The following is a 56550-nucleotide window of genomic DNA, read 5'->3' as shown; positions in this document are numbered from 1 at the left end:
CTGGTACCCATCGACCGCGAAGATCAAGCCCGAATACAGCGACCAACTGGCCGCGGCCCTGACCTGGAACATTGGCAACACGTTCCTGCTGACCAACGAGGTGTACTACAAACGGCTGCGTCAGGTTGTCGACTTCAGAACGGGCGCGCAGCTCTTTGCCAACGACCGGCTGGAGAACGAGTTTGTGTTCGGCAACGGCAGCGCCTACGGCAATGAAATTTACCTGGAAAAAACGGCAGGGCGGCTCCGCGGCTGGGTCGGCTACACGCTGGCCTGGACCTGGCGGGAATTCAAGGACATCGACGGCGGGAAACGCTTCTTCCCGCGGTATGATCGTCGGCACGATATTTCTGTGGTAGCGATGTATCAGCTACGGCCTCGCTTAACGCTGTCGGCTACGTGGGTCTACAATACGGGCAATGCCGTATCGCTGGCCACGGGCCGCTACGTGTCGATGGACAATCCGTACGTGCGCGTCGAGAACCCGACTGATCAGGTGGTACCCGAGTTTCCGAGCCGCAACAACTTCCGCATGCCGTCTTATCATCGTCTGGATCTGGGTTTCGTGTATAAGTTTCGTCCGAGACGGGGTGAGACTGACATCACGGTTAACGTAACGAACGCCTACAACCGCCTGAATCCGTACCTGATCACGTATCAGGCTGAAGAAAACGCCGAGGGCGAGCCTACCGGCCGGTTTCGGGCGCGTGCCATTACGTTGTTCCCGCTTTTGCCTTCCGTTACCTACAATTTCCGGTTTTAACACGACCACAATCATGAAACGAATAAAACAAACGTACATACTTGCCGTCTTGGCAGGCCTGGGATTAGCGGCCTGCCAGCAGGATATTGACGTTGATCTGCCACCCTACGAGCCTAAACTCGTCGTGGAATGTTACCTCGAAGATGGCCAGCCGGTGCGCCTGACGTTGCTCGAAAGCCGGGGGTATCTGGACGTAGCCAGCCTGCCCCTGGTCGATGGGGCGACCGTCGTGCTGTCGCATCAGGGGCAGAACGATACCATTCCGAACGTACCGTTTGTGGACCGCGCTACCGGAAAGTCCTACAATTACAGCAGCCCCAGGCGTATCAAGGCCAGCTACGAATCGCCGTACACCCTGACGGTCACGGATAAGCGGGGGCGTACGCTGACGGCCACGACGCGGTTTATCAAGCCCGTCGCCATCAAGAGCATTACGCCTGAATTCAACAACAAAGGCGAAGCCTACGGCCTGACCAAGTTTGACGATAACCCGCAGCAGAAGAACTACTACCGCCTGACACTGACCCGGAATATTCGCGTAGATACGCTGTCGCTGGATGCATTGCTCGACGATGCCTTCTCAAACGGTGAAGAAATTAACTGGGGCTCCGGTTACACCTTCAAGCCGGGAGATACCATCCACGCGACGCTGTATCACTGCACGGAGGATTACTACAAATTCCTGACTACGGTGCAGAGTGCCCGACAGGCTAATGTCAACCCGTTTGCCGCATCCGGTGAGGTGATCAGCAACATTAGAGGTGGCTTGGGCATATTCGCAACGCTGACGTATGACTACCGGAGCGTGGTTGTGAAATGAGCGGGAACGACCTGCCTGTTTCTGAGCCGTTCGGCAGACCGGGCGTCGTGGGTCGGTAGATAGACGGTGGGCCGCTCCTGGCAGTACGAACGTATCGCGTCTAGAGTTCGTCGGGCGGCTGCTTTATCGACGCAGATGCCCGCTACCTGACGGTCGAGGAGTTGCTGTTCGGTAAACGTCGTATCGCCCGCAAAGAAAAAATCGACGGTAGAGCCGCGGAAAATAACCGACTGGTGACCGTGCGAGTGGCCATGTGTTGGAACGATAATCACCCGGCCATCGGAAGTCAGCGGATACGCCCCGTCGAAGTGCTTATTGGATTGCGAAAAGTCAATCTTGCGCGGGTTGAACCAACGGGGAAACGTACAGGGAACCGAGCCGTAGGGTTGCTCATATTCTTTCCGCGACACCAGAATGTTGGCTTTGGGAAAGAATTTGAGGCCGTCGGTATGATCAATGTGCAGGTGCGTCAGGACCACCCAGCGTACAGCTTCGGGGTGGATGCCCAGCGTTTTTAACTGATAGCCGATCTCCAGTTGCTCCTGAACCCTGAAGCGAAGAATGTGTTTAGTCACCCAGCCGTCGGCACCCCCGCAGTCGAAATAACCGGAGTTGGTTACGCGTTGATTTTCGCCGGTGTCGATCACGATAACGCCTTCCGGATGCTCGATCACCCACACCCAGATAGGCAGCCACTCCGTCCAGAATGGATCGAGCAGAATAATGGGCGCTCCCATACTCGGACTGCGGTGCGATCGCTTGACCTTCACGAAGCCACAGTTAACGGCATGAATCCTGACGCCGTCGAGGGTGGCGGTATGAATGGAGTGCATAGGGGGGAGGGGAAGGGGAATGAGTGAAAGAGCGAAAGAGGTAAAGAGCGAAAGAGGTAAAGAGCGAATGAGTGAAAGAGTGAATTTGTGTAGATCGGGCCGCCGGGCAGTGATGCAAGTAACTTGCTGAATAAAGATGATCGTAAACGTTAGTTTGAGGTCAGTACCTTGGCGTGTACTTCGCTCTTTCACTCATTCACTCTTTCACTCATTATTAAGAGCAATGGCGTTAATCTTCTTCATCACGTCAGGTAGCATGGCCCGGTAGTTTCTGCCCAGGGCTTTGGCAAACAACCTTTTGGTCAGGCCCGTAAACCAGACCTCATGCGTAAACCGCGTTTTACCGGCGTCGCTGGTTAGGTAACGCCTGACGTACAGCGAGCCGAGCGGAAGCTTCGTTCGGAAGGTGTACGACTCGTTCGGTACGATCGAATCAATAACGAACGTCGATCGGGGGCCTTTGTCCGGGATCAGCACCCCTTTCGTTCCGACTTGAAACGGTCCCCGTAGTTCCGCCGATTGTAAGCCACTGTCCCATTCCTTCCAGTTCGGTACGTCGGTCCAGATCTGCCAGATCCGTTCGGCAGAAGCGGTGGTTTCGAGGGTGTTGCTGAAATGCGTATTGCTTTGCTGGGCCTGAGCGGTCATGGCCGCGGCAAGAAACGTAATGGTAAGCATACGGTTCATGGGTCTGTCTGAATTGTGTACCACAAAGTTCGGGACCACGAAACGGCGGCTACTTCACCTATGTTAAGTTCGTTATATTTTTCCGAATCCGGCTCAGCGACTGCGGGGCGATGCCCAGGTACGAAGCCAGGTATTTGAGCGGTATGCGCTGAATCATGGCCGGCTCTTCCGTAAGCATACGCCGATACCGATTTTCGGCCGTTTCGGTTTGGAGCTCGGTCAGGATCTCCTCCGTAAAGTGGCTCACTTCCTGAATCACCGACTGGATGAATTTTCGCCAGTTGGGTATCTGTTCGTATAGCGTTTGCAGGTCGCTGTAGGTCACCTGAAGCAGCGTACAATCCTCGATGGCCTGAATGTTTTCCGTTGCCGGTTTGCGGGTCGAGAAGCTGTATTGCGACGTAAACAGGTAGTCGTCGAAGGTGAAAAACTTGGTTTTGTCCACCCCCTCTTTCCAGACGAAAAAGCGCAGCAGGCCCTGGTCTACGTAGTATAGATGGGTACAGATACGCCCTTCTTCGAGCAGCAGTTCGCCTTCTTTCAGCAGCCGGGGGGTGAAACAACGCTCAACCAGTGCCCATTCGGTGTCCGTGAGGACTATGCGTCGGTTAATGAAGTTTTTAAAGTGTAGGGTGTCCATCCCGATTCGACATGAATGATCAGCCTCGTGGTCACTGCGTCAGTGATTGTTCGGCCAGGACCGTTTCCCAGTCGACCAGCGTACCGTCGTTTGTCTGGAGAGACAGATAAATACCGTTCGTCCAGCCAAAGCCATCCTGGTTCGGGTACTCGCCACCACCCGCAGGCAGGTTTGTGTTGATAACATTGTACTTCTCCATCATTTTGCCCGTGTTGCGGAACACGGTATCATTGAGGGTGAGCCATCGTTCCCGAAGTTTGGCGGCCGTATCCACGAACCCGTAGCGAATGAGCGCCTGATACGTAACCCATTGAAGCGGAGCCCAGCCATTCGGTGCGTCCCACTGCTGGCCACTGGTGTGGAGGGTTGAGACAACCCCACCGGCCTGCAGGAACTTTGTTTTTACGTGTTCGTGGACACGTTCGGCCTGTTCAGGGGTGGCAATGCCAACGTACAACGGAAACAGACCCGCCAACGACCAAACCGGCGTATGCTGATTCCGCACGCTGTCGTAGTCCATGAAAAAGCCAGCTTCTTCGTTCCAGAAATGGGTCAGAATTGTCTGGCATCGGTTAGCGGCTATCGCATCGAAGCGTTCGGCAGCTTCCGTAAACTTGCTTTGCCGGTACGCCAGGGCCAGGGTGCGTTCAAGGTAATAGAGGAGACAGTTCAGGTCAACCGGTACGATTTCGGTTGTTCGGATGGTTACTAACCGCTGTTCATCCGCAAACCACCGACAGCTAAAATCCCAGCCTGTTTCGCAGGCCGCCCGTATGTGTCGGTAAAGCACAGAAGGGTCTATTCCCAGTTCAAAGGCTTCCTGGGCCAGCTCTACGTCTTCGCGATAGGATTCGGGCCGGGGAGCGGGCGTATCGTCCCAGTAGCGATTAAGAATGACCCCATTGGGCAAGCAGATGACCCGCCTGAATGACGATTCCGCTTTGCCGAGCCGGAAATAACCGTCGACCCAGAAATTATATTCTTTCTGCAAAAACGGCAGGAAATGGGTGAGTATTTCGGGGCCGTCGATGTCGGCCAGAAGTCTGACCATGTACGCGAAAAACGGCGGCTGCGACCGGGTGATGTAGTAGCTCCGATTGGCATTCGGTACGTGACCATACGTATCAATCATGTACGCACAGTTATCAACCATGTGGCGGATTAGGTCATTTTGACCAGACACCTTCAAACCGAGCATGGTAAAGTAGCTGTCCCAGTAATACATGCCCCGAAAACGTCCGCCCGGCACAACGTACGGCTTGGGGACCGGAAGCAGCGAACAGTTGGGCTGCGATTGGTAAGTAAGCTTGTCCCAGAGCTGATGCAGGTGGTCGGCCGTCGGTAAGGTCTGGTCGCTGACATAATCGACCAGTACGGGAGCCGGTACGATAAAGTGCGACTGCACAAATTCGTATAGCCGAAATTCGTCACTGCCCTGCTCAACTTCGTACTGACTCAGGATACGCTCCGGCGACTGGCGCGGGTAGGTGTCGGCAAAGGTGATCGAATCCGGAAATACATGCTGCATCTGAACGTCGTGGAACAACGGACCGAACAACTGATCGGGCGGCAGCATGGCCGGAACTTGATTGTAAACGGAAACTGGGTGGGTATTCATCAGGAATCAGGTAGTGTCTCAAGATGTACAACCAGTTATTAGCGAGGAGGTTTGAGCAACGCCTTCCGGATGGGACCTGGACAGCGTGTCATACCGCAGGCTGACGGGCAGGCCAGACCACCGGAGTGCCGGACCACCGGACCGCCGGGTCGCCGGACCGTTATTCCGTGGTTAACTGAAACCGTTGCGTCATCTGATTTGAGCTACCCCAGGCGTAAATCTGATTCAGCACCGGCACCAGCGACTCGTCAAGTGGGGTCAGGGTGTACTCCGTACAGGGCGGGATTTCGGGATAGGTCGTTTTCTGGATGAATCCATCCCGTTTGAGTTCATTCAACTGCTGGGCCAGCATTTTCTCCGACACGCCGGCTAATGCCCTCAAAATTCATGGAAGTGAACAGGGCCTTTGACCAGGTTCCAGAGGATGGCGACCTTCCACCGGCCACTCAGGAAATAGAACGTACTGAGAGTAGGACAATCGGCAATTAGCTGCTCGTTGCGATAGTTGGTGGACGTGCGCTTACGCACATTACTTTTTTGTAAGTGGCTAACCAGTAGGTCACCACTTGGGCCGATGTGCCCTCTTGCGGACCTTTGTGCTGCCAATCATTGATTATATGTACGTAGCGGCAGGTGACTTGTTGATCAGCAATATCCTGGAAGGACCTATTGCCGAGCAAACTGAGTTGGTAGCGCTCAGGAACGAAGAAAAACCGATGGATGCCTTCGAGAAATTTTACCACGACGACATCGAAAAAGCCGACATCGACGGGGTTACGATGACTGGCAAAGCCGTGAATCACCAGCGCGGATTAGACCTACTGTCGAAAATTACGGCCGTGCGTGAGTTGTCCAACAAAGGGTTCATTGTGGCCGGCGACCGGTCGTTTACCACCTGGCAGATTGATTTCGACCATGTTGACTGGGCCGCCGTAAAAGGCACCGAAATTGCTATCCAGGACTGGAAAGACGGCAGGATCGTTCGGGAGCGAATCGTACTGTAAGCAGCCAGACGACTGACTGCTCGGGCTTTATAGTAGGGTGAACAGGAAGTCAGCAGACAGCGATCGGGCGATAAACCAATGGCCAACGTTACGTATCAGACTAACACAGGCAATCAATCCGGGCGGAATAGAGTTGTTTTGTCAGACTAAATCCGTTTTGTACCTATGCCCGTTTTTCAACGTACCATTCGCCTGCCCGAGCACCCGCGCGGTTTTCACCTGATTACCCGGATCATCGAACGGGAGTTTCCGGACCTGCAGCAGATCCGGGTCGGGATGCTCCAGGTGTTTATTCAGCACACATCAGCCAGCCTGACCATCAACGAGAACGCAGACCCGACCGTCCGGCAGGATTTCGAGACCCACTTCAACAAAATGGTCCCCGAAAACGCGCCCTACTACAAACACGATTACGAAGGCTCGGACGATATGCCCGCTCACCTGAAAGCGGCCCTGCTCGGCAGTTCAGTGCTGATCCCCGTAACGAACGGTCGGCTGAATCTGGGCACGTGGCAGGGCATTTACCTCTGCGAACACCGTAACCACGGCGGCAGCCGAACGCTCGTACTGACGGCCTGGGGCGAGTAATGGACTAAACCGGTTCAGTACGTTTCGTACTCGAAACGAAGCGTTTCTGTTGGCGAACCGTTGGTTAGCGTCGTTCTAAGCGTAGGCAAGTTAGCCGCATTGTACTGATACTGGTAAACAGACGATGTGCTGTTGGACCCAAGACCATTCGTGATTTCGGTTAGTACGTTGTTCTTGCTTAGAGTTAAAACATTACTAATGCCACCAAAATACGTGTATTTGGCAACATAGTTACCGCTGGGAATAGTATAAAATGAAGGCTCCACACCTGGCGCTGGGATGAAGAACACCCCAAAAAAAGGATTGACCTTATCATCGTAGGTAAACGTTTTTTGGAGCGAGTAGCCAAAATCGGGTGTGTTGGGAGGGCCGCCGAGTCTGATAATGGAATGCCGGTCTGAGGCTGCCGTCACGTTGTTTTCAGTGTAGGAAAACCCACCTCCGCCAGAAACCCTCAGTCCACCGGTACCAATGTACGATCGGGTGAAGCCGGTTGGTTTGTTGTCGACCCCGTAGTTAAACGAAAGCAGGGCGGTCGAGGTAGAATTAAGCGTAGCAACCTGCCCCGTGGCAGTATAGGTGTAGATGAGTGTCTCCTCATCGAGAGGAAAGGCTGGCTGGCGGGTCACAATCCGGCGTTGAGCCTGAGTTAGCTGGTTCTGGGCATTGTACTGGTACGTGGTACGCTCTACGCGGGCTACCGAACTGTCAGGGGTCTGAAATGCCAGGATGAAGGCAAGCCGCCCCTGCGCATCGTAGCTGAACTGGCTAACCCAGGTTTTGTTGTTGGGTAGTTCCTCCGTGATGGTTTTTACCCGCAGGCGCACATCCCGGGAGCCTGGGGTGATGGACGGGTTGAGGTGATCCGAGCAGGCAAACATAAGCCCGCCGAATAAAACGAAGACAATCAGGTGCTGAATTAAACGAGGTGCGGCCATTGTGGTTTTGAGCAATAAGGGTGGAACGAAGTTTCCGTGTTTCTTCGCGTTTCCCACTCCACTCTAATGCCGACGCCCTGATTTAGTTATTAAACGGTGATTGCCAAACCTCCTGTTTTCGCACCCCTAAACCGTCCGGCAGATTCATCATCGAACCATTCGCCAGACCTCTTCCACGCTCGTGACCGGCAGTTGGCAGGCCCGGTTATAGCAGACGTACACGGCCGTTTTGCCATCGATGGGGCCACGGTTCTGCAACAGAGGCAAACTGCTCTTTGTCGTCGTGCCACACAGCACCTTGTTCGGGTAAAACTCCGAGTCGAGCTGTTGTCGGTACGTCTCCGCATCGGAACCAATAATGGCGATTTCGGCCGTGGGGCGTACCCGCAGGGCGTAGAGGGCGGCCCAGTTGGTCAGATAATCGGCATTCTGCTGTACCAGCGGCAACACGCGGCCCAGCATCCGGTCGGCACGTTCGGCATACTCCGGTCGTTCCAGCAGCAGGCTCATGGCGTACAGATTCCCGGCCATAATGGAATTTGACGACGGGATCACGTTATCGAAGAGTTCCTTGCGCCGGGCAATGAGTTCTTCGCCGTTCTTGTCAGTGAAGAAAAACAGATCGTCGTTGGGGTCCGAGAAGCTGTCGAATACGTACTGCGTCAGGCGGTCGGCTTCGGTGAGCCAGCTTTCCGTGAACGTAGCCTGATACAACGCCAGCAGCCCGTCGATTACGGTCGCGTAGTCTTCCAGGAAACCCGGTTGCCGGGCGCGGCCCTCTTTGTACGTGTGCCAGAGTCGCCCGTTGCGGTTGTCGCGCATTTTCTGAAGCAGGAAATAGGCGTTTCGCAGGGCCAGCGTCAGGAACTCCGGCTCACCAAAAACGCGGTAGGCCGTAGCCAGCCCTTTCAGCATGAGGCCATTCCAGGAGCACAGGATCTTATCGTCCAGACCCGGTCGGATACGTTCGTTGCGAATTTTCAGCAGCCGCAGGTGCGTCGCATCGAGCCGAACGCTGAGGTCGGCCGCCGACCAGCCCATTCGCTCAGCAAAGGATTCGTCGCTTTCCGTTCGGTGCAGAATATTCCGGCCATGCTCCCAATTCCCGTCTTCCGAGAGGTTATACAACTCGGCAAACCAGTCGAATTCATCACCGAGGGCATCGCGGAGTTCGGAGGTAGTAAACGTATAGAATTTGCCTTCAACGCCTTCGCTGTCGGCATCCAGGGCCGAATAAAAGCCACCTTCCGGACTCAGCAGCTCGCGCTGGGCAAACGCAATGGTCTGGTACACGACGTGCTTATACAACGGACTCTTGGTCAGGCTGTAGGCTTCGCTGTAGAGGGTCAGCAACTGCCCGTTGTCGTACAGCATCTTCTCGAAATGGGGCGCAAACCAGTCGGCGTCGGTCGAGTAGCGGGCAAACCCACCACCCAACTGGTCGTAGATACCGCCGAGGGCCATGCGGTCGAGGGTCAGCGTGACCAGCCGGAGGGCTGTTTCGTTCTCGGTCGTGGAGGCAACCGTACTGTCGTAGTAACGCAGCAGAAACTGCCAGATGCTCGGCATTGGGAATTTGGGTGCGCGACGCATGCCGCCCTTTTCATCGTCGGCCTTGACGTGTACTTTCCGGTACAGTACATCGAGGGTTTCGGCCGAAAATAGCGGATCGGCCGGTTGCAGCCCGAACCGTTCAGAATCGGACAAGTTCAGCTCCGTGGCAAACCCCTCCGCCGACTGCGCCAGATCGGCGCGGTGTTCGTCGAAGGCGTCGCGGATATTGCCCAGCAGGTTCACCCAGTTCTGAGGGGGCAGGTACGTTACGCCGTAGAACGGTTTGGCGTCGGGCATCAGGAATACGTTGAGCGGCCAGCCACCCTGAACGCCCATGGCCTGCACGGCCTCCATGTAGATCGCGTCGACATCGGGCCGCTCTTCCCGGTCTACTTTAATGCAGACGAAATTCTCGTTCATCACCCGCGCCACCGGCTCCTTCTCGAACGACTCGCGCTCCATTACGTGGCACCAGTGGCAGGCCGAATAGCCGATGCTGACGATAATCGGCTTGTCTTCCTGCTGCGCTTTGGTCAGGGCCTCTTCGCCCCACGGATACCAGTCGACGGGGTTGTGCGCATGCTGAAGGAGGTATGGACTGGTTTCGTTCGCGAGTCGGTTAGCCATTTTTGCGTGTACGTTGAGGTTTGTGGTTTGTAGTGTTTTGGTTTGTAGTGTTTTGGTGTTTGTGGTTTGTTGTTAAGTGAAGCCTGTGCCTGAACCCGAAACGACAAACCACTTAACCACAAACCCAGACTGTCACCGGGCGATCACCACGCGCCGGGTCTGGCTTTTCGTACCACTCTGGATACGGAGCAGATAGACACCAGCGGGCAGGTTTGCTACGTTGAGCGATTCCCGGACACTGCTGACCGGTTTTTGCAGCACAAGCTGACCGGTCATAGTGTGTAACGTCATTTCGGTAGCCGGGGTTGGTGGATGGGCGAAAGAAACCGATAATTCAGTTTGTGCGGGGTTAGGCAAGACCTGCACCTGCGGTAACGTTGGCTCAACGGCCGTTACTGTCGGAATGTCAAACTGGCAGAGATACACCTCCCGGCCGGTCAGCTCGATGGTCTGTTGCCAGGATTTGTAGCGTACTGTAACCGAGGTTTTCTGCCCGTCAGCTGCGTAGGAGTTCTGGGCGGCAATCAGAATCTTCTGATCTTTCACGACCCCCCGCCAGACGGGCAACTGCTTGTCCATCAGGTCACGGGCGGGCGTTTCAATCACCAGCTCGTAATTGCCCTGAAACATATCCGCAAACCGCGACAGCCGGTATAGTCCATGAATGAACTGTTCGTAGGCGTTCAGATTTTGGGTAAACCGACCGGCCACACCGGGTTCATCCCACAGCCACAGCCCTTTCGCACCCGAAAAAAACGGGAAAATAGCCGTCGCTTCGGCCATAAACGGCTGAATGAGATTCGGGTAAAAATCGGTGGTGTTGTGGTACCGTAGCCAGACGTACGGGACAACGGGCTTGTTGCTCCACGCACGGTTGGCTTCTACCTGAAACAGCAGATACGGCAGGTAATCCCGGGCGAGTGGGTTGGGGTAGTCGTAGAAATAATAGGCTGAGGGCGACAGGGCATCCAGTTGGTTGTAGTACGGGCCGCCGACCATCCGCTCGGTCGAATCCTTTACGAGGTAATTCACCCGGTTGAGGTTCGTTGTCCAGTCGGCCCAGGTGTTGCCGATCACGTTCAGGTACGTGTTCAGGATGGGCGTATCGGCATAGGAACTCACCACGACATTCGAGAGGTCCGCCCGTTCGCGTACGTAGCGCATGCCTTCAGCATAGAGGTTGCGGATGTCTTTTTTGTAGCGGGCGATAAATTCGGCGTCGGGTAGCTGTCGATACGTGGCCGGTACGGTGGGGTCCTGTTTGAGCCGCAGAATCCGGGCGTCGGTTTCGCTGATGCGTTCAATGTCGAGGTTGAACCGTCCGGCTGGAAAACGATACCGGCCGTTGGCGTCTTTCTGGCCGCCCGATACGTCGGACAGGTAGCGGTCCCACTTGGCCCGGTACGCGTTTATATCGTTATTCCACGGACTTTCGATGGTTTCCCAGGGCTGATTCAGGCCGGTGGCAAAACCCGCGTATTCCAGCGCCCACTGCCGAAGCTGTACCGACGTGCCAAATTCACCGTCCTGTACGTGAACGATATGGCTGAAGCCGTGGCGTAGTGGAGCACCCTGTCGGTCGTTCAGCCGGGGGCCGCCGTAGATGACAGGGAACGGCAGCGTGAATTCCGGAAACTTGTTCCATTCGATCAGGTTCGACTGACTCACCGGGGTGAAATTGAGTCGGTCGGCGCACCGCGACTGAGCAGCCGCAAATGGGATCAGACCGTTCAGCCAGCCAATTGAGAGAATAAACCAAAAGCTGTAACGAAGACGCATAGCTTGATTTTTGCCCAAAAGTAGAGAAATTTAGGCCCGTTGGGGATAGTTTACGCGATAAACCAGCAACCAACACGTTAGGTTTCTGTTACCCATGCACAACATGAAAACGAAATTTTCTGCAATGACCACAGCGCTCACGCTGCTGCTGGCTGTTTTTTTTGCCGGTTTTTTAACTGGCTGCGAGGATGATAACGGTGGCACGACTCCGGCGGCTACCACCCAGACGGAGATGCTGGTCGGCAACTCCTGGCGGGTTAGCCGCGTCGCTACACCCGACGGGCAGACCCTCGACCGTAACCGCCTGAACGTAGCCACGCAGGTGCTGTATGATCTGGACATGCAGTTCAGAACCGACAAAACAGTCCGGGCGGTGGATAAAGGCACCAAGCAGGTTATCAACGGTGGTACGTGGGAACTGGTCGACGACAATAAAGCCATCGACGTGAACGTAACCGGCTTCAAAGGCAAATTCCCCATTATCGAACTGACGCGGTCCCGGAAGCTGATTCTGCGTCAACAAGCCCCGGTCGACGGCAAACAGGCCGACATCAATCTTGAATTTGACCCGGTGCTTTAATTGAGTGATTGACCGGCGACCTGGTCAATCACTCAATCATTCCCTTATGCAGACGATCCAATTTGAAACGGAGCCTGGCTTTCACGTCGTGGGCGATGCCTGGGGCGATGCGGCCAATCCGCCGGTATTGCTGCTGCACGGTGGCGGACAAACCCGGCATTCATGGGGCGATACGGCCCGGTGGCTGGCTGATGCGGGCTGGTATGCTATCGCGCTGGATGCCCGTGGGCACGGCGATAGCGACTGGTCGGCGGAGGGGCACTACAGTATCGACTACCTGGCCAACGATCTGCGGGCAGTTATCCGGCAACTCGGTCGGAAACCGGCCGTAGTGGGGGCGTCAATGGGCGGGATGACCGCCCTGATTGCCGAGGGTGAAAACGATCAGTCGATGTGTTCGGCGATTGTGCTGGTGGATATTGCGCCCCGCGCCGAACAGAAAGGCATCGAACGTATCTTTGCGTTCATGAGCGCCAACAAGCACGGCTTTGCCAGCCTGGACGAAGCCGCCGAAGCCGTGGCTGCCTATTTGCCGAACCGTCCCCGTCCGCAGGACCATAGCCGTCTGGAAAAGAATTTGCGTCGGAAAGCTGATGGTCGGTACTATTGGCATTGGGACCCGGTCATGCTCGATGTCTGGCGACAGGCCACTACGCCCGATAAACAGACCAGCAATGAGGAACGGCTTTATCAGGCTGCCAAAGCCCTGACGGTGCCGACGCTGATCGTTCGGGGCGGCATGAGCGACGTTGTGAGCGACAAAATAATGGCCGAGTTTCTGGACCTGGTCCCCCACGTACAAAGCATGAACGTTACCGAAGCTGGCCATATGGTAGCCGGCGACTCCAACCACGCCTTTACGAAGGCGGTGATCCAGTTTTTAAAGGAGCAAAGGGAGGAAAGGAAGAAAGGGGAGGAAAGGACAGCCCACCCCTGATTCTTTCCCCCTTTTCTCCCCCTCCTTCCTTTCCACCCTTTCTTCCTTCTTCCATGAAAAACAATCCCCGCACCTTAACCGCCTGGACGTACTACGACTGGGCAAACTCGGTTCACTCGCTGGTAATTGTATCCAGTATCTTCCCGGTGTATTTTTCCGCTACGGCCCTCAATGAGGCCGGTGGGCCGGTCATTAACTTTCTGGGGCTTTCGATCAAAAACTCGGTCCTGTTTTCGTACACGGTGTCGGCTGCTTTTCTGTTCACAGCGCTGCTGTCGCCGTTCTGTACGGCCATCGCCGACTACAGCGGACGTAAAAAGGCGTTTATGAAAGCGTTCTGTTACACCGGTGCCATTAGCTGCGGACTCCTATATTTCTTCACGTCCGAAACGACCACCTTCGCCGTTATCATGTTCTGGCTCAGCCTGATCGGGTGGAGTGGTAGTATCGTGTTCTACAACTCGTATCTCCCCGACATCGCCACCGAAGACCAGTTCGACCGGGTCAGTGCCCGGGGTTTTTCCATGGGATACATCGGGAGCGTACTGCTGATGGTGTTTAATCTGGTGCTGATCCTGAAACCCGACTGGTTCGGCAACATCTCGGAGGGAATGGCCTCGCGGATTGCCTTCCTGACCGTAGGGCTTTGGTGGATCGGGTTCGCGCAGATTCCGTTCAGCCGACTGCCTGATGGTGTCCGTAAGGCACGTGTGCCCGGTAACTGGCTGTTCAACGGCTTCAAGGAACTGCGGCACGTCTGGCATGAGTTGCAGGGACGGCCGCTGGCCAAACGCTTTCTGGTGGCTTTTTTTGTGTACAACATGGGCGTTCAGACGGTCATGTACGTGGCCACAATCTTCGGTAGCGACGAGCTGAAACTACCCGCCCAAAGCCTGATCATCACCATTTTGCTGATTCAACTGGTGGCCATTGCTGGGGCGTATGCGTTTGCCCGGCTGTCGGAGCGGTTCGGCAACACCTACGCTCTGATGGTGGCCGTCCTGATCTGGGTTGGCATCTGCACCGCGGCTTACTTCGTACAGACCGAAACCCAGTTTTTTGGCCTGGCGGCCGTAGTAGGGCTGGTGATGGGCGGGGTCCAGTCGCTGTCCCGGTCGACGTATTCCAAGCTGATCCCGGCTACAACCGACACGGCCTCGTATTTCAGCTTCTACGACGTAACGGAAAAAACGTCTATTGTACTCGGCACGGCGGTATACGGTCTGATTGAGCAGGTTACGGGCAGCATGCGCAACAGCGTACTGGCACTGCTGCTGCTGTTCGTGATTGGCTTCGTGTTGCTGTGGCGGATTCCGTCGCAAAAAATCTATGGTGTCCGTTTGGAAACCGAAGGAGTTGCGTAAGAGGCTGTTTAGGGCTTTTACTTGACTTCCTTTTCAAATAGAATGATTGTGGCAACGTTTTTTGCTCGTTCAAAACCATTGTCATGAGTCAGGATCGGTATGTCAAGCCACACGCCTGTAGCTGTAACAATTGCGTCGATTAGTTTCATTCTGGTAGAAAGTCTGATTCTGATGGCTATCTTTTTGATTTGCTCATTCAGCGGAATGATGTAGCAGTCGTCCAGAAGTTTCTGAGTTAAGTTGCGTTCTTCTTTCGACAGATTGGGATTACAAAGGAGTTCAATTTCTGTCAATTCAGAAATAAACACCTGTTTACCGTCAAGTAATGCTACTACCGTAGGATGGTTTTGTTGTAAATACCCAAGGGCATTGGTATCAGCCAGAATTCGTTCCATCATTCGCCCCGAACTTCATGCTGATAGGTTAATGGGTCCTGTTCCCATCTTACCTTACCGGCATGCTTGAGCGCGTCAAATCCTTTAGCCTTTTTCTTGCTGGCTTTCTTGATTTGCTTCTCCACATCGGCCGCAGAGGCATTTTTGTCAATGATAATGGTCATTCAATGAGGCTATAACGACTTGGGTAAATATAATGAAACTGAAGGATATTTGTTCGTAAAATGTACTCCTACGTAGTTCTGCCAACGTTAATAGTATGTCGTCTGTGGCGGATTCCGTCGCAAAAAATCTATGGCGTTCGTTTGGAAACCGAAGGAGTTTTATAAATTTGCAATCCCGCAAGGGCACAAAGGAGGTTAGCTCAGTTGGTTCAGAGCGCTGCTTTGACAGAGCAGAGGTCAGCGGTTCGAGCCCGCTACTTCCTACTACCACCAGCCCCGGATCATTACGATGATCCGGGGCTTTTTCGTTTTAGAGCTGGTAAGTTCTTCAGACGAACGGGCAACGGTCTGCTGAGTTCAATTCATCAATTACCCAGATTAACAAATTGCTAACATTCACTACTTAGTCTATGGTAATATAAACATTCTGGTTAAGCAAGCCGTTGGCTGTCTGAATGTTATCCTGGCAACGGGTGTCAGGGCTTTCCTTCATTCATCACTTACTCAATAACCAGTTATGTTAAAGCAAACATTGTTTAAGCTCGCTCTCGCCAGTACACTACTGGCGGGTACGGTCGCCACTGCGCAGGCGCAGTCAACCAACACCATGCCGTCACAGTCGGGCACGTCAAGCTCAGCGAACGGAGCCACGGGCGCTTCAACAGGTAAGGATTTAGCCGCCAGCGCGGGTATGTCGTCCGATCACACGACGTTGCTTCAGGCATTGCAGGCCGCTGGGCTGGCCGATCGGGCCAAAGGGGTGGGTCCGTATACAGTCTTCGCGCCGACCAACGATGCGTTTCAGAAACTGCCCGCCGGTACGCTTGACAACCTGCTCAAGCCGGAAATGAAAAATCAACTAACCAGCATTCTGGCGACTCACGTAGTGCAGGGCAGCGTGAAAGCGGCCGATCTGAAAGATGGGCAGACGATCAAAACCGTCAACGGCGAAACGCTGACTGTAAGCAAACAGGGTGGTACGGTGATGATTAAAGACAGTAAAGGCGGTTCGGCTACCGTGATTATGCCCGACATTCAGGCTACAAATGGCGTGGTTCACTCGATCGATACGGTGCTGATGCCGTCGAAATAAACCGGATGCAGTGTTAACGAAAAAGGGACTGGCCACAGGCTGGTCCCTTTTTCGTTAACAAATTGCGGGGCCTTTCAACCGAAAAGCCCCGCGAGTAAGGACGGGCCTATTGATCGTCAGGTCTACCGAACCACGAATCTGACCAACCTGACCGTTCGCGCTGGTCGACGAGCAGGGGACTGAGGTCTTCTTCCGTCAGTGGGTCGAACAGCGGCCACAGATCCCGGTCAGCAAAATAAATGGTGACGAGCGGCACCCGCAGATTGGGATTGTTAGGGTGGAGCACATGGCGCAGGTACGGAATCATAGCCACCACGTAGCGGCCCTGTTCAGGCTCGGGCGCGAATAGCGTCAGCGTGTGTTCGGTGCCATACTGAAACGTGGGGCCCGTAGCCGTATCAAAATCCGTCCAGGCATCAGGACAGAGCTGCGTTGCCGAATGACGGCTGATTCCGTGGAAAAGCATAAGCCGAAGCAACACCTCCGGCTTAGGTAGGATCACGTTATCCTGCATGTTTTACTTTTGTTGTTTACTGTTTCAAGCACATCATAAAAGTAGTAAAAATATATAATACAAAAAAGCTAAAAAGAAGCTTTCTGAAAGAATTAGAAACGTTTCGGGCTGGGCACTGGTTAATAGAAGGGCAGCGAACCAAATGCTTCATCAGGCCCCCTGTCCCGCGTTAAATAAGTTGGAGATGGTAGCCTGAGTCGCTCATGCACCGCTGCGAATCAACGTTATGAAACAGCTTCAAATTCTGGTAATGATACTGCTGATGGGAGCGTCGGCGGTAGCGCAAACGAAACCCGCAGCCACCACGCCACCGGCCGTTGTTTCGGTGGTTGAAGGGGTAACGGGGAAAGACTTTCAGCCGGATACGAGTTTTGCGACTTTAACGAAAGAAGACGCAACATTGCTGCCTAAAGAACCGGTAGCAAACTGGAGTCTGGCGCAGGAGTCTGGTCAGATGATGTATTACAATCTGGTGATTGGCACACGCTCGTACCAACTGCTTGTAACGCGATCGGCAAAATCGGCTGTTCCAACGGCAACGTTACTGCGGTATACGACTCCACAATCGAAACCGGAAACCATTGCCCGCGGTACCCTTCGACCCAAAGAGGATAAAGGGAAATAGAGAACTGTACGGTGCTTTTACACACCAAAGCCGCGACCACCCGTTGGTCGCGGCTTTGTGCTGGATGGGGTGTAGCGTCTATTGGGTAGTTTTGTACAGCAGCCGCTGACCGCCAGGCAACCCTGCGCAAAATCCGTCTTTTAAAGTGATCAGCCTTTTTTAAATACAACTGTAAAAACTTACCGTAAGTCGTCTGTTTCCCAGAGCAGTTGTATAACTCCGATTATGTAAAGAGATTATTCTACTTCCAGTAGGCAACTGCAACAAAAGCCAGAAAGTAGAATAGTATAAGATTCAGGGACATTTTTCAAACTCCACACGCTGGCCTTTCGGAAACTCAATGGCAAAGCTTTTTGAATCTATTGAGAACACTCGGAAACGCTCATCGGGAATAGGTACTAAACCAGTAGTGAAGCCCGAATAACGAGCCACCAGAACATCTTTCTCAAGCCAGTATTTGTAAGGCTGACTCTGCGCCCGCTGACATACTTTCAAACTGTCGCTGGATTTGTATAAGTACTCCTTGTCGAAAGTCCAACGGCTATACATTTTCTCTGAATTTGGCTGAGCATTCCAAGTTCCAATCAACTGAGCTGGCTCAATTGATAAGTCTTGCTTATTACAAGCTGTTGTAAGCAGTAAAAGCATCCAGGCAACTTTTTTCATTTTTCGCTCTTTAGAAATCCCTACAAAGCGAAGACTTTTTTCGACTGGAAAGGGTTGGAATACCCTGTTATATAAGTGATGATTAAGTTAAGCCATTATTTATTAAACTTCTATCATACTTACCCGACGAGCAATGAAAAGAATATCCCACCTCATTCGAATTGCAATTATTCTATTCGTTGTTCTCTTACTATGTTTTGTAACACTGTTTATTGTTTTTCCGCCTTCTGAAGCTGTTGGGCCTTATCGGGAGTACGTTATTGAGGATGTATCAAGGCCACAACAGTTCGTCATTCCCAGAAGGTTTATCAACCCTATCGTTATGTTAATGAATAGAAGTTAGAACTGCCTGAATTCAACAAAAGAACCCACCTTAAAAAAATTATATACGAACGATCTTACTTATCGCTCTTGCTAGTCCTCACAGAGCACACTCGCTTGACGAGCCACTAATAACCAGTTCCCTGTTGTGTTCATCCACACGTTAGTGAATCGACGCTTAATCGTTTTTCCGGCATCGGCTGACTGGCCACTTGGCACTACTGTTTCTGCTCCCATGACAATGACCGTTTGGCCGTGAATCAGCACCCGTTCTACATCGCGTGTAAAAGATGAATACGTTAAGCTACCCCGGCGAATGGGCCCCTGGCGGGCGTTGACTGCTTGGTTGAAGGGATTGTTTACCACATAGTCAGGAGCCCATCGCTTGGCGATAGCAAGGGTATCACCTTTTAGCAAGTACTCGACCTGCGCTTGTTCAAGTTGTCTAATCTGTTTTTCAATTGCCTCCTTAGTAGTGGCTTGTTGAGCTTTACACAAATTGGTCAGCAGCAAGCCAATAACGATTCCTAGCAAGCTTATTCTCATTTTTAATCCCGTTTAGACTAGATGAATGATTCGACTCAACTCAACCTGATTATCAAAGCCTAATAAAGCGAAATGATTGATGCTAGTTGCAACTAGTTTAGGGACCGGAGATATATGTTGTATAAGTGAGTGTGACTGTTGCAAAAGTAACTCCTTGAGGGTTCGATGGCTAATAGCATAGGCTCTTAACTTACCGACCCCTCAAGGGGTATTATGATTAACAAAAGCTACTATAACCTACGTGACGGATTTTGCGCAGGGCCGCCTGGCGGTCAGCCGCTGCTGTACAAAACTACCCTCTATTGCTACACGACAGGCGATAACTCCGGCCGATTGTTGGCCAGTGCCCTTCGTTGCCGGTGGCGGAACAAATACGCCCAGTCGGTCAGGGCGTCGACCATTACCCGGCGGGATGGCATAAAAAAGTGAAAAAAGGCCCAGCGCATGCCCCAGGCAAGCGGCCCGGTGAATTGCAGCCCATACAATTCCGAAATCCCCTTACCCAATCCCAGACTGGCCGACTGCCCCAACCCCCGGTACGTGAAAGGTTTTAATCGCCGACCCCGGATTGCCCGGGCGATGTTGCGACCGACGTATTCGCCATGTTTGATGGCCCAGAGTGCATTGGCGGGGCAGGGCGCGCTGGTCTGGCGGTAGGGTACGTGGCAGGCATCCCCACCGCCCCAGATGGTGGTATAGCCCGGGATCTGCTGAAACTCGTTCGTGATCAATCGCTGCTGATTGTCGCGGGCCATAAATTCCGTACCCGGCAGCACCAGGCGGCTCTGGCCAACGGTCGAAATCACCATCCGGGCCGGCAGAAACTGACCGTCGTCGAGCAGCGCACCCGTTGCGTTAATTTCAACGATCCGTCGGCTGTTGATTAGCTCGATGCCGTAACTGGCTATGGTCGCTTCGGCGTAGCGGACCAGCCGGTTGTAGGCTGGCAGCAAAGCCGGGAGGATGCGGTCGCCACTGTGTATCAGCCTAATTTGGGGCTGCACTGCCTGCAACGTCGGATACTTCGCCTTCAGCACATTGACGTACTCGGCCAGATTCGTAGCGATTTCCACCCCCGTAAATCCACCTCCGGCCACCACAAACGACAGGTACTGCTGAGCCAGCACCGCCGGTTCGGCAGCCGCCCGCACCACCAGTTCCTGGATGGCCTGCTTTGTCCGTCGGAAAGCAGCGGGCTCCTTAATCTGGTACCCAAACGTGCGGATGCCCGGAATGGCTTCACTATCGAAAGCGCCAAGGCCCAGCAGCAGATGGTCGTAGGAAATTACCTGGCGTGTCCCATCGGGCAGCGCTACGTTCACCACCTGAGCCACCGTATCGACGGCGGTTGCTACGCCCTGTACCAGTCGGGCTTTGGGCATCAGGTCGGCCAGGGGGCTGGCCTGACTCTGTTCGCGGAGAATACCCGTCAGGGTTTCTGCCGTCCAGCCGTGGAAGGCATGGTGCGTGTTCGGGCAGATCACCGTGATCTGTACGTCGCCGTTGTCGATGGCCGTTCGTACGCGTCGGACCAGTGAGCGGTAGGCCCAGACTGATACGTAACCACCGCCGAGCAGGACAATCCGGGTAGAATCAGGTTTCATGGGGCAGTCTGCTTAACTGATCAGTACGGAGTCTGGTTCCTGCGTCACCCGAACAGCCGCAGTAGCCGCAAGGGGCTTGCCAAAGCTGAAATCGCGTGAAATGCCAAAGCCCAGGTGAGCAAACTGCCGGGCGACGCGGCTGATGTACTCGGCCTGTCCGAGTGTTGGATGGCCGATGCTGAAGTGTCCGTTGTAGCCCGCTTTGGCCAGCAGCATGGTTTCGGCCAGGCAGGCGTAGGAAATCTGGCGTGGCAGTCCGATGTACCGGTCCAGTTTCAGGTAAGGCATGGAGACCAGGCCACCGTCAATCACCGTTACGTCGGGGCGCTGCCTGAGCAGGGAGGGGTGCGTATTGCGCGGCTGTGTGTCGTCCAGCACAATGGCCCCCGGTTTCAGGTGCTCGGCCTGCAACAGGGCATCGGCCGCGCTGGTCAGCAGCACGACAATGTCGGCCTGCCGTACATCAGTCATCTGTTGCGATACCATCGGCCGTACCCGAGGGTTAATGGCGGTCATGTCGGCCGCGAGCGTAGTCAGCTTACGTTCGTTGCGGGCCACCAGCATATAGTCGGCCGTAGGCTGATACGTAGCGAGCAATTGACAAACCAGACTGCCGACGCTGCCCGTAGCGCCGACCAGCGCCACGATTGGGTACGGATTCGGGCTATTGTCGAGCAACTGAACCACTTTCTGCCAGGTGATGTAGGCAGTGAACGCGTTACCGTTGGTGACTGAAACCGGCGAGTTTTTGACCAGCAGTTTTCCGCCGAGGGTAACGGGCGAGGTAAGCGCGCCCAGCCCGACCAGTTCCGCACCCCTGGAAGCAGCCAGTTGGACGGCCTGCTCGATACGAGGCAGCATGGCTTTCTGCTGTTCGAGAATCTGCCGACCGGTGTACGGCAGCATGATGATGTGTCCTTCGGGTTCGGTGGCACCCGGCGTCAGCGTTACGTCGCTCCAGACGAACGGCGGCAGGGGCCGATTACGAAGGGCCAGCCGGTACATGGCATCAGGAATCAGGCCCAAAGGTTTGGCCAGAGACCGCATATCCGTCTGGTAGCTGGAACGCATGTGAATCAGAAATGCAAACTTTTTCATGAGGTTGACAAAAGAGGAAGGTTGTTCTGGATAAAACGGGGACCTTTCGGCTACCCGGAGACGACGGATTTGATCGAGTAGTCGTTAAAAAAGCCGGACATGGAAACGTACCACGTATTCGGGGTGAGTAGAACCTGATAAAAGCGTTTTCATGAGTATGTGTTGTTTGAGGATTGCTTGTGTCGTGTTGACAGGTCAAAAGTAGAAGGGGCCTGACCAGTGAAAAACAAATAAAAGCGCGGGTGACTCAAAACAACCCCTGACTCGTTGGATACAGGTCTTCAGTCGTTAGGCCGACTATACGCACAAAATCCCGGAGAGGCCTATCGGCATTCCCGGGATTTATAAACTTCACTGAGGTCACAAAGCGAATAGTGGCCGACATTCGGTATTCTCTGCCACTTCCGGCGTGAGGCACTACGTAACAGCCTGACCAGGCTTCGATAGTTCAACGACCGTTCCCGGAGTACCGACGTTCGACGTCAATACGCTCATCGAAGGGTGCCGGATCGCGAGCACTTCCTGGTCCGGCAGGGCCAGCGGCTGATTTCCATCGGGATTGATGAGGTGACCTGCTTCTGGGAGACGAAGACCGCGTTACGTTTCTGAAAGCCCACGACGGCCGGTATTCCCCCGACCGAACGATGGAGGAGATAGAGCCGTAGATCAACGAACGGCCGTTTGTCGGTTTCTGGCGTGTACGTTCACCTGAATGGCAAACGGAAAATAACGCTGAAACCTGCCATTGCCTTGATGCTGTTCGTCTACCGCAACCAGGCACTGGAGTTTAAGAAATGGCTGGGCGGTTGAGGGGTGTTTGGCCAATAACCCGTACGCCCTCGTTGCCGAGCAGAATCGGTCTGGGCTCCATATGCCGATCATCTGCCGGGCCGTTTTCCAGGTTCAGCACCCCGCGCGGGCATACCGCCGAACAGATACCGCAGCCCACGCACGATGACCGTACGATGTCCTGGCCGCGCTGAGCGTACCAGCGGACGTCGATGCCCATTTCGCAATAGGCCGAACAGTTACCGCAGGAGATGCACTGCCCGCCGTTTGTCGTGATGCGAAAGCGGGACTTGAAACGCTGCACCAGACCAAGATAGGCCGCCAGCGGGCACCCGAACCGGCACCACACCCGGCTGCCCATCAAGGGATAGAACCCCGTCCCGACTACGCCCGCGAAAACGGAGCCGATACCGAAGCCATACCAGCTACGGAGGTCGTAGGTGCTGATGCCCAGAACGGAGCCGCTGCCGGTGAAGAAGGTATAGAGTACACCCAGCGTCATCACAACGGCAAAGACGAGCACACCATGAACGGTGTAGCGCTCAATCTGCCAGGCCTTCAGCGACTTGTCGGACAGATGGCGATACGGGTCACCCAGGGTTTCGGCCAGTCCTCCGCAGCCGCATACCCACGAGCAGTACCAGCGTTTGCCGAAGAAATACGTGAATACCGGAACGCCGATGACAAATAAGGCGATGCCCCAGATCAGCATCCAGATCCCCAGCGTACCGGCTTTCAGGTGGTTCTCGATGCGGTAGTCGAAGAAAAACGAGTAGTCCAGCGGCCACATGTTCTTCAGATCCTGGCCCGGCAGGTTAAATCGGGCGAGCAACTCCGCCAGGAGGAATGCAAAGGTGATCTGAAAAAATATGACCGATACGGTACGGACCTGCTGGTAGGGACTGTCCCGGTGCCGGACCAGCATCCGGACGCCCATCACCAGAATGACCAGCGTGTAGAGCGTACCGTAGAGAAACCACTGACTGGCCGAGGAGCCGGTGTTGGTGTTGCCACTCAGCGCGCGATTGAGCGGGTCGACCAGCAGCACCCAGTTGGTGAGGTACTCGGGATAGAAATACAGCAGGATGTAGAAGCCAATCAGGAACACCGCTACGCTGATACCGATCCAGCCCCGCGACGTGGCCGGGTGGCGGAACAGATGATCGTTCTTACTGCCCGTAGGGCGCCGGCGACCGGCGATCGTATACAGCAGCGCCCCAAAAATTGCCACTACAATGCTCAGGACGAAAAACAGGCCGGTATGATTCGGGAAAAAGCCCACACTGGCCGCTTTCGTGACGCTGAAAGCGTACTTGTCGTAGATGATCCGGTCCCATTCCTGCCGCTGGCGGTACTCGTCGTTGATCTGGTTCAGCGCAGTCTTGAAATCATGGATAAAACTGATCTGCGAATCGTAGCGTTTGCCAAGCATGGATGCCGTTCGGGCGCGGATAGCGGGCAGGTGTTCGGCTTTGATCGTTTTGGTTAGAATTGTGTCCGTGAGCTGAAACTGACTCAGGGTCAGCGACGCGATAAAAACCGCAAAGCCAATCAGAAACAGCGCAAGGCCAGTACGACGGAGTAGGGTAGTCATGGAGTAGTAAGATAGGGAGCGATGGGGACAGCGGGCTTATCGGCCGTTGAGGTTCCAGTTGTATTCGTAGAAGCCAAGCGCATAGTCGTTGGGGATCTTCTCGCGCCTGAATCCATTTACATACCCCAGGATGGACTGACCGCCCTTTGTGAAATCGGATTTGTACCAGTCAAATATCTTCGAAACATTTACCTTCTTCTGGCCCCGGTTCACCTGAATGAATGTTGGGTCGTTGAGCGCCAGCCGGGTACGTTCATCGAGCTGGGCATCCAGTTTGTCCGGCATATAGGCGAAGCTGGCCAGGGGCGGACAACTGACAGCCGCGCAGACGACAACGAAATGAATCCGGGCGTCGCCGTAGGTGTTCAGCAGCCGATCCTTCTCAAGCTGATTGAGGGTCATCTCCTGGCCTGCGATCCGGTGTTTGGTTTTGTCGAAAAAGCCGGGCTGATCGAGCGGAGACTTGAGCGGAAAGTGCTGGACTACGTCGTGAATGACGGCCACATTATAGGCGTTGATGTAAAACGCTTTCTTTTCCGCATCCGATGCCCCGGCCAGGTTTGTGGCCCCGGCCTGTTTGTAAAGGGCACTCAGGTCGGCTCCGGATTTACTGAGTCGGCTGTAGTCAACCCGGCCCCCGTCGACGTGGGCTTTCATAAAGGCGTCGGTCGCTTCATTGAAGGCTTTCGGCGTTGTTTGTCCGAACAGGACCGTAGTAAGCAGTTGACAATAGAGCAGCAACAGGTGGCGACGTATAAGCATAACCGTAATGTACAAAAATTACGTAGGTAAAGCAACGAAGAATTACGAATGCAAGGTGTCGGTTATCCGACAAACAAACAACTTCACGGTAATTGGCCGGCAGGTAACGGGCCGGAAAATACCCCCAAGCTGGGTCAGGCCGGATTAGATCGTTCGCTGAAGGAGATGGAGCTGTTCTGTGGTAAGCGCGTATTTCCTGCGAATTACAGGGAATGCATCGCTGATGTCATCCTACCGACATTTCCCTATTTCGGTGCCCTTTACTTTGGACTCGAAATCGTGATTCGCTACGCCAACTTTCCATCTCTATGCAACCGTCCTGTTATGATGTCATTATTATTGGTACTGGCTCCGGTGGGGGCACGCTGGCGCAGAAACTGGCGCCATCGGGTGAAAAAATCCTGCTGCTCGAACGGGGGGGCTTCATACCAAAAGAAAAAGAAAACTGGGATGTTGACGAGGTGGTAGTGAAAGGGCGCTACCGGGCCGATGAAACCTGGTACGATAAAGACGGTCGGCCGTTTAAACCGTTTACCCACTACGTCGTAGGCGGCAACAGCAAAATGTACGGGGCTGCCAGCTTCCGGCTCCGCGAATCGGACTTTCAGGAGGTTCATCATCAGGCCGGTGTTTCGCCCGCCTGGCCGTTGTCCTACACAGATTTTGAACCGTATTATACCCAGGCCGAACGCCTGTTCAGTGTGCATGGTATTCGGGGGATCGATCCGTTCGAACCACCTGCCAATGCCCCTTATCCGTTCGGAAGCATTCCGGTTGAGCCGTTTACGGAGGAACTGTACCGGAACGTGCAGAAAACGGGCCTGAAACCTTTCCCGATTCCGATGGCCGTCCGGTTGGCCGAGGATAATCCATACTGGCCCGATGCACCGACAATTCTGGGGAATTTCGACGGGTTTCCGGACCCGACCGAAGCAAAGGCCGATGCGCACGTAACGGGCGTTCGGGCGGCTCTGCAACACCCCAACGTTACGCTGATGACCAATGCGTTTGTGTACCGGCTCGGCACCGACGAAACCGGTCGGCGCGTGACAACCGTGGAGGTAGAACGATCCGGTCAGCGCGAAACATTCCGGGCGGGTGTGGTTGTACTCGCGGCCGGTGCTATTAATTCGGCGGCTCTGCTGCTGCGGTCGGCCTCGGACAAACACCCGCATGGACTGGCGAACAGCAGCGGTCTGGTGGGACGTAACTACATGACGCATCTCAACGGATGCCTGATTGCCTACACGCCCGATAAGCTGAATACGGCCTCGTTCCAGAAATATTTCTGCATCGGCGATTACTACGTACCCTCGGCGGAGAATCCTTATCCACTGGGCGAAATTCAGCTTATGGGTAAAAACGATCCGGCTACGGTGGTCGGCCTGAGTGAGCAGATGTTTCCCGGCAAAGCTGCCGACTGGCTTTGTTCACATAGCATCGACTTCTGGCTGACGACCGAAGACGTACCCGACCCCCAAAACCGGGTCACGCTGACGCCCAACGGCGATATTCAGCTCATCTACCACCGCGATCGCAATAACGTACCGGCGTTTGAGCAACTGAAACAGAAGCTCAAAGACCTGTTCTGTAAACTCGGCGACATCGACCCCGCCCTGAAAACGGTGCATTGGGCGGGCTACGACCTGGGCATCAGTGGGGTGTCGCACCAGTGCGGTACGCTGCGGTTCGGTATCAACCCGGCTACGTCCGTACTCGATATCAACTGCAAAGCCCACGATCTCGATAATCTGTTTGTGGCCGATGCCAGCTTTTTTCCGTCGTCGGGAGCGTATAATCCGTCGCTGACAACGGCCGCCAATGCGCTGAGGGTGGGCGATCATCTGTTGCAGCAGGTTCTCTAACTGTTTCTTCCAATGGACTGTCGGAAACAGTACGGAAAGCGAAGCCTGGTGTTCGCCTGGCTGATAGTGGGCTCGATGATCAGTCGGGCGCAGGTAGTCGAACGGGTACAGCACCCGACCATTACGGTGTCGGACCTTGATCGGGTGCTGCCGTTCTACACAAACGTGCTGCCGTTCAAACTGGTTGGCACCCGTACCGTAACCGCCGGGGTGGTAGCCCGGTTATTCGGGCTGCCTGATTCGACACGTACGGCTCGGGTGGCCACGCTCCAGCTCGGGCAGGAAACCCTTGAACTGATGGATTTTGTGGGGTCGGAAACGGGACGTACCATGCCGCCCGATTCGCGCAGCAACGACCGATGGTTTCAGCACATCGCCATCGTAGTGAGTGATATAGACAAAGCGTATCAGCAACTGCGGCAGCATCACGTCGGCCACGTATCGACCGCTCCGCAGACGCTCCCGGCCTATTTACCGGCCGCAGCCGGGATTCGGGCGTTCTATTTTCGCGATCCCGATGATCACGTACTGGAACTGATCTGGTTTCCTCCCGGCAAAGGAAACCCCCGGTGGCAGCCGCAGACGGGTGGTTCGCTGTTCCTGGGTATCGATCATACGGCCATCGCTTCCGCCGATACAGACCGGTCGCTGGCGTTTTATCGAGATCTGCTCGGACTTAAGCTGGGTGGCATGAGCGAAAACTACGGTACGGAGCAGGAACACCTGAATCAGGTATTTGGCGCCCATGTTCTGATTTCGGGCCTGACGACCGGTCAGGGGATGGGTATCGAACTGCTCGACTACCTGGCACCACCCGGTGGGCGGCCGTATCCCGAGGCATCGTGGGCTAACGATCTATGGCACTGGCATACTGTGGTGGAGGTCAGCGGTCTGGATGCTCTTTACAAGGCCATCCGGACGAAAAAACATCTCATCATCTCGCCGGGTATTGTTCCGCTTGACGGTTGGGGCCTGGCGGCTCGTCGCGGGCTGCTCGTTCGCGACCCGGATGGTCACGCAGTGCTTTTGTGTGAATAAGCAACTACCCTTGATTACGCATAACGCTTGATAAACCAAACTACCATGAAAACAACGGTTATTGCCCTCATGCTGGGGTGCTTACTTACCCAACTGGCTTTTGCCCAGGTCCCACAACGAACCGACAACGGGAAGTACCTGCAAAATCTCGACGAAAATGGATGTGCCGCTCAGGGATACGATTGCGTCGCCCTGGTTACGATTCCTGACAAACTTGTGAAGGGGAGTGCTGAGTTTCAGTCGGAGTACCAGGGGGCTAAATTCTGGTTCGCGTCGGCGGCCAACAAAGCGACCTTTGATGCCAACCCCGACAAGTTCGCTCCGCTCTATGGTGGTTTCTGCGCCATTGCCGTAGCCGAAGGGAATCTGCGGCCGGTTCAGATCTGGACGCACCGGGTCACGCCCGATGGGCACCTGACCCTTAACCACAACGCCAAAGCGCTGAAGCTGTGGGAAGCCCGGCTACATCACAATTACAAACTGGCGCAAAAGAACTGGCCGACCGTAAGCCAGAAACCAGCCCAGTACGACATTCTGCATAAGGGCGAAACGCAGCAGACCCTGGCGGCTACGTCGTTCGAAGGACCGAAAAAATAAGAGAATGTAGCCCAGTAAGGACAGCTCGAAAAAAACACACCTAATTCAGCCTCAATCATGACCTTATCAAACCCCTTCCTCCTCATTAATGCGCTCATATGCGTGACCACCCTCGCGCAGGCACAGGTCCGAACGACGTATCAGCTCACGCAGGAAAGCTGTAAAAAGATAGCCGCTGCGTCCATTAAATACGCCGTTGATAATGCCGCGCCCGGCGGCAGCGTGGCCATCGTGGATGCGGGCGGGCATCTGCTCTACCTCGAACGAATGGATGGTACGTTTGCTCAGGCCGCGGAGGTCTCGTACCAGAAAGCGCGCTCGGCCGCGCTGTTCAAAAAGGAAACCAAAGGCTTCGAAGACAACATCAATGGCGGCCGCTTCGCCCTCACCACCGTGGGGCCGGTGATGCTACAGGGCGGTTTCCCGATCCTCTACAAAGGAGAAGTGATTGGCGCTATCGGCGTGAGCGGTGCCAAAACGGCCGATCAGGACACCGAAATAGCGAAGGCCGGGGCCAGTACCAAACTCGACTGATATGAACCGATGCTGCATCGTAGTGCTTCTGCTGCTGTCAGGATGGGCCCAGGCACAGGAGATTCGGGAGTTGGCCTGGGGTAATCCCGTCGCCGTAGTCGATCTGCGTACAACTGATGGTTGCCGGTTAATGAAGGCGCAATGGAAATCGCTGGACGCCCGGATTGTTCCGGCTAAGTTCAGGGCACCGGGACCATCTGAAACGGACAATGCCCCGTTGTATCCGACGGGAAAGTCCGTCAATACCTTTACGCTCGAGCCACATGGCAATACCCCGGCCTTTGAGCAGGCCGACTGGCAGCCCGTTGCCGCTACCGACCTCGAAACTCGCCGGGGGAACGGGCTGCTGAGCCACGTCTGGTACCGGGTGAAGGTTACGTTGCCGGAGACCGTCGGGACGTTTGCCGTAGCGGGTTCGCGAGTGATGTTCGAGCTGGTAGCCGACGACTACAGTGAGGTCTGGATCAACGGCAGGCTGCGGAAATCGTACGGAGCGCGGGCCAACGGTGTCATCAACGGCTACAACGCCCGCCAGCGCGTCTGGCTGACGGATCATGCCCGGCCCGGCGAAACAATTGACCTGGCTGTGCTGGTAACCAACGGTCCGCTGGCCGATCTGCCGAACAACTACGTCTGGATTCGGAGTGCGACGCTGGATTTTTATTCCGGGAAACCGACGCCCGACACCTGGAAAAACCTCGGTCAGGTAGTGATGGTGCAGGATGAGCTGAAAAACGTACTTGATCCAGCCGCCCGGATTGAGAAAGTGGCCGACGGATTTCAGTTTACGGAAGGGCCGGTCTGGCACCCCGACGGCTATCTGCTGTTCAGCGATCCGAACGCCAACGTCATTTACAAGTACGATCCGACGATGGGCAACGTAACCATCTATATGACCAAGACGGGCTACACGGGTTATAACATCGGCGAATACCACCAGCCGGGTTCCAATGGCCTGGCCATCGATGCGCAGGGGCGACTCGTTGTCTGTCAGCACGGTAACCGGCGCCTTGTGCGTGACGAGATCAAAGGGCCGATGACGGTGCTGTCAGACGGCTACAAAACCCAAAAGCTGAACAGCCCGAACGATCTGGTCATTAAGTCAAACGGCGACATTTACTTCACCGATCCGCCGTACGGCTTACCAAAAGCCTATGATGATCCCCGTAAGGAAACACCCTATTCAGGCGTGTACCGCATCCGAAATGGCAAAACGGACCTGTTGACAACGGACCTGGGAGGCCCTAACGGCATCGCGTTCTCACCCGACGAAACGTATCTGTACGTTTCGAACTGGGATATCCGGGATATTCAGCGCACCAAAACACTCTGGCGGTACGACGTGAAGCCGGATGGTACGCTGACGAACGGTAAGGTCTTCTTCGACCTGAGCCGGGCCGACCCGAACGGCGGGCCTGCGGATGAAGCCCTGGATGGGGTCAAAGTGGACACAAAAGGCTACGTGTTTGTGTCCGTGCCGGGGGGCGTGTGCATTCTTTCGCCCGCGGGTACGTACCTCGGCAAGATCATCGGTCCCGAGAGACCCGCCAATATGGCCTGGGGCGACGACGGCAAAACACTGTATCTGACCGCCCATACGGGTTTATACAAAATTACGACGCTGAACGGCGGAAAGCTGGCTCACTAATCAACCCACCATGTACCAAAAACCAAATCAGCGGCTTGTCGGGCAGACGGCCATCATCACCGGCGCTAGTTCGGGCATTGGCCGGGCCTGTGCCATTGCCTTAGCCCGCGAAGGGGCCAACGTCGTCGTCAATTACATCGGTAATCCCGCCGGAGCCGAAGAAGTCGCCGGGGTGATCCAGGCGGATGGTGGACAGGTACGGCTGGTGCAGGCCGATGTGAGTCAGGAAGAGCAGGTGCAGCGACTGTTTGCTCAAACAATCGAGGCATTTGGAACCGTCGATATTTTAGTGAATAATGCTGGTTTACAGAAAGATTCGTTATTTGTCAATATGACGCTGGAGCAATGGCGATTCGTACTGGACGTGAACCTGACGGGGCAGTTTCTATGCGCCCGCGAAGCGGCCCGCGAGTTTCTGCGCCGGGGACCAAGGCCGGACGTGTCGCAGGCGACCGGCAAAATCATTTGCATGAGTTCGGTGCATGAATTTATTCCCTGGGCGGGCCACGCTAACTACGCGGCTTCCAAAGGGGGCGTGATGCTGCTCATGAAGTCCATTGCGCAGGAGTTGGGTGAGTACAAAGTCCGGGTGAACAGCGTAGCCCCCGGAGCGATCCGGACGCCTATCAACCGAATGGCGTGGGAAACCCCGCAATCCCTGAATCACCTGCTGAAGCTGATTCCGTACAAACGTATCGGCGAAACGTCCGACATTGGTGCCGTAGTGGCGTGGCTGGCATCCGACGAAGCCGATTACATTCATGGCCAGACCATTGTCGTCGACGGTGGGATGGCCCTTTATCCTGGATTTGAAGATAATGGATAACCGTAGAGACACCTTCTCAACTCAGCTATGACTACCGAAAACCCAATCAACGAACAACAACGCATTGAAGCCGGACTCGCCTGGCGAAAATGGGGCCCTTATCTGTCCGAACGGCAATGGGGGACCGTTCGCGAAGATTACAGTCCGCACGGCACGGCCTGGGATTATTTTCCGCACGATCACGCCCGGTCGCGGGCATACCGCTGGGGGGAAGATGGACTGGCCGGTATCTCCGACGACCGGCAGCGGCTGTGTTTTGCGGTGTCGCTCTGGAACGGCCGTGACCCGATCCTGAAAGAGCGGTTGTTCGGCCTGACCGGCCCCGAAGGCAATCATGGCGAAGATGTGAAGGAGCTGTACTACTACCTCGACAGCACCCCCACGCACTCGTACATGAAGCATTTGTACAAGTATCCGCAGGCCGAGTTCCCTTATGCAGACCTGGTGCATACCAATCGCAGCCGGGGGCGGCACGAGCCGGAATATGAACTGCTGGATACGGGGGGGTTTCGGGACAACCGCTATTTTGACGTAGTCACAGAATACGCCAAGGCCAGCGAGGAGGATATTCTCATTCGCATTACTGTCTACAACCGGGCGGCTGATACGGCTGAACTGACCCTGCTCCCGACGCTCTGGTTCCGGAACCTGTGGTCGTTTGGCCTCATGACCGAAAAGCCGAATCTGTCGCTCGTCGCCCATGATTCGGTCGGGCATGTGCGGGCCAGGCACGAGGACCTGGGCGACTATCAGTTTTACTTTCAGGCCGCTCAGCGAACCCTCTTTACGGAGAATGAGACCAATAGCGAACGCATCTTTGGTTTTCCGAACCCGTCTCCTTTCGTAAAAGATGCCTTTCACCGGGCCGTTGTCAACCACGACTTCGACTGGATGGAGGGCCGGTCGGCGGGTACCAAGTTTGCGCCGATGTACGTCCTGCGGGTAGCCGGTGGCGACAGCACGTCGGTCTGTCTGCGGCTGAGCAAAGAACCGTTGTCCGACCCATTCGACGCATTCGACGATCTGTTTGAACAGCGTCAGCAGGAGACCGACGGGTTTTACGGGCAGTTCGTGGCGTCGCATACAAACCCTGAACTGGCTAACATCCAGCGGCAGGCCTTTGCGGGGATGCTCTGGACGAAGCAATACTACAACATCGACATTCCGCGCTGGCTGGCGGGCGATCCGGGCCAGGTGCCGCCACCCGCTGGTCGCCGGACGGGGCGGAATCACCAGTGGGAATCGCTTAACAACGAGGACATTATTTCCATGCCCGATAAGTGGGAGTACCCGTGGTATGCAGCCTGGGATCTGGCCTTCCACTGCGTTCCGCTGGCGATGATCGACCCCGGCTTTGCCAAACAGCAGTTGCTGCTGTTCCTGCGGGAGTGGTACATGCACCCCAACGGCCAGATTCCGGCTTACGAATGGTCGTTTGGCGACGTAAACCCGCCTGTTCATGCCTGGGCCTGCTGGCAGGTGTATCAACTGGAAAAAGCCCGGCGGGGCGTAGCCGACATCACTTTTCTCAAAAAAGCCTTCCACAAACTGAGCCTCAATTTTACGTGGTGGGTCAATCGAAAGGACGCGCACGGCAAGAACGTATTCGAGGGTGGTTTTCTGGGGCTCGACAACATCGGTGTGTTCGACCGGAGCGCGGCCATTCCGGGTGGAGGGCGGCTGGTGCAGGCCGACGGTACCGCCTGGATGGGTATGTACTGCCTGAATATGTTGGAAATCGCGCTGGAGATTACGCGCTACGACGCGGCTTACGAAGACATGGCAACCAAGTTTTTCGAGCATTTTGTATACATCGCCGAATCCCTCAACCGCATTAGTCAGGACCCGGATATGTCGGGGTCGTGGGATGAGCGGGAAGGCTTTTTCTACGACGTACTGGCCCTGCCCGACGGTCGGCACATTCCTCTCAAAGTACGCTCGCTGGTGGGACTGTCGACCCTGTTTGCGGTACTGCCGCTGGATATGAGCCATTTTGCCAACGCCCCCGATTTTACCTTCCGGCTCAAGTGGTTTGCTGAATACCGCGCCAAGCTGGTCAACTATCAGGTGGTCGACGCGGCCGAACCGGACCAGATTCTGCTGTCGCTCATTCCGCCCCGGCGTTTGCAGCGGTTGTTGCAGGCCATGCTCGACGAAGACGAATTTCTGGCACCGGGTGGTATTCGGAGTATTTCCAGGCTGCACGAGCGGGGGTATCAGGTCGACATCAATGGTGAGCAGTTTGGCCTCCGCTACGATCCCGGCGAGTCGTCGACAGGTGCGTTCGGCGGGAATTCCAACTGGCGCGGACCGATCTGGATGCCGATGAACTACCTGCTGATTCAGGCGCTTCGGCAGTATGACCGGTATTATGGCGCAACTCTTCAGGTTGAGTATCCCACCGGCAGTGGTAAACTCATGCCGCTCGGTCGGGTAGCCGAAGCCCTGACCGAGCGACTGGTTGGGCTGTTCCGGCCGGGGCCGGACGGTAGTCGACCCATTCATGGGCGGGATGAGGTGTATCGCGATGATCCGCATTTTCGGGACCTGATGCTGTTCTACGAGTATTTCCACGGCGACACCGGGCGTGGGGTAGGGGCGTCGCACCAGACAGGCTGGACGGGCGTGGTGGCGCACCTCATCGATCAGGTTTTCATCAAAACGGTTAGCCGACAACCGGCCCCCGTCTTACCCTGAGCAGCTATGTACTACTTCCTCAACAGCAATTTTGAGCACCTCGCCGAGCGGGAATGGTTAGTCACGAACGGTCTTGGCGGGTATGCGGGTAGTACGTTGGCGGGGGCCAATTCCCGGCGATACCACGGCCTGCTGGTAGCGGCCCGGAATCCACCCACCGACCGGCAGGTACTGGTGTCGAAGGTCGAAGAAACGCTCTTCACCGATCAGGCTACGACCGATCTGTCGAGTAATCAGTACGTTGATGTAGTACACCCACAGGGATGGCGGTATCTGGTGTCGTTTGAGCGGTTGCCCCTGCCAAGGTGGATATACCAGGTTGGCGGCTACACCATTGCCAAAACGGTATTTATGGTCCAGACGGCCAACACGACCGTGGTTGCCTACCAGAACATGAGTCATCAGGCTGTTACGCTGCGGTTGAATCCGCTGCTTGTCCACCGCGATTACCATAGCCTGTTCCATCGCAGCGATTACTTCAATTACTACCTTGAACGCCAGGAGGGGCTGCTTAAACTCTACGCTCATTTTGGCGCGGACCCACTCTACATCGCTTTTTCGGCGGGTGTATTTATTGAATCCCGGACGTGGTATAACCGTTTCAGCTACCGGGAAGAGCAGCAGCGCGGGCTGGATTATCTGGAAGATGCCTATTCGGTGGGCTTTGTGGAAGTACGGATGGAACCCGGCGACGAATGTTTTCTGACGTTTTCGACGGATGAACGATTCCGGGCCAGTTCGCCTGATACGTTGCGGGCTTCGGAAATGAAACGCATCCAGACCCTACGCTGCACGCAGTCCGACCAGTTTTTGCAGGACCTTGTCGTGTCGGCCAATCAGTTCATCGTGCAGCGGAAAGTAACCGCCGGTACGCCGACCACAGGGGCACCGGCCGCCCAGAGTGAGACGATTATTGCGGGGTACCACTGGTTTACGGACTGGGGCCGCGACACGATGATTGCCCTGCGGGGGCTGTGCATTTCGCTCGGTCAGCAGCAAACGGCCCAGCGGATTCTGAGTACGTTTTTCCTGTACCTCGACGACGGGATGTTACCCAACCGCTTTCCGGACAATAATCAGGACCCCGTCGAATACAACACCGTAGATGCGACGCTCTGGCTGTTCGTAGCCCTCTACGAGTATTACCTGCGCTTCGATGATCTGTCCTTTATCGAGCAGCATTTCGATCATCTGCTGACGATTCTGGACGCGCATCGTGCCGGTACGCGCTACGGCATCCACGTGACCGACGAAGGGTTGCTGTTCGGAGGGAAAGGGAATGCACAACTGACCTGGATGGATGCCCGGGTCGGCGACTTCGTGGTGACGCCCCGGCACGGCTGCCCCGTCGAGATCAATGCGCTCTGGTACAATGCACTCCAGATCACTATTTTCTTTGCCAAACAGCTTCGGAAAAAGCCTGACTTTTACGTCCTGCTGCTCCGGCGCTTCGAGGAGAACTTTTCCGCGTACTTCTGGAACGATCGTGGGTATCTGAACGATGTTGTCAGGCCCGGCAGCGCACCTGATGCCAGTATCCGGCCGAATCAGATTTACGCCCTGAGCCTGCCTTTCCCGTTGCTGAATCCCAGCGAGCAGCAACAGGTGATGGCCACGGTCGAGCAGCACCTCTACACACCCCTTGGCCTGCGGACGCTTTCGCCCCAGGACCCGGCGTTTGTGGCCATGTACGGCGGTGACCCCTGGCTTCGCGATACGGCCTACCACCAGGGAACTGTCTGGCCGTTTCTGCTCGGCGAATACTGGCAGGCGTATCTGCGCATGCATGGGCAGTCGGAGGCCGCCAAAAGCCGGATGTATGCCGAACTGGCTACGTTGAAGCAGCATTTCTACGAAAACGATTGCCTGTTTGGTATCTCCGAAATCTTCGACGGACTGCACCCGAAACGGGGCCGTGGTACGGTCCATCAGGCGTGGTCAGTAGGGGCGATGATCAAACTACTGTCCGATTATCCGCTACGTTAATCCGGTCACGTATGGCTCCGACGCTCAGCAAAAAATGGCCTGTTTACCTGATTGAAGCATGGGCGTTGGGTACGTTCATGCTCATGGCGTCCTTCGTCGTGATTCTGGTTGAGCATCCAGCGTTACCGGTTCGGGATGCTATTCCGTCGGCATGGCTTCGGCGGGCGTTGATTGGCCTGGGCATGGGCCTGACCGCGGTTAGCCTGATCTATTCCCGATGGGGTAAGCTCTCGGGGGCACATCTGAACCCGGCCGTGACCATTGCTCAGTGGCGGCTCAATCGCATCACCACCACGGATGCAGCCGCTTACATCGTTGCGCAGTTCGCGGGTGGCTCGCTGGCCATTGGGTTACTGCATTGGCTAATCCCGTACTTCATGGCCCACCCAACGGTAAACTACGTGGCAACAGTACCTGGCAAAGCGGGAGTCTGGGTGGCGCTGGTGCTGGAGTTCGGTATGGCCTTCTGGATGCTGACGATGGTGCTGGCGCTCAGTAACTCCCGGCGGTTAGCGCCCTACACCGGTTATTTTGTCGGAGCGCTGGTAGCCTTTTACATCACGGTTGAAGCGCCTTACTCCGGCATGAGCATCAACCCGGCCCGGACGGTCAGTTCGGCCGTTTCAGCCGGGGTTTGGACGGCGGTCTGGATCTACTTCGTCGGGCCGATTGCCGGTATGTCGCTGGCGGGCTGGCTGTATCGGAAACAGTACCGCCGACGCTACGGTGAGTGCCGGTCGATGGCTATGCACCTGTCGGGGCAGCGTAACGGCTGCCGAACGTACGAGGTGCTGTGGTGGGCCGAAGACGGTCCCGGCGAAACACTCTTTGAACATCCGTCAACTTGATGAAAATGATTATGGAACTGCTTGTATATCTGTTTTATAGCTATCTTACGGTAGGGGCGCTGTTCGGACTGTATTTTGTCGGATGGGGCGCTGCCCGCCTTGATACCGAAGCCCATCAGATGCCAAGTATGCTCAGGATTCTGTTGTGGCCGGCATCCGTAGCTCTGTGGCCGCTGCTGATGCGCAAACTGTGGTATCGGCAGCGGCTGTAACCACAACGTTAACTGACCTGGTATAAGATTCAACGCTCAATGACACCACCACTCCGACGTGCTCACCGCTTCATCTGGCTACTGCTGGTCGTTGCCCTGCCCCTAGGTTTCCTGGCAACCCGGCCCACTAAGCAGTCGCCGTGGCTTCAGGAGCCGGTCCTGCCACCGCAATCGACGGCGATGCCGGTTCTGCTGCGTACCATTGACGCGGATAGCCTCGTGCTGAACCTGCGCCAGTCGGTACGGGGCACTGAACGACAGCTTGAGATTCTGCTGAAACAGCCATTTGAAACACCCTCGGCGGTTGTGTGCATTCGGCAGGAGGGAAGTCGGCGGGCTGTGGGGCTGCTGAATGCTCCGGGCCTGTACCGTTTTCCGTTGCCGACCGGTACCAACCGGCCGCTGGTCGAGATTGTGGATGATGTGCATGGTAGAACGGTGAAAACTGTCCAGCTTTGAACCGATATGGCGCTGCACTATAGCCCTGTTTTGTGGAATCGTCAGAAACGGCTGTACGATTTGACGATGGCCGGCCTGATGGCTCTTTATCTCATCATTTTCTGCACGCTGCAAACCAGCCTGTTCCCGCCGATAACCACGGAAACGATCGTTATCCGGGCTACCAGTACGCTGGCGTTTCTGATGCTGCACGTCATTCTGGTTATTGGGCCGCTCTGTCGACTTGACAATCGCTTTTTGCCGCTACTTTACAACCGGCGTCATCTGGGCGTCAGTATGTTCATAGTCGCGGCTGTGCACAGCGTGTTTAGTGTGCTGCAGTTTCATACGCGGGGCGATGTTGACCCGCTGGTTTCGTTGTTTACCTCCGAGCGGCAATACGGCAGCTTCGGTCAGTTCCCGTTTCAGCCGCTGGGTTTCTTTGCCCTGCTGATTCTGTTCGTGATGGCTGCAACCAGCCACGACTTCTGGCTCAAGAACCTCAGTCCGCGCGTCTGGAAAACCCTGCATATGAGCGTTTATCTGGCCTACGCGCTGATTGTGATGCACGTTGCTCTGGGAATTCTGCAACAAGAAACATCGCCGGTATACGCTGGACTAATGGGGGTTGGCGTGCTCACCGTATCTGGGCTGCACGTAATGGCCGCTTTTATCGGAAACCGGCGCGAACTGCATCCCAATGCCCCCGCAACAGACGGCTTTGTGGCAGTCTGCGATGTAAACGATATAGCTGATAATCGCGCTAAAACGCTGATGGTCAATGGTCAGAACATTGCGCTGTTCAAATACGACGGTAAACTGTCGGCGGTAAGCAACCTGTGCCGCCACCAGAACGGACCCCTCGGCGAAGGCAAGATCATCGACGGCTGCATTACGTGTCCGTGGCACGGCTACCAGTACCTGCCCGAAAATGGTCAGTCGCCCCCGCCATTTACCGAGAAAATCGAAACCTACGCCGTGCGCTGCGTCGGCACTACGGTCTGGGTTAATCCACAACCGTATCCGCCTGGTACACCACAAACGCCGGCTTTATTGAAGGTAACTACGATCAACGATGAAAACTGACCACACCGGTGAACCGCCTGATTTTTACATTGGCTGGCAGGAGAAGGCCCCGCCGACTTATGCGAGGCCTGTCCGCTGGGTGGTTCTCCTGCTGGTGGTGCTGGTGCCGGCTATGGCCTGCCTGCTGGTCTGGCAGCAACGCGGTTTTTCAGACGCTGTTTTCGAATACGGTCAGTTGACGATGCTCGAAGGGCAGTTGATTCGGGAGCCTGTTCCGTTTTTGCGGGTACCCGTTAAAAATTCACCCCCGGACGCACCCTTGTTTGAGCGGATATTGCTGATTGGATACGGTAAGCACGGCGCAGAGGCAACCATCCGGCAATGGGAAGCACGGTATGGGTCGCTGCACAACAAAAAAATCGGTGTTCGGGGTACCCTGATCTACCACGAAGGGCATGCCGCGCTTGAACTGACCGAAGAAGCCAGCGCCTGCCGGACTGTAGCTCCACTCCCCCCGTCATTGGCTATCCCTACAACTCAGTCGCTGGGCGAGGTGACGTTGCAGGGCGAAATCACCGACCCAAAATGCTTCCTGGGGGTGATGAAACCCGGCGATGGTCGGCCGCACCGGGCCTGCGCCGTTCGCTGCATTGCGGGCGGGATACCCCCCCTGCTTTGGGTCAGAAACGGCAAAGGCCGGGAAAATGGCTACGTCCTGGTCGGTCCGAACGGCGAACGGATCAATGACCAGATCCTGAAAGCGGTAGGGCAAAACGTCCGCGTTCGGGGGCGGCTCGGACAGGCTGATAACTGGCTGATTCTGTACGTCGATGCGCCGACAGAATTAACCCGCTTAAGAGCCGACGTGCTGGCGCAGATTGCTCTGTGCCAATAGCGCCTGCTCAAGAAGCAGCCAGCGCCTTGCGGAAAAAGCTCCTGTTATCGCCCAGCGCGCCCTGGTACCAAGACAACCTGTTGCAGGTCAGCTTACTATTGCATGACGTGTTGGAGGGCTAGTTAACTCAGAAATGGAGCCATGTTGTCAAAGTTTGACAAACTCGACACGCCGGTTGTTAGCCTTGCCTTCTGGTGTGGTGTTGGGGGCTACGGGCTGGCTCTCGCCCTTACCGTCGATTTCCAGACGGGCGGCTTCAACGCCGAATTCGGTGGTCAGAGCTACCCTGACCGACTCCGCCCGGCGTTTCGACAGGGCCAGGTTGCTGGCGTCGTCGCCGTCGGTATCGGTATGGCCAATGATGCGGACACATACCCCGGCGTTTTCTTTGAGCACATTGGCAATGTCTTTCAACACGCCATACGACTCGGGTCGGATGGTAGCCTTGTTGACATCGAACAGAATGCCCGTGGTGCTGAATTTACCCTCGGTTATGAGCTTCGAGCGGGTATCCGGGGCACCCACGGCAATTTTAAGGTTCCGCATCAGCAGGGTAATTTCACCGTAAAAATTATGATAGAAAGCCAGCATATAGGGCTTCTGCTCGATAAAAAAGCGCGGAATGTCGGCTACTTTCTCTTCGTTCAGATACAGCCGCAGCCGTCCTTTCTGCCGCCATATCGACACCCGGCCTACGGGTACTTTGTCAGAGTCCCAGTTTTTAATGTCCAGTTTGTTATCAAGCAGTAACGTCGAATAATCGTCGGGTTTTGTGACGGTAACCTTGGCGTAGGGACACCCCCCGGAATGAAGGGACACATACGACCCCGTTCCAAAGTGATAGTCCATCGCCGTTTCTTTGTCGGTGTAAAATTTCAGGCCAAAACCATCGTTGGCGCAGCCCATTTCGCCGATTACAGCCACATCGAACTCAATGGTGGTGTTGTCGGGAATGGTCTTGATGCTTTCAGGAATTATGGTGCCGTTTTTGGTGATGCCCAGCCACTTGCCCGGATGCCCGTCGAGGCTCATGACCTCCCCGCTGGTATTGCTGTTGAAGTTTTCGGGAAAATCGCCAATCGCTACCCGCTCGAAATCATCGAAATACAGCACCTTTTCGCCCGGCACAAAATCGAACTTGCTGTACGCTTTCAGGCTGCGGGGTTCATCGGTGCGGGGGCTGTTTCTCGGGGTTCCTCCCGGGGTAGATGCTGGGCTACCTGCCGGTGCATCAGCCGACTCATCTGCTGCCGTAGTGCCTGTCGCGGCAGTCTCACCGGCCGATGATCGTCCTTCGGATTTAGGCTTCTTCTCTTTCTTTTTAAAGATATTGCCGATGCCTTCCTCTACTTTGTCAAGCCCCCGGTTGATACCCTGGTCGACACGGCCGTTGACGCGTCCTTCAACAGTACGTTCGACGGTCTGTGCAGGGTCGTTGACACGTACCTGAGCAGCGGCTTCTCCCAGTATGGCCATGCCTACGGCGAATACGCCTATGAATTGGTAATCTCTCATGACAGTATGGCTTTAGAATGCGAAGCCAAACTTACGGGGCGTCGTAAAAGTCCGTCGAACGAACTAACCTATGACGCATTTGGGTCAATCAGCAGGGTGTTTGAGTAAACACAAAGAGATGCTTGTTGCTATCTTGCATCAGCAGTATACTCCCTTATAAAGCATACACTAAAACTGCTCCTCGATGGAGCCAAATGAGGGGTGTGTTAACTGGAAACGCCAGAATAAGTGCTTATTTGATACTATTGATTGGGGAAGGGCCAGATAAAGGTTCGAGCAATTTTGCCAGATTATGCGCAGTTGGACTGGTTTATGGGTGTTATGCGGCTGGATGCTATCCCGTACGCTGGCGGCACAGGCTGTATCGCCCGACACCCTGTACCTGAGCCAGATCGACGACCAGGTATACCTTACCAATCGGGCAACCCTGACCATCACCTCGATTGATACGCCCTGGCAACGTGTAAAGCAATTGCCTGCCCTCCAGCGACTCCCCAAAGCGTATGCAACCAGCCCGCGCGAAGCCTGCTGGCTGCGCCTGTTCCTGCACAACGACACGCCTTCGCCCCTGATCCTGTACGCCTATGTCGGCGAGGTACAGACCGCCCGGTTTTACCTTGACGGTCCTGAGCGGCTAGATTCACTCCGCGCTGGCTCGATGGTTCCCACCGATGAGTGGGCTACTGCTGAGAGCGATCAATACGTATCTCTATCCCTGACGGCCGGTGAAGTCGCTGAGCTGGGCATCCGGCTGGCTAACGCAGAGGGCGTGCTGCCTCAGCTAACCCGCATCAACTACCCGCACCCATCACTTTCGGTCCGGCTCGAAACCGAATCGTTCCACCACCAGCGCGTAGCGCGGGACTACCGAAACAACAGCACCGAACTTCTTTACCGTACCTGGATTCAGGGTGCCTTACTGTTTTTTCTGTTTTTTGTCGGGCTGATTTACGGGCAATATCGCCAACCAATTTATGGCTATTATTTCCTCTACGTGCTGGCCGGCTGTATCTTCTCGCTGTTAAAAACCCGCGCTTACACACCGCTTGGCCATTGGATCAGCTATTTCCCAATGGTGCGTACCCACCTGCTCGAAACCGTTCTGTGGCTTGGGCTGGCCGCTTATTTGTTTTTTCTGACTGAACTCCTCGACCTGCGAACCCGCCATCCGCCTGCGCACCGCTGGCTCCGTCGGATAGCCTGGGGTTTTGCCGGCTTCGGAGTGCTTTATGCTATCCTGTTGCTGCTGACAAACGACGGTGGACTTCAGCGGGCCGTTTTCTGGGGCACGCGGTACGGCCTCATTCCCCTCTACGTAGCCTTGTTAGTTTGGGTAAGTCGCCGGGTACGCTCACCGCTCACGGGTTATGTCGTATTGGGTAACGTATTGATGGCAGCCGTAGGTATTCTGGCCTGGCTGCGGGCAGGGGGCATCATTCTGAAGGGGGTGACGCTGCCTGGCGGGGTCGATAATCTGATGATGGTGTCGTTTGCAGTCTTGCTTGAAATCATTGTGTTTGCGCTGGCGCTGGCCTATCGAATCCGATTGATCGACCGGGAGCGGCAAGCCAGCCATCGCGCCTATATTGATGAAGTTGAGCAGCGAACGGCTTACGAAAAACGCCTGTCTGAAGTGGAAATGCTGGCCCTGCGCAGTCAGATGAACCCCCACTTTCTGTTCAATAGTCTTAATACCATTGAATATTTTGTGCTGAAAGGCGACGAAGAAAAGGCCTCCCGGTATCTGTCGAGCTTTTCGCGCTTATTACGGTTGATTCTGAATCATTCCAACGAAGACATCGTCCGGCTTTCGGACGAACTCCTGGGGCTGCGGCTTTATCTGGAGCTGGAGGCAACGCGGTTCGGCGACGAGTTTGTTTATACCCTTGACGTTGATGCCCGTGTCGATCAGGAAGAGGTCTGGCTGCCCCCTCTACTGCTTCAGCCCTTTGTCGAGAATGCGATCTGGCACGGTCTGCGGCAAAGTCAGTTGGCCGATAAGCGACTGTATATCCGAATTATAGCCGAAAACGAGCATACACTCCGTTTTGAGATCGAAGATAACGGCATCGGACGGCAGCAGGCCGGCCACCTGAAAAGCCGTACGAGCATCGCCCGCAAATCGTATGGCATGGCCATTACGCAACAACGTATTGAGCTTTTCAACCGCAACTACCCCACCCAGCTCGACGTGCAACTCATTGATATAGACAACAACGGCCAAACCGGTACGCTTGCCCGGATTAACTACCGACTAATCACCGCCCGCAACGAACATGAAAGCCATTCTGATTGACGACGAGAAACATGCCACTGAGGTACTGGCCATGAAGCTGCAAAAGCTGCGGATGGGCGTAGATGTTATTGCTCAGTTCAACCAGCCCGAAGCGGCCCTCGATGCGCTCCGCCACAACCAGTTTGACCTGTTGTTTCTGGACATCGAAATGCCCCGCCTGAACGGCTTTGATCTGCTTGAGCGGCTCGATTCATTGCCGTTCGATGTGATCTTTACTACGGCCTACGATCAGTACGCCATTCGGGCGTTCCGGTTCAGTGCGCTCAGTTACCTGCTCAAACCCGTGCAGGAAGACGAACTCCGTGAGGTGCTGATTCGCTGGCAGCAACGTACCGTTCGACAGGTGCAGCAGGCGCAGCTCAGCCTGCTTCGGGAGCACTACACGCATACGGGGCCACCCACGAAAAGCCGGATTGCGCTACCCACACAGGAGGGGCACGAAATTATTGAGATCGCCGACATTGTCCGGTGCATGGCCGATGCCAGTTATACGCATTTTTTCCTGAACTCCGGTCGGAAATTACTGATCTGCCGAACCCTTAAAGAAGTTGAGCAGGCTCTGGAACCCAACGGCTTTGTGCGGACTCATCATTCGCATCTGATCAACTCCGCCTATCTGACCCGGATTGTGCGGCAGGAAGGTGGCTATCTGCTCATGGCCGATGGGGCGCAGGTACCCGTCACGAAACTCAAGCGGGACTTTCTGCTCGAACAGATTGGTGGAATAGAACGCAGCTAATCGCCTGCCATTCCCATCCGGGTCGGCTTGAAAAAGCGGGTAACTGGCTGATTTTGTATGTCGATGAGCCGGTTCAAATAGCCCGGCTAAAGGCTGACGAGGTGGCAAAAATTGCGATATACAGATGATACTTACCGTAGCGTTCCGCCCTTAACCGTCGTGGTCAGAGCGTCTTCCAAAATACAACCTTGTCTTCACCGGCCTGGTAGAAATCGCGAATCCGGGCTTCTTCGGCATAGCCGCATCGCCGGTAAAACGCCCGCTGGTATTCATAGCTGGGTAAACCTGATGTTTCAACCAGCAACAGCCGTTCACCCCGTTCCTGCAGCGCCTGTTCAACGTAGCGCATCATAGCCGCTCCGCGTCCCTGCCCCTGTCGGTCGGGATGAATGGCGATCAGGTACAGGTTCCAGGTTCCGTCGGTCAGTCGCTCCGGGGCGTAATACGCAATGCCCACCAGTCCGCCGTCATCGTCAGTGAGCCAGAAATGGTTGCTGTCCGGATCGTTGAAGTAGTCGGCCATCATGTCGTCGAGCATGTCCGACGGGAACAGGCCGACCGCATCCATCAAGGTCTTCAGGGCCGGTAAGTCGTCGGGCGTGGCGGGTCGGATGGTTGATTGCTGGGCCTGCTGCTGATGTTCAGTCTGGCCGGTTATCATATGTTTTGTATTGTTTTGCACGGCGTGCTTTTGTTTTAACTGATCAATTCTACGCCCGTACTAATCGGATGTCGATTTCGCGGTTGACGTATTTCCATTCTTCCGTATTGCGCAGAGCCGCCACCAATTCCTCGAACCGTGCAGCATGAGCAGGCGCGTATTCAAACCAGGTCAGAAAATCGAATGGTTCGCCCAAATCCCGGCTGTGGTAGAGCTTACGGGCAATGGCGGGCAGGTAGTGAAGACCCGTATGAATGTGGTGCGACTGATTTTCGAGCAAATTCCGCCGTTCGTCCTGCGTCAGGTTCCACCAGGCCTCAGTTTTGCCGATAGGGATCAGAGCTGCACAGGTCGCTTCGGGTCGGTCCAGACCGGCCTGTACCGCCGTCAGGGCGTCTTTCTCGGCCCGTTCGGTATAGCGGAGGTTGCTGACCACGCCCCGCAGCGTCCAGACGCCCGTGCCTGGCTCAGACAGGGTTCCCGGCACGATCTGGAGGTGCGATACCCAGCCCAGCGATTCTCCGGCTACCGGGTTCATACTGACTACTTTCCACGCTCCGCTGTGGCCACCAACGAAATCAAACAGGGTGTTTGCCATGAGTCTACTTCAGCTCGGCATTGCCAAAAAGCACCGAGAACGCCTTGCACCAGATCAGTACAAATCGCTGCCGGGATGGATCGGCGTTGGTGGGCAACTCGACCGAAAAATTACCGCTGGTGCTGCTTAGTCTCGACACTTCAATGAAGTTACGCAACCCGGTGTTTTCGGCCAGATAGATACGCAGGTCAGGGCCCCCGTCCGTCCGGAAGTTAGCAAACTCCAGCGTCCGTTTGCCGTCTTTTTCGTAGAGGGTGATGGTGCCGGTGGTCGGATGAACATTGCTCACAAACGTTCCCTGCCCCAGCAGTTTGCGGCCGGTGGTGTCGGCCATTTGGCCGGGTGTTGTGCCAACGACCATGGTCGTGCTGGAACCGGGAGTTGTTCCGGTTGACGGGCTGGGTTCCAAAATCTCTTCAGTAGTTGTGGTACACCTGGCCAACAGGCCAAGCATAAGCACCAAGGAAAGCGAAATAAGCGATTTCATAAGTAGGTCAGTTTTATGTGAGAATTACCATTTGATGAAAATGCCGGCGTTGTATGATCGCGAAAACGGTACGTTCTCGCCCGCCAATGCCCCGATGACGCTGGCTGTGAGGCCCAGGCGATCAGGTACAATGTCATAAGCCGCTTTCAGGCCCGCGCCCAGAAATAGCTGGTCGTTCAGGTACGTACCCGTAAACTGATACGCTTCGGTATTGAAGAACGGACCATTTCTGCCGGGTAGCCGGAAGTCGAGCGTACCGGCTACCCACAGACGCGGGTGCAGCCGGTAACCCAGCTCGCCGTTCAGTTTCAGAAAGTTACTATAATTCTGGGTCATAAACCCATAGCCCGCTTCAGCAAAGTAGTAGGTACGGCTGCCCCCCGATCCAATTGATAGATAGGGCATCACCGTCCAGCCTTCGTAGCCGGTTCGCAACCCGATCCGGTCGTTGTTGGCGAACGTATTGGCCAGTGCATCAACGCCTACGCTGAGCTTTACCGGGCCGTTGAGAATGGCGCGTTTCAGCCCCAGGCCGATATTGCCGATGCCCGTCAGCGTACCCGCCGGGGTGGGGTTGGCACTGAGGTTTGTGCTACGTTCGGTTTTCAGCAGTTTATAGGGCAACACAGCCCGCACTTCCCAGTTGTTGGCAATTCCGTATTCTGCGTACAGTTGCAGCGTTACGTCGCTCGCGTTGCGGTAAATGGGCAGTTCGGAGCCGGTTGGTCCAAACACGGCGTTGTAGTACAGGCCCGAGTAGCCAAACTGAACGAAACCTTTGCGATAACCCCGAATCCAGGGTCCACCCGCCATCGTCACTATAGGCAGGGTCAGTAGAATGATTGTTAAAAGTCGGCGCATAGTTTTGGTGAGGGGGATTGATTGGTCCAGGTTTCACGTTGTAGCGTCAGCAAACGTGAAACCTGGACGCCATTTATTTACTCTCTTTATCCTTGATAGTAGGCCAGTTGGCATCCGCTTTTTTGATGTAGCCCGACCGGTCTTTGTCCCATTCGGTGCGCACTTTGGTGTTGTAGTTCAGATACAGTTTGCCATTGTCGATGGTCCAGGCATCGGGCTGGGTTGGGGCTTTGTAGCCGCGTGACGTACCGAAGGCGCAGTAGCCACCGTATTGAGGGGCGTATTTTTCAGGGTCCGCTTTGAAGGCGTCCCGGTTCTTAGCGCTGGCAAATTGCCAGTCGGCCCCCTGGTAGCTGTACGAAAACTGAGGATCGCCGGGAACGGGTTTTCCCTCGGTGAAGTAAGCCACCGGATCATAACCGCGAATGGCTTTGCCCTCGGGGGCAAATACGGGCGACTTCTGCGCAAAGGTGGCCGTGATGGCGAACAGAAAGAGAATGGTCAGACGGACTGTGATTGATCTCATCGAAGTTGTGTGTTATTTGGTTGACAAATTGGTTTGTGCCGAATCGGCGATTATTGGTTGGTCGAGTTGATGAAGGATGGCATCGCGGATCAGATCCGGACGGCTCCAGGGAATGAAGTGATTCATCTTCGGTACCATCTGAATCGTTACGGGCGCGTTGACGAGCATCCGTTTGGCGAAGGGAGCGTTGCCGGGGGAAACCAGTGGATCCGCATCGCCCTGAATTACCGTAACCGGTACCCGAATGCTGCTCCAGAGTGGCATCATGTGTTTCAGTTCGCCTTTGAGTGGTAAAATTTCCTGATTGCTGACATCAAACTCAGTGGGCAGCCATTGCCGGAACGGAAAGACGTTGCCGACGTGCCGATACCATTCAAATTTTTCAAGGTCCGGATCGATGGAAGGGGCGACCAGGATCAGACCACCTACGTCGTCCGGATAGTCCATTGCCAGCCGAACGGCGACGGGGCCACCCAGCGAATGCCCCACCAGAATCGGTTTGCGGTTGGTATGACCCAGACGAAGCAGCGGAGCCAGATCGGCGGCCTGCGCTTCCAGCGAGCGTTCGGGTTCGCCAAGATCTGATTTGCCGAAGCCGGGTCGATCAACCGAAATCAACTGAGCCCGGCTGTAAAGCGACGAGTCGGCGAAAAAGCTGATAAAAGCATCCCAGGCCCCCGGTGATCCGTGTATGAACAGGACCGTCGGGAGGGTGTCGGCGCTCGATGAGGAAGCACTGATTCGGGCGTAGTGCATAGTTTGAACTCCCTCCGGCGAAGGTACGTCGTAGAAGCCGAACGTTGGCTTAACCGGCCGCTCCGCGAAGTAAGCCTTCACTTTTCTGTCGGACATCCGCACCGACACGCATTGGGGCAGACAGACAACCAGTAGTAAAAGAATGAGCCAGATCATACGCCAGCGCAGATGTTGAAATCTCCAGGGTATTGAGCGGTGCATAGCCTTACTGTTTTCGGTATTCGGTGGTTGGTTATGAATAGAACTGAATGTCGGAACAGGTCGAAAACCGTAAACCAAAACAGTAGACCGTGAACGTCAGACTAACTGAACCACCTGCCACAACGCCATGCCGATAAACAGACTACCCGTCAGGCGGTTGATCCACGGGCCGCTCAGATAGCGTACGATACGGTATCGCTGCCGGTCAGCCAGCCACACGATGCTCACCAACAGACCAAAGGCCCCCACGGCCGTACCCAGCGCAAACACCAGCTGACTGCCCACCTGCCCGGCCGGAACCAGCATACGACTGCCTATGGTAACCTGGCTCAGGTATAGCCATACCGCCGACCAGAAGGGGAGTAGCTGCGGATTTGTGCCGCCCAGCGCCAGTCCTTTCCAGAACGGAAGGGCAGGAGGGGAGACGGGGGATGTAGTCAGCAAAACCGGCTTCTGGCGGAAAGCCGCGACACCTGCTCCCAGCAGTACCGGAATCGGCGCGATGGTCAGAAACATCGTCCAGCCGGAATTCATCGGAATGAGCATCAGCCCGCCAGCGGCCAGGGCACTATACCCAATCTCGGGCAAACTGCCGCCCAGGGCGAGCCAGAGTCCGGCGCGCCGGTTTTGGCTCAGGGTCGTTTGCAACACGGCCAGATTGACCGTACCTGGGTGCAGCGACCCGGCGAAGCTGATGACACAGACGATGAGAAACAGGAGTAGCATACGTGTTATGAAGCTATCAGTGCGACTGGTGCTGTACCGTCGAATAAGCTACCCCAAAGTGTAGGGGTAACACAACCGCGGGAAAATCACTCCGGACGGCAACCTGAATGAGGGCCATGTGGTGAATCGCGTGTTCGATATTATAAAGCAGTTCGCGGGCAAACGACGATGGAATTTGTATCGTTTTAGCTCCGGCGATAGATAAATCGGCTTCGAGGTGCAGGCACTGGTTCAGGTCGAGCAGTTGAATGGCCCGGTCGATGCTGCCAATGCGTCGGAGGGCCTCGTCCGATTCGACTTCGAGTCGCAGGTCACGTTGGCGCCGGTCGTAATTTAATTGGGCGGCATCCCGCTGGGCGGCACTCCGCTGGGCGGCATCCCGCTGCTGAGCGGCTTCGGCGCTGTAGACCAGCAGTTCATAAAATTCGAGAATATGCCGAACGTGCTTGCCAATGGTATTACCGGAAAGAACCGGAAGCGGACGGGCGTATTCGGCGTCGGTAAGCTGACCGACTACCTCGGCGAGTTGCATGAGAATGTCGGTACTGGCGGATTTCAGAGACATAAGTGAAAGAGCGAATGAGTGAATGAGTGAATGACCGGGCCGCCGGGCGGTGAAAGAGCAAAGCAGTTAGTCACCCGTTCACTCATGCGCTCCGCTTCGGCGGACCGATTCACTCTTTACTACCGATTGCGTAAACGTGAATCCACTCACGATGGGCAGCCACTGTTGCCGCGTCAGCACCAGGATGACGACACAACTCAGGGCTACGATAACGCCGAGTGCGAACAGATACCCACCGTCGCCCAGGATGTCGATGCCCAGAATGGTCAGGTGAGCACCAATGGCGCCGAGCATTACGCCCAGGCCCAGCACGGCCCCGATCCAACTGGTGCGGGGAAACAGAATGAGGATGGAGGCAATCAGTTCAACGATGCCCGAGCCGATACGGCCCCAGGGTTCAACACCCAGTTTGGCGAAGATGTACACGGACTCCGCCTGCGCGCCGAACTTAAAATACAGTGTCTGTAGGAGAATGATAGCGGCTGCCAGGCGGGCTGCCCAGAGGATATAGATGGTGAGATTGTTCATGATTGACAGGCTGGTTTAACGGGTTTGAGGGTAAATGAGGGTTAAGACTGGGTGAACTTAGTCCAACTGGCATCCGCTTTTTTGTGCAGATTGGTTTCGTCCTTGTTCCACTTGGTCAGTGTGTTGTTGATGAAGGTGTGGTAGAACAGGAACAGCTTGCCGTCTTTGATCTTGAAGGTTTCGGGGTCGATTTCAACTTTCTCGCCGGCGGCACCCATCGCGTAGGCACACCAGCCACCATACTGCGGTTCGTATTTGTCAGGGTTTTCCTGAAATGCCTTCAGATTGGCCGGTGTCGAGAAGCGGTACGTTACGTTTTTGTACGTGAAGGTGTTGGCGGCTGATCCTTTTACGGCTTTGTTCTGGGTGAAATACGCAACGGGATCATACCCCTGAATAGCCAGGCCATTGTCCAGGTTAAACTGTTGTTTGCGGACTGCCGGGTTTGATTGAGCCAGCAGGCTGTTGGCCAGGGTTAGGGTGAAAAACAGAATGATGAGCGTTTTCATAGTACGGTTTGTGTTAACTAGGCTTGTTCTGGAGACGGATTGTGTTGGTAGCTCCTTGTCAACTCAATTGCCAAATACTGTTCCAGCCAGTTCGACTTGTTTAAAAATGCCCTCTACTAACGGCAAAGGGCTAAAATCGAAGTTGGGCGGTGAGTCATTGCCGACTTACGATTTGGGAGGAGTTACGATATTTCGTAACTTTTACGAAATGCCAGAAGGAAACTAATTATTTGTTGGCCAGGCGGTTGTCGGCCAGGCGACAAAAGGGGCTAAATCCGGTCCATACAACCGATATTGGGCATCAAAAGGCCGTATGGACTGGAAATTGCAACCAGACTGGTAGCGAGTGACTACGCCTTCCGAATTTAAATCGTTACCATGAACGAAACCGCTTCAATCCCGTCCAATGTGCTACGTCTGTCGCACTTTACCGTTGAAAATGCGCTGGAGCCGATTCTACTCTTCGACCAGTGCGGACAGGTGAAGCGCGCCAACGCAGCGGCCTGCCGGCAACTTGGCTATGGTCCGGAACAGCTTGGTGGGCTATATTTTAGTGATCTTCATATCGGCTATACGTCGGCACAGTACGCTCAGTTATGGCAGATGCTGAAACTACACCATACCCTGACGCTGGAACTGCCTCAGTTGCGTCAGGATGGTATCACCCGGCAGGCAGAAATCGGGATGAATTTTGTTCAGTTTGAGGAGCGGGAATACCTGTGTTGTTTTGTGCGCGACGTGACAGAGCGTTCGCAACTGGATGATACACTCCGCCGAATCTCGGAAGGAACAGCCGCCGACATTGGCATCGACTTTTTTCAGTCGCTGGTGAAACAACTAACGACTACGCTAAACGTGCAGTTTGCCATGGTCACGGAGTGTACAAACGTTGAGAAAACCCGGGTCCGCACGTTGGCTTTCAGCGTCAACGATACGCTCCACGAAAACATCGAATACGACCTGGCCGGTACCCCCTGCGACATTGTCATGAAAGGTCGTGATTTTTATTACCCCACTGACGTGGCCGAAAATTTCTCCAAAGGTGCCGGGGTTGAGTCCTATCTGGGGGTACCGATCTACGATAAGCTGGGCGAAATTGTGGGGCACCTGTCCGTAAGCGATTCCCGCCCCATGATCGACCACCACAAGTACGTGGGAATCCTGCGGGTGCTGGCGGCTCGGTCGGGGGCTGAAATTGCCCGCAAAGTGGCCGAGGAGCGGCTTCTTCAGATACAGCAACACCTGGAAGCTACCGTTATCGAGCGCACCCGCGAACTGGCCGAGGCCAAGGAGGAAGCGGAAGCCGCCAACCGGGCCAAGAGCGATTTTCTGGCTACGATGAGTCATGAGCTACGTACCCCCCTGAACGGTATTCTGGGCTACACGCAGTTGTTTAAACGCGATGCAACGCTGACTGATAGCCAGCAGAAAGGCGTCAAAGTCATGCACGACTGCGCCGAAAGCTTGCTCTCGCTCATCAACGATGTGCTGGACCTGTCGAAGATTGAAGCCCGACGGATGGAGGTGCTTTCGGAAGTGTTTTACCTCCCCGAACTGCTACATAACATCATTCAGCAGACCCAAATCCGGGCTGAGCAGAAAGGATTGGCGTTTGAGACGTACCTGGCGGCAAACCTGCCAGAGTGGGTGGTTGGCGATGAACGCAAACTACGGCAGGTCTTGCTCAACCTGCTCGGTAATGCCGTCAAGTTCACCCCGTCGGGGTCTATTACGTTCCGGGCTGAGTGGCATCCCGGCGACGACTCAGGGGAAGTGGCCGGTGCGTCTACCATTCGATTTCTGATCGAAGACACGGGGGTTGGTATCGCCAATGATCAGATAGCCAGTATCTTTCAGCCCTTTCAGCAGATTCGTGAATCGAACGATTTTGTCGAAGGGACCGGTCTGGGATTGTCCATAACCGACCAACTGGTCAGGCTTATGAAAGGCGATCTGTACGTGTCGAGTCAGGCGGGCCGGGGGACGCAGTTCCGGCTTTCATTCACTCTGCCCGAAGCGCCAGTTTCGCCGGACAGTCTCCCCGCCGTGCAGCCCGGGCAGTCGATCATCGGCTACGAAGGTTCCCGCAAAACAATTCTGGTAGCCGACGATGGATGGGAAAATTGCTCGATTCTGACGAACCTGCTCCAGCCGCTGGGTTTTGCGATTGTCGAAGCCCGTAATGGGCGCGAGGCCGTTGAAAAAGCCATGCGCTACAAGCCGGATCTGGTGCTGCTGGACCTCGTTATGCCGTATCTGGATGGCTATGGAGCCCTGACTCAGATTCGGACCAACCCAACCACAAAGGCTGCCAAAGTGTTTGCCTTCTCGGCTAAGGTTTTCGAGCAGGACAAGCAGCGAAGCAGACAGGCCGGCTTCGACGATTTTGTGCCGAAGCCCGTCGATCTTGACGCACTGTTGGCCAAGATCAGTACTCATCTGCATCTTACCTGGCAAACGCAGTCCGCGGCCGATGAGCTGACTACCAGCGTGACGGATACCGATGCATCGGCCACGATGATGGCGCAGGTGCCGGAACCGGCTCAGCTCGAAGCGCTGTACGAACTGGCCCGAATGGGCGATATTCAGGCGATCCTGACGCAGCTTAAGGCTCTTGAAAACACCAGTCCGGTCTATCAGCCGTTTGTGGACGATATCCGGCAGGCAGCCAGTGAATTCGATACGCGCAAAATCAAAAAATACCTTCAAGCTTCCCTGAAAACGGTATGAGAACACACCCGACTCATTATACCGATGTTGACGACACTGAGCAAATCGGAACGGATCCATCCAGACCGGGACGTACCATCCTGATTGTGGACGATATGCCTAATAACATCAGTGTGCTGTACGAAGCCCTGACCCGATTTAACTATAAGGTACTGGTGGCCCGCGACGGCAAAAGCGCCATCGAACAGGCTGGTCTGGCCCAGCCCGATCTGATTCTGCTCGATGTAATGATGCCTGGAATGGACGGCTTTGAAACCTGCCGACGGCTCAAGCATCAGGAAGCTACCCGGGCTATTCCGGTGCTGTTTATGACGGCGCTTTCCGAAACCATCGACAAGGTCAACGGCTTCAACATGGGTGCCGTGGACTACATCACCAAACCGTTTCAGTTGCAGGAAGTGATGGCCCGCATCAATACCCATCTGACCCTGCGCCAGCTACAGCGCGAGCTTCAGGATGCAAACACCCGGCTCGAAACCCGCGTTGCCGAACGCACTGCCTCCCTGGCGAAGGCCCTGGCTGAAGTTGAGACGCTGAAAAATCAGCTTCAGGCCGAAAATACGTACCTCCGTGAAGAAATCAGGCAAACGAATAATTTCGAAGAGATTGTCAGTCAGAGTAAAACGTTTGCGAGGGTGCTGCGGCAGGTGGAACAGGTCGCGCCGACCCATACGTCGGTACTGATTCTGGGCGAGTCAGGAACGGGGAAAGAGCTGCTGGCGCGGGCGGTGCACAACCGCAGCGGCCGGAAAAACAAAGCGCTGGTCAAGATCAACTGTGCAGCGCTGCCCGCTACGCTCATTGAAAGCGAACTGTTCGGCCATGAAAAAGGAGCGTTTACGGGGGCAACGGCTCAGAAAGCTGGTCGATTCGAACTGGCCGATGGGGGAACGCTCTTCCTGGACGAAATTGGCGAGATGCCGATTGACTTGCAGGCCAAATTGCTGCGGGTGTTGCAGGAGGGCGAATTTGAGCGGGTAGGTAGTACCAAAACTCTCAAAGTCAACGTACGGTTGATTGCCGCCACCAACCGCGACCTTGAAAAAGAGATCAGCGAAGGGCGCTTTCGGGAAGATTTGTATTATCGACTCAACGTGTTTCCGATTCAGAGTTTACCCTTACGGGAGCGCAAAGAGGATATACCGTTGCTGGTTCGGCATTTCTGCACTAAACACGGCCCCGGAATCGGCCGCCAGATCGACGTAATTCCGCAGGAAGTGATCGACACGCTGATGGACTATCACTGGCCGGGCAATATCCGCGAACTGGAAAATGTAGTTGAGCGTTCGCTGATCATCTCATCGGGCCGGAAACTGGAACTGGGTGACTGGGCGGGCAATGCTTTGCTACGTCGAAAGAATGTGACGCCACAGAAAACAGGCCTGATCACGATGGAAGAAGCTGAGCGCAACCACATCCTCGCGGTGCTGGAACATACGCGCTGGAAGGTAAGTGGCAAAAACGGAGCCGCCGAGATTCTGGGCCTGATTCCCACAACCCTGGATTCGCGCATGAAAAAGCTGGGTATTCAACGGCCGTAAACGGATGCATCAGTTTCCACTCTATTCCATTGGTCACTTTATCAACGAGCCTGATAATCGGACGGAGTTCGAAATTACGCTCTTTGAACACATGGAAGAGCCGGCTGTAGACGACCCCCACAAACACACGTTCTACGAAATCATCTGGATCGATTCGGGCCGAAGCCGCCAGGCAATCGACTACGTCGAGTACGAATTGACGCCTGGGTCGCTGTTTTTTATCTCGCCCGGCCAGCTTCATTTCTTTGAAGACTGGGAGCCGCTTACCGGTGGTAGCCTTCTGTTTACGGAGGACTTTTTCCTGCTGAATTACCAGAACAAGGACACCCTGTTTGAGCTGAGCTTTCTGGATAATTTCTACGCCAATCCTTTGCTAAAACCTGATTCCGGAAACTTCGCCGACATTCGACACACGATCGAACTGCTACGTCGGGAGCATCAGCGAACGGATCGGTCGGTGACCATTGCCCAATCGCTGCTTCATATGCTGCTGGCACAGATTCAGCGGTGCATTGATAGTCAGGAAGGCAAAGAACTATCGAAGAAGTACGTAATTCTGTACAAGAACCTGAAGCATTTGCTCGATCAGCACTTTGCCGAAAACTGGCCGGTCAGTGCTTATGCCGATAAGTTGCATATCACTCAGCACCACCTGAACTTGGTTTGCAAGCAAGTGACCGGGAAAACCGCCGGCGAGATCATTCGGGCGCGAAGTATACTGGAAGCCAAGCGTCTGCTCACGTTTTCTGACCTGACGATTACGGAAGTTGCCACACAGCTTAACTTTCTCGACTCGTCGTACTTCGCCCGCGTGTTCAAGAGCGAAATGGGGGTATCACCGGTCGCGTTCAAGCAGGCAATGGCCGACAAGTACCGGGTGAGTTGATCGTCAAAAATAAGTTGGATTTCGCTGATTGTTTGGTGTGATAGTCGGAGCTAACCACCGATGCTGCCACCTGCTGCGGGTACTGCTAATTGTATAAAATGCGAACCGGCTGTCAGTTTATTCAACTAACAGCCGGTTCGCTTGTATCATACGGCAAAAAAATGAGTTTGACTACATCGATTCGACCGCTTGTCGGCGGTTGATCCAGGTCAGTAGCCGCTCTACCTCCTCAGTATAGAACAGTTCGGTGCCCGCGTTCATAGTGGCCGCTGTTCCGCAGGCAACGCCCAGACGAATGGCGTCGGCCGGAGATCGTCCCTGCGACAGCGCATACACGAGCCCACCTACGAGGCTGTCGCCGGCACCAACGGTACTCATTTTCCGGACGGGGGGAGCCTGTACGTATTCCTGCCCGTCGGCGCTCACCAGCATCGCCCCCCGTGGACCAAGCGATACCGCAACGAGTTCGCACTTGCCAGCCTGAATCAAAGCCGTGGCGGCTTCGCCAATCTGGTCGGGTTCAAGCTGATCCACGCCAAGCAGGGCCGCCAGTTCGCCTACGTTAGGCTTGATGAGAAAAACACCTTCTTCAAGAGCTGCCCGCAGCGGTTCACCGGCTGTGTCGAGGATCATCCGAATGTTGTGAGCTTTGGCAAAGCGGGCAATTTCTGCGTAAAAATCAGTCGGTAAGCCGGGCGGCAGACTCCCACTGACGACGAGGTAGTCGACCATGGCTGGCAGGGTTTCCACACGGGCCAGACAGCAGGCCGCTTCGGCGGGCGTCAATACCGGGCCTGGCGTGCCGAAGCGGAACTGGTTGTTGGTGCTGGTTTCCATTACCACAAACGATTCGCGGGTGATGGATTCAATACCGATGATCTGGTAGGAAATCCCTTCTGCTTCAACAAGACC

58 protein-coding genes and 1 tRNA gene (2 of these 59 cut by a window edge) are annotated in these 56550 nt (G+C 55.2%); 29 read left to right on the top strand and 30 right to left on the bottom strand.

What is annotated here, in order from left to right:
• Both BN8_RS12775 and BN8_RS12770 read left to right on the top strand, forming a co-directional pair.
• Positions 1-763, top strand: the final stretch of a protein-coding gene (locus BN8_RS12775) for a TonB-dependent receptor (RefSeq protein ID WP_009282296.1). It extends 1547 nt beyond the left edge of the window; 763 of the gene's 2310 nt are visible here — the last part of the coding sequence; the start codon falls outside the window, past its left edge; its stop codon occupies positions 761-763.
• Between the two features lie 13 nt (positions 764-776).
• Positions 777-1583, top strand: a complete 807-nt coding sequence (locus BN8_RS12770) for a DUF4249 domain-containing protein (protein ID WP_009282295.1) — start codon at positions 777-779, stop codon at positions 1581-1583.
• Here BN8_RS12770 and BN8_RS12765 read toward each other — a convergent pair.
• From BN8_RS12765 to BN8_RS33500, 6 genes are all read right to left on the bottom strand, one after another.
• The gene (locus tag BN8_RS12765) at positions 1559-2416 is read right to left on the bottom strand and encodes an N-acyl homoserine lactonase family protein (RefSeq protein WP_009282294.1); all 858 of its coding nucleotides are present in this window, start codon (positions 2414-2416) and stop codon (positions 1559-1561) included. The genes BN8_RS12770 and BN8_RS12765 overlap by 25 nt on opposite strands.
• Before the next feature lie 204 nt (positions 2417-2620).
• On the bottom strand, positions 2621-3103 hold the full coding sequence (locus BN8_RS12760) for an SRPBCC family protein (RefSeq protein WP_009282293.1): 483 nt from the start codon (positions 3101-3103) through the stop codon (positions 2621-2623).
• A 58-nt stretch (positions 3104-3161) separates the two neighbouring features.
• Positions 3162-3743, bottom strand: a complete 582-nt coding sequence (locus BN8_RS12755) for a Crp/Fnr family transcriptional regulator (RefSeq protein WP_009282292.1) — start codon at positions 3741-3743, stop codon at positions 3162-3164.
• A 31-nt stretch (positions 3744-3774) separates the two neighbouring features.
• A complete protein-coding gene (gene treF, locus BN8_RS12750) occupies positions 3775-5361 on the bottom strand; it encodes an alpha,alpha-trehalase TreF (protein ID WP_009282291.1) in 1587 nt (528 codons plus the stop codon).
• A gap of 160 nt (positions 5362-5521) precedes the next feature.
• Complete coding sequence (locus BN8_RS33505) at positions 5522-5743, bottom strand: winged helix-turn-helix transcriptional regulator (RefSeq protein ID WP_202806389.1); 222 nt, start codon at positions 5741-5743, stop codon at positions 5522-5524.
• Entirely contained in the window at positions 5740-5889 is a 150-nt protein-coding gene (locus tag BN8_RS33500) for a hypothetical protein (RefSeq protein ID WP_202806388.1), read from the bottom strand. The genes BN8_RS33505 and BN8_RS33500 overlap by 4 nt, the downstream gene beginning before the upstream one ends.
• Before the next feature lie 68 nt (positions 5890-5957).
• On the opposite strand from BN8_RS33500, the gene BN8_RS12740 reads away from it, so the two are divergent.
• Together BN8_RS12740 and BN8_RS12735 are read left to right on the top strand one after the other, a co-directional pair.
• On the top strand, positions 5958-6365 hold the full coding sequence (locus tag BN8_RS12740; protein WP_144051652.1) for a nuclear transport factor 2 family protein: 408 nt from the start codon (positions 5958-5960) through the stop codon (positions 6363-6365).
• A gap of 165 nt (positions 6366-6530) precedes the next feature.
• Positions 6531-6953 carry a secondary thiamine-phosphate synthase enzyme YjbQ gene (locus tag BN8_RS12735; RefSeq protein WP_009282288.1) on the top strand — a complete coding sequence of 141 codons (423 nt, stop codon included), beginning with the start codon at positions 6531-6533 and terminating at the stop codon, positions 6951-6953.
• A gap of 14 nt (positions 6954-6967) precedes the next feature.
• Here the strand turns inward: BN8_RS12735 and BN8_RS12730 are convergent, their stop codons facing one another.
• The 3 genes from BN8_RS12730 to BN8_RS12720 form a co-directional block, all read right to left on the bottom strand.
• Positions 6968-7891, bottom strand: a complete 924-nt coding sequence (locus BN8_RS12730; RefSeq protein ID WP_009282287.1) for a hypothetical protein — start codon at positions 7889-7891, stop codon at positions 6968-6970.
• A 147-nt stretch (positions 7892-8038) separates the two neighbouring features.
• The gene (locus BN8_RS12725; RefSeq protein WP_009282286.1) at positions 8039-10072 is read right to left on the bottom strand and encodes a thioredoxin domain-containing protein; all 2034 of its coding nucleotides are present in this window, start codon (positions 10070-10072) and stop codon (positions 8039-8041) included.
• A 132-nt stretch (positions 10073-10204) separates the two neighbouring features.
• Positions 10205-11851: a T9SS type A sorting domain-containing protein gene (locus BN8_RS12720; protein WP_009282285.1), complete on the bottom strand. Its 1647-nt coding sequence runs from the start codon at positions 11849-11851 to the stop codon at positions 10205-10207.
• 103 nt (positions 11852-11954) lie between these two features.
• Here BN8_RS12720 and BN8_RS12715 point away from each other — a divergent pair, with 103 nt between their 5' ends.
• Genes BN8_RS12715 through BN8_RS12705 form a run of 3 tightly spaced genes read left to right on the top strand, consistent with a single transcriptional unit; the run spans position 11955 to position 14732 of the window.
• Positions 11955-12431 carry a hypothetical protein gene (locus BN8_RS12715; protein ID WP_229367962.1) on the top strand — a complete coding sequence of 159 codons (477 nt, stop codon included), beginning with the start codon at positions 11955-11957 and terminating at the stop codon, positions 12429-12431.
• Positions 12432-12477: 46 nt separating this feature from the next.
• Positions 12478-13368: an alpha/beta fold hydrolase gene (locus BN8_RS12710; RefSeq protein ID WP_009282283.1), complete on the top strand. Its 891-nt coding sequence runs from the start codon at positions 12478-12480 to the stop codon at positions 13366-13368.
• A gap of 53 nt (positions 13369-13421) precedes the next feature.
• Positions 13422-14732 carry an MFS transporter gene (locus BN8_RS12705; RefSeq protein WP_009282282.1) on the top strand — a complete coding sequence of 437 codons (1311 nt, stop codon included), beginning with the start codon at positions 13422-13424 and terminating at the stop codon, positions 14730-14732.
• A 17-nt stretch (positions 14733-14749) separates the two neighbouring features.
• Here BN8_RS12705 and BN8_RS31705 read toward each other — a convergent pair whose 3' ends face one another.
• Positions 14750-15130: a PIN domain-containing protein gene (locus BN8_RS31705; protein ID WP_009282280.1), complete on the bottom strand. Its 381-nt coding sequence runs from the start codon at positions 15128-15130 to the stop codon at positions 14750-14752.
• A complete protein-coding gene (locus BN8_RS33270; RefSeq protein ID WP_009282279.1) occupies positions 15127-15291 on the bottom strand; it encodes a hypothetical protein in 165 nt (54 codons plus the stop codon). The genes BN8_RS31705 and BN8_RS33270 overlap by 4 nt, the downstream gene beginning before the upstream one ends.
• Positions 15292-15480: 189 nt before the next feature.
• Here BN8_RS33270 and BN8_RS12695 point away from each other — a divergent pair.
• A tRNA-Val gene (locus BN8_RS12695) sits at positions 15481-15555 on the top strand.
• A 253-nt stretch (positions 15556-15808) separates the two neighbouring features.
• A complete protein-coding gene (locus BN8_RS12690) occupies positions 15809-16384 on the top strand; it encodes a fasciclin domain-containing protein (protein WP_009282278.1) in 576 nt (191 codons plus the stop codon).
• Between the two features lie 106 nt (positions 16385-16490).
• On the opposite strand, the gene BN8_RS12685 is transcribed toward BN8_RS12690, so the two are convergent.
• Positions 16491-16898, bottom strand: a complete 408-nt coding sequence (locus BN8_RS12685; RefSeq protein ID WP_040005777.1) for a hypothetical protein — start codon at positions 16896-16898, stop codon at positions 16491-16493.
• 226 nt (positions 16899-17124) lie between these two features.
• Here BN8_RS12685 and BN8_RS12680 point away from each other — a divergent pair, with 226 nt between their 5' ends.
• Positions 17125-17523 (top strand): hypothetical protein, encoded by a 399-nt coding sequence (locus BN8_RS12680; protein WP_009282276.1) that lies wholly within the window; start codon positions 17125-17127, stop codon positions 17521-17523.
• A gap of 294 nt (positions 17524-17817) precedes the next feature.
• Here BN8_RS12680 and BN8_RS12675 read toward each other — a convergent pair whose 3' ends face one another.
• From BN8_RS12675 to BN8_RS12660, 4 genes are all read right to left on the bottom strand, one after another.
• The gene (locus tag BN8_RS12675; RefSeq protein WP_040005776.1) at positions 17818-18189 is read right to left on the bottom strand and encodes a hypothetical protein; all 372 of its coding nucleotides are present in this window, start codon (positions 18187-18189) and stop codon (positions 17818-17820) included.
• Between the two features lie 414 nt (positions 18190-18603).
• The gene (locus BN8_RS12670; RefSeq protein WP_009282275.1) at positions 18604-19056 is read right to left on the bottom strand and encodes a nuclear transport factor 2 family protein; all 453 of its coding nucleotides are present in this window, start codon (positions 19054-19056) and stop codon (positions 18604-18606) included.
• Positions 19057-19361: 305 nt separating this feature from the next.
• Positions 19362-20660: an NAD(P)/FAD-dependent oxidoreductase gene (locus tag BN8_RS12665; protein WP_009282274.1), complete on the bottom strand. Its 1299-nt coding sequence runs from the start codon at positions 20658-20660 to the stop codon at positions 19362-19364.
• Between the two features lie 12 nt (positions 20661-20672).
• Positions 20673-21758: a shikimate/quinate 5-dehydrogenase gene (locus BN8_RS12660; protein WP_009282273.1), complete on the bottom strand. Its 1086-nt coding sequence runs from the start codon at positions 21756-21758 to the stop codon at positions 20673-20675.
• 681 nt (positions 21759-22439) lie between these two features.
• On the opposite strand from BN8_RS12660, the gene BN8_RS33760 reads away from it, so the two are divergent.
• Positions 22440-22568 carry a hypothetical protein gene (locus BN8_RS33760; RefSeq protein WP_009282271.1) on the top strand — a complete coding sequence of 43 codons (129 nt, stop codon included), beginning with the start codon at positions 22440-22442 and terminating at the stop codon, positions 22566-22568.
• Here the strand turns inward: BN8_RS33760 and BN8_RS12655 are convergent.
• Positions 22546-24141: a 4Fe-4S binding protein gene (locus BN8_RS12655; RefSeq protein WP_009282270.1), complete on the bottom strand. Its 1596-nt coding sequence runs from the start codon at positions 24139-24141 to the stop codon at positions 22546-22548. The genes BN8_RS33760 and BN8_RS12655 overlap by 23 nt on opposite strands.
• 36 nt (positions 24142-24177) lie before the next feature.
• On the bottom strand, positions 24178-24903 hold the full coding sequence (locus tag BN8_RS12650) for a DUF547 domain-containing protein (protein WP_009282269.1): 726 nt from the start codon (positions 24901-24903) through the stop codon (positions 24178-24180).
• Positions 24904-25211: 308 nt separating this feature from the next.
• On the opposite strand from BN8_RS12650, the gene BN8_RS12645 reads away from it, so the two are divergent.
• The 13 genes from BN8_RS12645 to BN8_RS12585 are packed head-to-tail and all read left to right on the top strand — an operon-like array spanning position 25212 to position 39513.
• Entirely contained in the window at positions 25212-26768 is a 1557-nt protein-coding gene (locus tag BN8_RS12645; RefSeq protein ID WP_009282267.1) for a GMC oxidoreductase, read from the top strand.
• A 12-nt stretch (positions 26769-26780) separates the two neighbouring features.
• Positions 26781-27806: a VOC family protein gene (locus BN8_RS12640; RefSeq protein ID WP_009282266.1), complete on the top strand. Its 1026-nt coding sequence runs from the start codon at positions 26781-26783 to the stop codon at positions 27804-27806.
• 45 nt (positions 27807-27851) lie between these two features.
• Complete coding sequence (locus BN8_RS12635) at positions 27852-28403, top strand: YHS domain-containing (seleno)protein (RefSeq protein ID WP_009282265.1); 552 nt, start codon at positions 27852-27854, stop codon at positions 28401-28403.
• Between the two features lie 57 nt (positions 28404-28460).
• Complete coding sequence (locus BN8_RS12630; protein WP_009282264.1) at positions 28461-28937, top strand: GlcG/HbpS family heme-binding protein; 477 nt, start codon at positions 28461-28463, stop codon at positions 28935-28937.
• 1 nt (position 28938) lies between these two features.
• Positions 28939-30585 (top strand): SMP-30/gluconolactonase/LRE family protein, encoded by a 1647-nt coding sequence (locus tag BN8_RS12625; protein ID WP_009282263.1) that lies wholly within the window; start codon positions 28939-28941, stop codon positions 30583-30585.
• Positions 30586-30595: 10 nt separating this feature from the next.
• The gene (locus BN8_RS12620) at positions 30596-31411 is read left to right on the top strand and encodes an SDR family oxidoreductase (protein WP_009282262.1); all 816 of its coding nucleotides are present in this window, start codon (positions 30596-30598) and stop codon (positions 31409-31411) included.
• 27 nt (positions 31412-31438) lie between these two features.
• Entirely contained in the window at positions 31439-34108 is a 2670-nt protein-coding gene (locus tag BN8_RS12615) for an MGH1-like glycoside hydrolase domain-containing protein (RefSeq protein ID WP_009282261.1), read from the top strand.
• Positions 34109-34114: 6 nt separating this feature from the next.
• Complete coding sequence (locus tag BN8_RS12610) at positions 34115-36094, top strand: amylo-alpha-1,6-glucosidase (protein WP_009282260.1); 1980 nt, start codon at positions 34115-34117, stop codon at positions 36092-36094.
• A gap of 11 nt (positions 36095-36105) precedes the next feature.
• Complete coding sequence (locus BN8_RS12605) at positions 36106-36942, top strand: MIP/aquaporin family protein (RefSeq protein ID WP_009282259.1); 837 nt, start codon at positions 36106-36108, stop codon at positions 36940-36942.
• Positions 36943-36953: 11 nt separating this feature from the next.
• Entirely contained in the window at positions 36954-37154 is a 201-nt protein-coding gene (locus tag BN8_RS12600; RefSeq protein WP_144051651.1) for a hypothetical protein, read from the top strand.
• 39 nt (positions 37155-37193) lie between these two features.
• Complete coding sequence (locus tag BN8_RS12595) at positions 37194-37613, top strand: hypothetical protein (protein WP_009282257.1); 420 nt, start codon at positions 37194-37196, stop codon at positions 37611-37613.
• 6 nt (positions 37614-37619) lie between these two features.
• Positions 37620-38678, top strand: coding sequence for a Rieske 2Fe-2S domain-containing protein (locus BN8_RS12590; RefSeq protein WP_009282256.1), 1059 nt, complete (start codon positions 37620-37622; stop codon positions 38676-38678).
• A complete protein-coding gene (locus tag BN8_RS12585; RefSeq protein ID WP_009282255.1) occupies positions 38668-39513 on the top strand; it encodes a hypothetical protein in 846 nt (281 codons plus the stop codon). Before BN8_RS12590 ends, BN8_RS12585 begins: the two co-directional genes overlap by 11 nt.
• A 147-nt stretch (positions 39514-39660) precedes the next feature.
• Here BN8_RS12585 and BN8_RS12580 read toward each other — a convergent pair whose 3' ends face one another.
• Positions 39661-41028, bottom strand: a complete 1368-nt coding sequence (locus BN8_RS12580) for an OmpA family protein (RefSeq protein ID WP_009282254.1) — start codon at positions 41026-41028, stop codon at positions 39661-39663.
• 292 nt (positions 41029-41320) lie between these two features.
• Between BN8_RS12580 and BN8_RS12575 the strand changes: the two genes are divergently transcribed.
• Positions 41321-43324, top strand: coding sequence for a sensor histidine kinase (locus BN8_RS12575; protein ID WP_229367958.1), 2004 nt, complete (start codon positions 41321-41323; stop codon positions 43322-43324).
• A complete protein-coding gene (locus BN8_RS12570) occupies positions 43305-44063 on the top strand; it encodes a LytR/AlgR family response regulator transcription factor (protein WP_009282252.1) in 759 nt (252 codons plus the stop codon). Before BN8_RS12575 ends, BN8_RS12570 begins: the two co-directional genes overlap by 20 nt.
• A 163-nt stretch (positions 44064-44226) precedes the next feature.
• On the opposite strand, the gene BN8_RS12565 is transcribed toward BN8_RS12570, so the two are convergent.
• The 10 genes from BN8_RS12565 to BN8_RS12520 form a co-directional block, all read right to left on the bottom strand.
• On the bottom strand, positions 44227-44724 hold the full coding sequence (locus BN8_RS12565; protein ID WP_009282251.1) for a GNAT family N-acetyltransferase: 498 nt from the start codon (positions 44722-44724) through the stop codon (positions 44227-44229).
• A 49-nt stretch (positions 44725-44773) separates the two neighbouring features.
• A complete protein-coding gene (locus tag BN8_RS12560) occupies positions 44774-45322 on the bottom strand; it encodes a chlorite dismutase family protein (RefSeq protein ID WP_009282250.1) in 549 nt (182 codons plus the stop codon).
• Between the two features lie 4 nt (positions 45323-45326).
• Complete coding sequence (locus BN8_RS12555) at positions 45327-45809, bottom strand: DM13 domain-containing protein (RefSeq protein WP_009282249.1); 483 nt, start codon at positions 45807-45809, stop codon at positions 45327-45329.
• Between the two features lie 24 nt (positions 45810-45833).
• Positions 45834-46670, bottom strand: coding sequence for a hypothetical protein (locus tag BN8_RS12550; protein ID WP_009282248.1), 837 nt, complete (start codon positions 46668-46670; stop codon positions 45834-45836).
• Between the two features lie 73 nt (positions 46671-46743).
• The gene (locus BN8_RS12545; RefSeq protein ID WP_009282247.1) at positions 46744-47196 is read right to left on the bottom strand and encodes a YHS domain-containing (seleno)protein; all 453 of its coding nucleotides are present in this window, start codon (positions 47194-47196) and stop codon (positions 46744-46746) included.
• 12 nt (positions 47197-47208) lie between these two features.
• Positions 47209-48153, bottom strand: coding sequence for an alpha/beta fold hydrolase (locus BN8_RS12540; RefSeq protein ID WP_009282246.1), 945 nt, complete (start codon positions 48151-48153; stop codon positions 47209-47211).
• 96 nt (positions 48154-48249) lie between these two features.
• Complete coding sequence (locus BN8_RS12535; protein ID WP_009282245.1) at positions 48250-48879, bottom strand: LysE family translocator; 630 nt, start codon at positions 48877-48879, stop codon at positions 48250-48252.
• Between the two features lie 16 nt (positions 48880-48895).
• Positions 48896-49444 carry a DinB family protein gene (locus BN8_RS12530; RefSeq protein ID WP_009282244.1) on the bottom strand — a complete coding sequence of 183 codons (549 nt, stop codon included), beginning with the start codon at positions 49442-49444 and terminating at the stop codon, positions 48896-48898.
• A 78-nt stretch (positions 49445-49522) separates the two neighbouring features.
• Positions 49523-49972, bottom strand: coding sequence for a hypothetical protein (locus BN8_RS12525; protein ID WP_009282243.1), 450 nt, complete (start codon positions 49970-49972; stop codon positions 49523-49525).
• 41 nt (positions 49973-50013) lie between these two features.
• Positions 50014-50481, bottom strand: a complete 468-nt coding sequence (locus BN8_RS12520; RefSeq protein WP_009282242.1) for a YHS domain-containing (seleno)protein — start codon at positions 50479-50481, stop codon at positions 50014-50016.
• 378 nt (positions 50482-50859) lie between these two features.
• Here BN8_RS12520 and BN8_RS12515 point away from each other — a divergent pair, with 378 nt between their 5' ends.
• The 3 genes from BN8_RS12515 to BN8_RS12505 are packed head-to-tail and all read left to right on the top strand — an operon-like array spanning position 50860 to position 55638.
• Entirely contained in the window at positions 50860-53211 is a 2352-nt protein-coding gene (locus BN8_RS12515) for an ATP-binding protein (RefSeq protein WP_009282241.1), read from the top strand.
• The gene (locus BN8_RS12510; RefSeq protein WP_009282240.1) at positions 53208-54752 is read left to right on the top strand and encodes a sigma-54-dependent transcriptional regulator; all 1545 of its coding nucleotides are present in this window, start codon (positions 53208-53210) and stop codon (positions 54750-54752) included. Before BN8_RS12515 ends, BN8_RS12510 begins: the two co-directional genes overlap by 4 nt.
• Positions 54753-54756: 4 nt before the next feature.
• A complete protein-coding gene (locus BN8_RS12505; RefSeq protein ID WP_009282239.1) occupies positions 54757-55638 on the top strand; it encodes an AraC family transcriptional regulator in 882 nt (293 codons plus the stop codon).
• 171 nt (positions 55639-55809) lie between these two features.
• Here BN8_RS12505 and BN8_RS12500 read toward each other — a convergent pair whose 3' ends face one another.
• Positions 55810-56550 carry the 3' portion of a 1-phosphofructokinase family hexose kinase gene (locus BN8_RS12500; RefSeq protein ID WP_009282237.1) on the bottom strand. The gene runs 204 nt beyond the window's last position, so 741 of the gene's 945 nt are visible here — the last part of the coding sequence; its start codon lies beyond the right edge, outside the window; its stop codon occupies positions 55810-55812.

The organism is Fibrisoma limi BUZ 3, from assembly GCF_000296815.2.
GTDB classification, from domain to species: Bacteria; Bacteroidota; Bacteroidia; order Cytophagales; family Spirosomataceae; genus Fibrisoma; species Fibrisoma limi.
The sequence above is the reverse complement of the archived record's forward strand: the minus strand, read 5'-3'. Positions and strand labels throughout refer to the sequence as shown.

Excerpts from the sequence above, each read along its gene's own strand:
- BN8_RS12760 (WP_009282293.1), bottom strand. The coding sequence starts at position 3,103 with ATGAACCGTATGCTTACCATTACGTTTCTTGCCGCGGCCATGACCGCT.
- BN8_RS33270 (WP_009282279.1), bottom strand. The coding sequence starts at position 15,291 with ATGACCATTATCATTGACAAAAATGCCTCTGCGGCCGATGTGGAGAAG.
- BN8_RS12675 (WP_040005776.1), bottom strand. The coding sequence starts at position 18,189 with ATGAAAAAAGTTGCCTGGATGCTTTTACTGCTTACAACAGCTTGTAAT.
- BN8_RS12705 (WP_009282282.1), top strand. The coding sequence starts at position 13,422 with ATGAAAAACAATCCCCGCACCTTAACCGCCTGGACGTACTACGACTGG.
- BN8_RS12585 (WP_009282255.1), top strand. The coding sequence starts at position 38,668 with ATGAAAACTGACCACACCGGTGAACCGCCTGATTTTTACATTGGCTGG.
- BN8_RS12665 (WP_009282274.1), bottom strand. The coding sequence starts at position 20,660 with ATGAAACCTGATTCTACCCGGATTGTCCTGCTCGGCGGTGGTTACGTA.
- BN8_RS12550 (WP_009282248.1), bottom strand. The coding sequence starts at position 46,670 with ATGCGCCGACTTTTAACAATCATTCTACTGACCCTGCCTATAGTGACG.
- BN8_RS12625 (WP_009282263.1), top strand. The coding sequence starts at position 28,939 with ATGAACCGATGCTGCATCGTAGTGCTTCTGCTGCTGTCAGGATGGGCC.
- BN8_RS12600 (WP_144051651.1), top strand. The coding sequence starts at position 36,954 with ATGGAACTGCTTGTATATCTGTTTTATAGCTATCTTACGGTAGGGGCG.
- BN8_RS12595 (WP_009282257.1), top strand. The coding sequence starts at position 37,194 with ATGACACCACCACTCCGACGTGCTCACCGCTTCATCTGGCTACTGCTG.
- BN8_RS12570 (WP_009282252.1), top strand. The coding sequence starts at position 43,305 with ATGAAAGCCATTCTGATTGACGACGAGAAACATGCCACTGAGGTACTG.
- BN8_RS12690 (WP_009282278.1), top strand. The coding sequence starts at position 15,809 with ATGTTAAAGCAAACATTGTTTAAGCTCGCTCTCGCCAGTACACTACTG.
- BN8_RS12685 (WP_040005777.1), bottom strand. The coding sequence starts at position 16,898 with ATGCAGGATAACGTGATCCTACCTAAGCCGGAGGTGTTGCTTCGGCTT.
- BN8_RS12715 (WP_229367962.1), top strand. The coding sequence starts at position 11,955 with ATGAAAACGAAATTTTCTGCAATGACCACAGCGCTCACGCTGCTGCTG.
- BN8_RS12765 (WP_009282294.1), bottom strand. The coding sequence starts at position 2,416 with ATGCACTCCATTCATACCGCCACCCTCGACGGCGTCAGGATTCATGCC.
- BN8_RS12655 (WP_009282270.1), bottom strand. The coding sequence starts at position 24,141 with ATGACTACCCTACTCCGTCGTACTGGCCTTGCGCTGTTTCTGATTGGC.
- BN8_RS12530 (WP_009282244.1), bottom strand. The coding sequence starts at position 49,444 with ATGTCTCTGAAATCCGCCAGTACCGACATTCTCATGCAACTCGCCGAG.
- BN8_RS12525 (WP_009282243.1), bottom strand. The coding sequence starts at position 49,972 with ATGAACAATCTCACCATCTATATCCTCTGGGCAGCCCGCCTGGCAGCC.
- BN8_RS12670 (WP_009282275.1), bottom strand. The coding sequence starts at position 19,056 with ATGAGAATAAGCTTGCTAGGAATCGTTATTGGCTTGCTGCTGACCAAT.
- BN8_RS12650 (WP_009282269.1), bottom strand. The coding sequence starts at position 24,903 with ATGCTTATACGTCGCCACCTGTTGCTGCTCTATTGTCAACTGCTTACT.
- BN8_RS12735 (WP_009282288.1), top strand. The coding sequence starts at position 6,531 with ATGCCCGTTTTTCAACGTACCATTCGCCTGCCCGAGCACCCGCGCGGT.
- BN8_RS12505 (WP_009282239.1), top strand. The coding sequence starts at position 54,757 with ATGCATCAGTTTCCACTCTATTCCATTGGTCACTTTATCAACGAGCCT.
- BN8_RS12555 (WP_009282249.1), bottom strand. The coding sequence starts at position 45,809 with ATGAAATCGCTTATTTCGCTTTCCTTGGTGCTTATGCTTGGCCTGTTG.
- BN8_RS12615 (WP_009282261.1), top strand. The coding sequence starts at position 31,439 with ATGACTACCGAAAACCCAATCAACGAACAACAACGCATTGAAGCCGGA.
- BN8_RS12725 (WP_009282286.1), bottom strand. The coding sequence starts at position 10,072 with ATGGCTAACCGACTCGCGAACGAAACCAGTCCATACCTCCTTCAGCAT.
- BN8_RS12730 (WP_009282287.1), bottom strand. The coding sequence starts at position 7,891 with ATGGCCGCACCTCGTTTAATTCAGCACCTGATTGTCTTCGTTTTATTC.
- BN8_RS12610 (WP_009282260.1), top strand. The coding sequence starts at position 34,115 with ATGTACTACTTCCTCAACAGCAATTTTGAGCACCTCGCCGAGCGGGAA.
- BN8_RS12540 (WP_009282246.1), bottom strand. The coding sequence starts at position 48,153 with ATGCACCGCTCAATACCCTGGAGATTTCAACATCTGCGCTGGCGTATG.
- BN8_RS12720 (WP_009282285.1), bottom strand. The coding sequence starts at position 11,851 with ATGCGTCTTCGTTACAGCTTTTGGTTTATTCTCTCAATTGGCTGGCTG.
- BN8_RS12580 (WP_009282254.1), bottom strand. The coding sequence starts at position 41,028 with ATGAGAGATTACCAATTCATAGGCGTATTCGCCGTAGGCATGGCCATA.
- BN8_RS12620 (WP_009282262.1), top strand. The coding sequence starts at position 30,596 with ATGTACCAAAAACCAAATCAGCGGCTTGTCGGGCAGACGGCCATCATC.
- BN8_RS12630 (WP_009282264.1), top strand. The coding sequence starts at position 28,461 with ATGACCTTATCAAACCCCTTCCTCCTCATTAATGCGCTCATATGCGTG.
- BN8_RS12565 (WP_009282251.1), bottom strand. The coding sequence starts at position 44,724 with ATGATAACCGGCCAGACTGAACATCAGCAGCAGGCCCAGCAATCAACC.
- BN8_RS12770 (WP_009282295.1), top strand. The coding sequence starts at position 777 with ATGAAACGAATAAAACAAACGTACATACTTGCCGTCTTGGCAGGCCTG.
- BN8_RS12510 (WP_009282240.1), top strand. The coding sequence starts at position 53,208 with ATGAGAACACACCCGACTCATTATACCGATGTTGACGACACTGAGCAA.
- BN8_RS12680 (WP_009282276.1), top strand. The coding sequence starts at position 17,125 with ATGAAACAGCTTCAAATTCTGGTAATGATACTGCTGATGGGAGCGTCG.
- BN8_RS12560 (WP_009282250.1), bottom strand. The coding sequence starts at position 45,322 with ATGGCAAACACCCTGTTTGATTTCGTTGGTGGCCACAGCGGAGCGTGG.
- BN8_RS12520 (WP_009282242.1), bottom strand. The coding sequence starts at position 50,481 with ATGAAAACGCTCATCATTCTGTTTTTCACCCTAACCCTGGCCAACAGC.
- BN8_RS12535 (WP_009282245.1), bottom strand. The coding sequence starts at position 48,879 with ATGCTACTCCTGTTTCTCATCGTCTGTGTCATCAGCTTCGCCGGGTCG.
- BN8_RS31705 (WP_009282280.1), bottom strand. The coding sequence starts at position 15,130 with ATGATGGAACGAATTCTGGCTGATACCAATGCCCTTGGGTATTTACAA.
- BN8_RS12755 (WP_009282292.1), bottom strand. The coding sequence starts at position 3,743 with ATGGACACCCTACACTTTAAAAACTTCATTAACCGACGCATAGTCCTC.
- BN8_RS12645 (WP_009282267.1), top strand. The coding sequence starts at position 25,212 with ATGCAACCGTCCTGTTATGATGTCATTATTATTGGTACTGGCTCCGGT.
- BN8_RS12575 (WP_229367958.1), top strand. The coding sequence starts at position 41,321 with ATGCGCAGTTGGACTGGTTTATGGGTGTTATGCGGCTGGATGCTATCC.
- BN8_RS12515 (WP_009282241.1), top strand. The coding sequence starts at position 50,860 with ATGAACGAAACCGCTTCAATCCCGTCCAATGTGCTACGTCTGTCGCAC.
- BN8_RS12635 (WP_009282265.1), top strand. The coding sequence starts at position 27,852 with ATGAAAACAACGGTTATTGCCCTCATGCTGGGGTGCTTACTTACCCAA.
- BN8_RS12590 (WP_009282256.1), top strand. The coding sequence starts at position 37,620 with ATGGCGCTGCACTATAGCCCTGTTTTGTGGAATCGTCAGAAACGGCTG.
- BN8_RS12710 (WP_009282283.1), top strand. The coding sequence starts at position 12,478 with ATGCAGACGATCCAATTTGAAACGGAGCCTGGCTTTCACGTCGTGGGC.
- BN8_RS12545 (WP_009282247.1), bottom strand. The coding sequence starts at position 47,196 with ATGAGATCAATCACAGTCCGTCTGACCATTCTCTTTCTGTTCGCCATC.
- BN8_RS12640 (WP_009282266.1), top strand. The coding sequence starts at position 26,781 with ATGGACTGTCGGAAACAGTACGGAAAGCGAAGCCTGGTGTTCGCCTGG.
- BN8_RS12660 (WP_009282273.1), bottom strand. The coding sequence starts at position 21,758 with ATGAAAAAGTTTGCATTTCTGATTCACATGCGTTCCAGCTACCAGACG.
- BN8_RS12605 (WP_009282259.1), top strand. The coding sequence starts at position 36,106 with ATGGCTCCGACGCTCAGCAAAAAATGGCCTGTTTACCTGATTGAAGCA.
- treF (WP_009282291.1), bottom strand. The coding sequence starts at position 5,361 with ATGAATACCCACCCAGTTTCCGTTTACAATCAAGTTCCGGCCATGCTG.